Origin of the sequence: Allobosea sp. MMO-172 (assembly GCF_037147855.1) — a bacterium.
Taxonomy (GTDB): domain Bacteria; phylum Pseudomonadota; class Alphaproteobacteria; order Rhizobiales; family Beijerinckiaceae; genus Allobosea.
The window spans coordinates 613775-668258 of record NZ_JBBCUM010000001.1; the positions used below are offsets into that span (position 1 = coordinate 613775).

Sequence of the window (54484 nt, forward strand, 5' to 3'; positions counted from 1 at the left end):
ACGCTGGAGCGGCTGAAGCTGCTGCTGGTCCTCACCGTCGCCGACATCAAGGCGGTCGGCCCTGGCGTCTGGAACGGCTGGAAGGGGCAGTTGCTGCGCACGCTCTATTACGAGACCGAGATCGTGCTCACCGGCGGGCATTCGGCGATCGAGCGCAAGGCGCGCGTGGCAATGAAGCAGGACGAGTTGCGCCGGCGCCTGTCGGACTGGGAGGAGGCGGAGCGGGACGCCTATGTCGCGCGGCACTACCCGGCCTACTGGATCAAGGTCGATCCGGAGCAGCAGGAGAAGCATGCGCGCTTCCTGCGCGAGGCCGAACAGGCCGGGCGCACCACGGCGACGATCGTCGAGACCGACAAGTTCCGCGGCGTGACCGAGCTCACCGTGCTCGCGCCCGACCATCCCCGCCTGCTCGCCATCGTCACCGGCGCCTGCGCCGCCGCCGGCGGCAACATCGTCGATGCGCAGATCTTCACGACCAGCGACGGGCTGGTGCTCGACACGATCTCGGTCTCGCGCGCGTTCGACCGCGACGACGACGAGTTGCGCCGGGCCGAGCGGATCGCGGCAGCGATCGAGCGGGCCTTGAAGGGCGAGATCAAGATCGCCGACCTCGTCGCGCAGCGCCGCGCCCCGCCGCCGCGCGGCCAGACCTTCCAGGTCGAGCCCGAGGTCGTGATCGACAACGTGCTCTCGGCCCGCCACACGGTGCTGGAGGTCTCGGGCCTCGACCGGCCGGGCCTGCTCTACGATCTCACCACGGCGATCGGTAAGCTCAACCTCAACATCGCCTCGGCCCATATCGCGACCTTCGGCGAGAAGGCGGTCGACGTGTTCTACGTCACCGACCTGACCCATGCGAAGATCGTCACGACCGGCCGGCAACTGACGATCCGCAAGGCGCTGATCGACGTCTTCAAGTTCGAGGCCGAGAAGCCGGCGGCGGCCAAGGCGAAAGTGCCGGCCCGCGCTTGATTTAAACGACCATAAGGCCGATATCCGGCACGAACGCGGCTGTGATCCCGATCGGATCGGCCCAGGCCCCGCAAGGGGCGGCACAGCCAGCTCTTGAGTTGCCGCATTTTCTTCACGCGAACCGATATCCACTTCGCTCGAAAATGCTGAGAAAGGGACGTGACGATAAAATGACGCAGAATCCTGCGACGGAAGACCCCAACCTCGAAGCCGGCGCGGACGCGCCCGAGCAGGCGGCCACCGCCGAGGCAGGCCTCGCGGCGCAGTTCGCCAAGCTCCAGGCCGAACGCGACTACCTCAAGGACAAGCTGCTGCGCACCCTCGCCGAGATGGAGAACCTGCGCCGCCGCACCGAGCGCGAGATCGCCGATGCCAAGGCCTATGCCGTGACCAGCTTCGCGCGCGACATGCTCGGCTCCTCCGACAATCTGCGCCGGGCGCTGGAAAGCCTGCCGGCCGACGCGATGAAGGCGGCCGATGCCGCAGTGAAGGCGCTGCATGAAGGCGTCGAGCTGACCGAACGCGAACTGCTGAAGACGCTGGAGCGCCACGGCGTGCGCCGGATCGATCCGCAGGGCGAGAAATTCGACCCCAACCTGCACCAGGCGATGTTCGAGGCGCCCGACGCCACGATCGCCAAGGGGCTGGTCTCGAAGGTCGTTCAGATCGGCTACAAGATCGGCGAGCGCGTGCTGCGCCCGGCCCTGGTCGGCGTCTCCGCAGGCGCGCCGAAGGCGCCGGACGCGCCGGCCGGCGAACCGACCCAGCACTGACGCCGTGTTCGAGGCCGCCGGCGTCGCCATCTTCGCGCTGACCGGCGCCCTCGTCGCCGCCCGCAAGGGTATGGACCCGTTCGGCTTCATCCTGCTGGCGACCGTCACCGGCGTCGGCGGCGGCACCTTGCGCGACGTGCTGCTTGGGCGCGGCATCTTCTGGGTGCGCGACCCCAGCGACGTCATCGTCTGCACGACGGTCGCGCTCTGCGCCTGGGGGCTGGCCTATATCAGGCCCGGTGTCCTCGAAGGCTGGGCCGGGCGCAAGCTGCTGCTCTGGGCCGACGCCGCCGGCCTCTCGCTCTTCGCCGTAATCGGCACGCTCAAGGGCCTCGACGCCGCCGCGCCCGTGCTCTCGGCCGTCGCGCTCGGCGCGATGACCGCGACCTTCGGCGGCATCCTGCGCGACATCCTGGCCGGCGACCGGCCGATGGTGCTCTGGAGCCGCGATTTCTACGTCACCGCCGCAACCGCAGGCGCCGCGATGACGGCGCTGCTCACCGGGCTCGGCTTCTCCGGGCCAACCGTGATGCTCGGAGGCATCCTAGCCTGCTTCGGCCTGCGGGCCGGCTCGCTGCTGTTCGGCTGGTCCTTCCCGAACCTGCCCGGCAAAGCGCCGGACTAGGGCTTCGGCTTCGTCACCCGCCGCATCGTCAGATTGATCCGGCCGCCTTCCGGCAGCAGCGTCGACGAACCCGTCAGGATGCGGTCGATGCCGTGATAGGCCAGCCGCGCCTCACCGCCGAAGAGCAGCACGTCGCCCGAAGCCAGCTTGAGCGAGGTCGTCTTGCCGCCACGTGTCGTGCCGCCGATGCGGAAAAGCGCTGCGTCGCCGAGCGAGACCGACAGGACGGGCGCATCGAAATCCTGCTCGTCGCGATCCTGATGCAGGCCCATCTTGGCGCCGGCGGCATAGAAATTGACGAGGCAGGCCTCGGGCGGATGCGGATAGCCGGCCAATTCCTGCCAGAGATCGAGCAACGGCGCCGGCATGATCGGCCAGGGCTCGCCTGTCTCGGGATGTTCAGGCTGGTAGCGATATCCGTTGACATCGGACACCCAGCCGAGCGAGCCGCAATTGGTCATTCGGACCGAGAAGGGCGTGCCGCTCTTCGGCATGCGCGGCTGGAAGAATGGCGCCTTGCGCGCGACCGCCCTGAGTTCCGCCACGAGCGCGGCCTGCTCCTCCGGCGCCAGCTTGCCCGGCCAGTGGACGACGCCCGGCGCGACGACAACCCGGGTCATGGTCTAGGGTCTGCCTTCGCTATGGACATGGTTTTGACGCCGGCATTTTGATCGGCGGGCAGGAGCGTGGCCGCAGCAAACCGTCCGGTTTGCAAGGCTGCGCGACGCACCAGCCGATCAAAAGGCCCGCGCCCCGAAGGGGTCGGGCCAAAATACCCGACAACTGCGTCAGTCCCTTGCCCGATGCAGAGAGCATCGGGCGGCGGGCTCTTCCTTGTTCTCGGGTATTTTGGCCCGATCAAAACCGTGTCCATAGCGAAGGCAGACCCTAAAGCACATCGAGGCCGAGAACGTCGGCCATCGAGTAAAGGCGCGCTTCACGCCCCCTGCCCCAGAGCGCGGCCTTGACCGCGCCCTGCGCGAAGAGGCTGCGATCCTCGGCGACATGGGCCAGTTCGAGCCGCTCGCCGGCGCCTGCAAAGATCACCTTGTGATCGCCGACGACGGTGCCGCCCCGCAGCGCCGCGAAGCCGATCGTGCCGGGCTCGCGCGCGCCGGTGATGCCGTCGCGGCCGGCGACGCGCGCCTTCGCGAGATCGACGGCGCGGCCCTCGGCCGCCGCCTCGCCGAGCAGCACGGCGGTGCCGGAGGGCGCATCGACCTTCATGCGGTGATGCATCTCGACGATCTCGATATCCCAGTCGGTACCGAGCGTCGCGGCGACCTTGCGCACCAGCGCCGCCAGCAGGTTGACGCCGAGGCTCATGTTGCCGGAGCGGATGATTGGCGTGCGCTTCGCCGCCTCGGCCAGCTCGGCCAGATGCCTGGGCTCCAGCCCGGTCGTGCCGACAACATGCAGGATGCCGGCCTCGGCGGCGAGCTTGGCGAAGGCGACCGTCGCATCCGGTGCCGTGAAATCGAGAACGCCGTCGGCGGCAGCGAAGGCGGCAGCGGCATCGCTCGTCACCTTGACGCCCGACGCCGGCAGGCCGGCGAGAACCCCGGCGTCATCGCCGAGCGCGGCGGAGCCCGGCCGCTCGATCGCGGCAACGAGCGTGCAACCTTGAGCCTGATCGATGGCGCGGATCAGCATCCGGCCCATCCGCCCGGCGGCACCGACGACGACGAGACGCATATCACTCATGGAAGGCGGGCTCCGGGCTGGTTCTGCGGCGAAAGCAGATGCCTTCGCCAGTAGCGCAATAGGCCCCGCTCCGCCAGCCGCCCACCCGAAAGCCGCGCATAGCAAAACGGCCGGGTTGCCCCGGCCGTTTCTCATTCTCTCACGCTGTCGGCGGTCAGGCCGCCTGCTGGATGCCCGAGAGCTTCCAGGCGCCGCCACGCTCGCGCACGAAGGTCCAGTACTCGCTGACCTCCTGGGTCTGCGTGGCGCTGCCGTCAACGATCTTGCCGGTCTTGCGGTCATAGGCCGCGTTGATCAGGCTGAAGCGCATCGCGACGGTCGCGTAGTCGAGATTGCCCTCGTTCCAAGCCTGCGAGAGGTCGCCCTGCAGCAGCTTGACGTCGGAGACGCGGTCGGCGACGCCGCGGCGGGCGTTGTCGCTCAGGTCCTCGTCGAAATAGCCGAACATCTCGGTCGTCGTCCGCTGGCGCAGACCGGCCTCGTCCTCGTTCGAGTAGGCGGTGTTGATCTCGCCGAGCAGGCGCTCGAACGCGTTGAAGTCGTCGCCCGACAGCTCGATCGGCTGCGGCTGAACGGCGGCAGCAGCGGCGCCGCCACCGAAACCGCCCATGCGGGCAGCGGCCGGCTGCGGCTGCGGCGCATCATAGCCCTGGCGGGCATAGGGCGCGCCCGCGCCGGCGAGCTGCGGCTCGGAACGGCGGCGGAAGAAGCGGATGGCGAGCATGATGATGCCGGCGATCAGGCCGATCTGCAGCAGGAAGCCGAGCATGCCGGCGAGCGAAGCCAGCCCGCTGAAGAAGCCGGAGCCCGAGAGCAGGCCGAACAGGCCCGCGCCGAGCAGGCCGGCGCCGATGCCCATCATCATGTTGCGCGCGAAGGACGGACGCGCGGCCTGCGCCGCCGCACCGGCGGCCGCGGGGCCAGCCATTGAGGGCGAAGCCGGCGAGGCCGGAGCCGAGCGCTGGAAAGTCTGGGCGCCACCCGGCGTCGTATTGGTCGACGGCGGCGCGCTATTGGTGAACGATCCACGGCTGCCCGAGCTGCGGCCACCACCCGGACGGGCTTCGGCAACGAGCGGCACGAGCAACAGGGCCCCGGCGACCAGGGCGACGGCACGTCCACGACGGGCGAGCGAAATCAGAGACATTGTTCCTCCCGGAGCCCACAATGGGCCCACCGCCCGACAATATGGAGAGAGCCGACACCCCGCGCAAGGCCCCTCCCGGCTAACAGACTGAAAAGCCTTACTATTTCAAATCAGCACATAATTATTCGTTGCAATCGGACCGATATGCTAAGCTGGCGAGCCGCCTCGCCCTGCGAGGCGCGGGAGAGAGCCATGACCGAATCCGGACCGAGGCCTCACCGATACCGCATGCTGAGCTGGATGCTCGCGATCGCGGTCCTGTTCCTGCTGAGCGAAGCCGCGGCGGCCGGAGACGCTGCAATCGCGCTCGACAAGCCGCGCCTGGCCCAGGCGCCGGAGCCGCTCTGCTTCTGCTGGAACGACGGCCGCAAGATCGCGGAGGGTTCGATGTCCTGCATCAGGACCACGCAGGGGCGCAGGCTCGCGACCTGCGGCCGCGTCGTCAACATGATGTCCTGGGACGTCACGGAAACGGCCTGCCCCGAGAGCTGATCCGGCCCCCTCGACCTGCCAGCCCACATAAAAGCGCCGCCGGGATTTGTCCCGGCGGCGCTGTTTTTCATGGCTCTTGTGGTCCTAGCGACTTCGAGACTGACCCGTTGTCAGAACGCTCCCAGAACGATCGCCATCATGAAAACGAAAGCCGCACCCATGACCAATCGGTCGAGACGTAGCGTGACACTCATCACACCCTCCTGTGTCATTGACCTGTTGTGGAGGCTACCAGAACTGACGAAGGCCGCAAGGGGGCGGCATCGTGGCGGGGCCCGGGCGGAGGCTAGATCACCCTTAATCATCGGTTAAATCATTGAATAGATTTGGGGATATTTCTCGCTGCGCGATTTCGCCGCGAGCACTCTCCAGCGCGTCGCCACGGCTTCGCCATGGTTCGACCTGCGCGCCCGGCACGCTGATCTTGCCGACATCCAGAAGGCGGCCTCGCGACACGAAACGGGCACTGGTTAAGGCCGGAAAGGCGCCATTAAGGCCCGGTTCACCACGGCGCCAAAGTTAATCCGCCTGTGGCGGCCAGGGCGCAGTCGGTTGAGAAACCGTTCACCAAGCGCTTCGCATTTGAATGGTCATGCGACGCGCTCATCTCGCCCTCATCGCACTCGGCCTCGTCGGCGCAGCCGGCCTTGCGGGCTGCGGCAAGTTCCAGAAGCCGCAACGCGCCGCCTGGCGCGACCAGGCGGAAGCGGCCTGCATGGCCTCGCGCCAGGTGCAGATCTCGTCCTATGTCAGCCTGCGCGGCAAGCCGATCGACGGGCCCGGCACCTGCGGCATGCAGCAGCCGCTCAAAGTCTCGGCCTTCTCCAACGGCGGCATCGGGCTGACCAGTTCGGCCACCCTCTCCTGCCCGGTCGTCGCGACCACCGACAAATGGCTCGCCGAGGTGGTGCAGCCGGCGGCGATGAACGTGCTCGGCGCCCAGGTCATCGAGTTGCGGGCCGGCTCCTATTCCTGCCGCGCGATGAACAACGGCACGGGCACGTCCCGCACCTCGGAGCACGCCTTCGGCAATGCGGTCGACGTCTTTTCCTTCCGGCTCAACGACAACCGCGTGATCACGGTGAAGGACGGCTGGCGTGGTTCGCCCGAGGAGCAGAACTTCCTGCGCGAGGTCTTCGTCGGCGCCTGCGAGCATTTCTCGACGGTGCTCGGCCCCGGCGCCGACCCGATGCATTACGACCATTTCCACATCGACCTCGCTCGGCACTCGAAGGGCCGGCACATCTGCAAGCCGGTGATCAAGTACACGCCGAACTACAACCTGCAGCCGCCGGACCCGGCGCGGCCCTATGCCTCGTCGCAGACGCTGCCGCGCGGCGTGACGCCGGCCGGCACCATGGTCGCCGGCGGCGGGCTGATGCGGCAGCCTAGCGAGGGCCTGCGTCCGCCCGGCTCCGTGCAGGGCGGCTATCCGGTCGCAAGCTACGGCCGCGGCGGCCAGCCTCAGGGCCTCGATGCGCAGCAGCGCTTCCTCGAGCAATACGACGCGCGCCAGCCGCAAGGGCGCTACCAGCCGCAGCCCTTGCCGAGCGAGAGGCGCGGGCCGCTGGCCCTGCCCGGCGCCGTCGAGCCCTCCGAGGAAGAGGCCGCCTTCGGCGATGGCGGCGGCTCCGGCGTCATGGACCAGCAGGATTCCGAGGAGGCGTTGCCGATCAATCCCCGCAACGACCCCTTCGCCTACAGCTCCGGGCGCGTACCGCCGCGGCGCTGATCCGCGCGCTCAGCGCGAGACCAGCACCTGCCGGCATTCCGGCGGCAGGGCATCGAGCGACATCGGCGGCTTCGGCTTGGGCTTCGGGCCGGGCTTGGGCTTCGGCGGATTGAAGATGGCGTTGCGCTGGCGCTCGATCCAACCATTGAGCTCCTCGCCGCAGCCATCGCCGAAATTCGGCGGTTCCTGGCCCTGACAGCTCGCCATGCCGGCCGGGCAGGCCAGCCGGATGTGGAAATGATAGTTGTGGCCCCAGATCGGCCGCACCTTCTCCAGCCAGCTCTTGTCGGCGCCGGCCTCGCGGCAGAGCGCCACCTTGAGCGCCGGATTGACGAAGATGCGCTCGACCTTCGGCTCGGCCGCGACGGTGCGGATCAACCGGGTATGGGCGGGCGTCCAGTGGCGCGGATCGACGTCGCGCCAGTCGGAGCGGGCCATGTTGACCGCCGACATGTTCTCGCGCTGCTCGCGATCGAGCCGGCCGCGCGGCATCGGCGTCAGCCAGACATCGGCATCGAGCCCGATCTGGTGCGAGGCATGGCCGGTGAGCATCGGGCCGCCGCGCGGCTGCGACATGTCGCCGACGAGAAGCCCCGGCCAGCCGGTGATGCGCGGCACGTCGCGGGCGAGCTTCTCCAGATAGTCGATGAGGACCGGGTGGCCCCAGTTGCGGTTGCGGTTGAGCCGCATGACCTGCCAGCTCGGCCCGTCGACCGGCAGCGCCTCGGCACCGGCAAGGCAGCCGCGCGCATAGGAGCCGATGGCGCGGGCCTGCATGCTGGCCGGCTCGGTCTTCTGGCCGAAGAGCGAACGGGCGGCATCGGGCCAGGCCGCGATATTGGCGGCGCGGGTCTTCGCCTCCTGATCCGCGGTCGACTGGGCGTGGCCGATGGCCGGCAGGAGGGCGAACGGCACCAGAAGGGCCGCGATTCGGGAGATGCTGCGCATGGCCGGAGAATCGCCGCGCCCCTCCCCCGCGGTCAAGCGCGATGGCTGGACAAGCGGCGCGGCGAATTGCAGCTTTGAGCAAAGGCGACGCGAGACGCGCCATTCAGGGAGATATCGATGACGGCCATGATCGACCGCCGCAGTGTTCTTGCCGGCGCAGGCGCCCTTCTCGCAGCGCCGAGCACAGGGCTCGGTCAGCAATCCTGGCCGCAGGGCCGGCTGCTCAAGCTCGTGGTGCCGTTCCCGCCGGCCGGCGCGACCGACGTGCTGGCGCGGCTCGTCGCCGACAAGCTCGGCCAGACCTGGGGCACCAATATCGTGGTCGAGAACCGGCCGGGCGCCGGCGGCAATATCGGCACCGACGCGGTCGCCAAGGCCGAGCCGACCGGCGACACCTTCCTGATCGTCTCCGTGGGCATGGCGACCAACCAGTACCTCTACCAGAAGCTGACCTACGACCCCGCCAAGGACCTGGCGCCGATCACCATGGTCGCGATGGTCCCCAACCTGCTCGTCGCCAACAAGACCTTGCCGGTGAACAATGTCGCCGAGCTGATCGCCTATGCGAAGGCCAATCCCGGCAAGCTCACCTATGGCTCGTCCGGCGTCGGCACCTCCGTGCATCTCTGCGGCGAATTGTTCCAGAAATTGACCGGCACCAAGATGGTGCATGTGCCCTATCGCGGCACGGCCCAGGCGACGCAGGACCTGATCGGCGGGCGCATCGACCTGATCTTCGACAACATCCCGCAGGCGCTGCCGCATGTCCGCGCCGGCTCGATTCGCGGCTTCGGCATCACCACGGCGAAGCGCTCGCCGACGGCGCCGGACTTCGCGCCGATCGCCGATACCGTACCGGGTTTCGACGTTTCCTCATGGTTCGCGCTGTTCGCGCCGGCCAGGACGCCGCCCGCCGTCATCGCCAAGATCCAGGCCGACACCAAGGCGGGGATCGCCGACCCGGCCGTGCGCGCCAAGATGGATGCGCTGGCGGCGGAGCCCGTCGGCAACAGCCCCGAAGAGCTGGGCGCCTTCCTGCAGGCCGAAATGAAGCGCTGGGGCGACCTGATCAGGGAGGTCGGGCTCAAGGTGGAATAACCCGCGCTCACGCTGCGGAACCGAGGGTTCGCAGCCGGCGTTTCCCGTCAGACCGCGTCCGCAACGGGCGCCACGAAACGGGAGTTCGCCATGTCCACCGTCCTCATCATCGTGCTGCTCGTCCTGCTTCTGGGCGGCGGCGGCTATTACGGCCATCGCAGCTACGGATCGGCGGGGCTCGGCGGCGTGCTCGGCCTCGTGCTGACGATCGTGCTGATCCTGTGGCTGCTCGGCGCCATCGGCGGCGCGCGGATCGCCTGACGAGACGGCCGCAGCCGGTCAGGCCACGTCAGGCCGATCGGTTGCAGCCGGCTCGGCCGCGATCTTGGCGCAGATCGCCTTGAACAGCGCCGCCGACCGGCACTGGCTCTGGATCCACCACAGGTTAAGCGCGACCAGACAGGCCAGGGCGAGCGCGACGGCCGTGACGTCGCCGATCCAGGCGCCATAGGTGCCGAACAGCACGACCGGCGCGAGATAAGGCAGGGACGAGAGAAACGCCGGCAGGAAGCCCGCATCCGCCGCGGCCGCCTGAGCGACATAGCTGCGCTCTTCGTCCGTCAGATCGATCGCCACCGGCATCCCTCCCCGGACTGAAGCAGCATTCTGCTTAGGCTTAGGCGCGGCGCTCCCAGACGGCGACGGCGGCCGCCAAATCCTCGAGCGCGACGCCGACCGACTTGAACAGCGTGATGCCGCCGCCCTCGACCGGCCCGGCGATCCGGCCATGGCAGAGATCGGCCAGCGTGCCCGCGATCCTGTCGGCGCTGTAGCTGCCCTCGGCGATGGCGACAGCGACGTCGCCGCCTTCGTCGATCGCCTTGCTAGAATCGACGACGACCCGCGCACGATGCAGCGCATCGGCATCGGCCTCGCGCATCTGCATGGTGAAGCCGCCGATCAAATCCAGATGCGCCTCGCGCTTCAGCCAGTGGCCGTGGATCAACGGCTCGGTCGCGTTGGTGGCGCAGGAGATGATGTCGGCGGTGCGGGCCTCGCCTTCGAGGTCGGTCGTGGCGCGGGCCTCGATGCCGTCCTTGGCCAGCTCGGCGACGGTGGCCTCGGCGGCTTCGGGCCGCCGCGCCCAGACGGCGATCTCGGTCAGCGGACGGACGGAGCGGTGCGCCTTGATGATGAAGGGCGCGAGCGCGCCGGCCCCCACCATCAGCATGCGGCTGGATTCGGGGTTCGACATGTAGCGCGAGGCCAGCGCCGAGGCCGCGGCCGTGCGCCAGGTCGTCAAGCGGTTACCGTCCATCACCGCGAGCGGCTTGCCGGTCGCGCCGTCCATCAGCAGATAGGCGCCCATGACGCCCGGCAGGTTGCGCTTGCCGTTGCCGAAGAAGACCGAGACGATCTTGGTGCCGATATAGGGATTGGCGACGTCCGGCCCGCTCCAGGCCGGCATGGTCAGCAGGATGGCGTCGGTCTCGTCCGGGCGCTGGATCGCATACTGGCCGCGCTTGGGCGCGATGACCTCGCTGCGGAAGGCGTCGTCGAGGATGTCGATCAGGCCGGGATAGCTCAGGGCCGCGTCGATCTCGGCCACATCGAAAAGTCGCATCAATTCCGTCCGTTGGTCAGTGCCGGCAGCGCGGAGTCGGGCACGGCCGAACGCAGCGCCTGGGTTTCGGAGCGCAGCGCCTCCGCCTCGCGGCGGTTGCGGCGCGCCGCCTTGCGGTGCTTGCCCTGCGCGATCCAGGAGGCCAGGCCGCCGACGAGCACGCCGACGGCGATGGCAGCCAGCACCACCGCGAACAGCGGCAGCTCATAGGACAGCATGGGCAGGTCGCGGCTGAAGGGATCGAGCGAAACGCGTACCGCGCCGCGATTGGCGACCGAGAACAGCACGATCACCAGCGCGACGGGAACCAGCACCAGCGCCTTGAAAAAGGCCTTCATCGGGATCGTTCCCTTTGCATCTGCGAGCCCTCAGCCTGAGGAGCGAGCCGGTGGGGCTTGTGTCTCGATGGACACTCCAGATACCTCCGGAGCCTCCTGGATCATCCTTCGGGACGCCGTTCCGCGGCTCTTCGGGATGAAGGCTGGAACTGGGACCAGCCTTGAAAAGCGCCTGCGCTCAGTCCTTGCCGTTGAGGCGCAGCCGCAGCTCCTTGCCCGTCTTGAAGACGGGCACGAACTTCTCCTCGACCTCGACCGCATCGCCCGTGCGGGGATTGCGGCCGATGCGGGCCGAGCGGCCCTTGCGCGAAAAAGCGCCGAAGCCGCGCAGCTCCACCCGGTCGCCCCGCGCCAGCGCCTTCACGATCTCGTCCAGGATGGCTGAGACGATGTTCTCGATGTCGCGCTGGTAGAGGTGGGTGTTGCGGTCGGCGATCCGCTGAACGAGTTCGGATTTAATCATCGCTGGAGTATAACCATTTGTATCAACATCACTTTTCAGCGGCAGGCTGCCAGAGCGCCAAGGGCGCGTCAAGCCGCAAGCCGACCGGCTGATCCGCCGCGCGCGCGATCGTCGCCGCGAGCGCGTCGAGGCCGGCGCCCCGCGCCATCGCCTCGGCCAGGCTCCACAGGCCCAGCGACGAGGATTCGCTGCGGCGGCGCCAGTCGCGGACCTTCAGGTCCTTGGCGACGCTCTTCTCGCGCTCCATCCAGGCAATCGCCTCGGGCTCCCCGCCGATCTGGTCGACGAGCTTCAGATTCACGGCCTGCCGGCCGGAATGGACGCGCCCGTCGGAGACCGTGGCGACCTCGCCCTCGGCGAGATGGCGGCGATCGCGGACCATGTCCTTGAACCAGATGTAGTTGTCGTTGACGACGCGCTGCAGCGCCTCGCGCGCCTCGGGCGAGGTCGGCTCGAAGCCGCTCGGCGCCGCCTTAAGCGGGCTCGACTTGATCGACTCGACCTTGACGCCGACGGTGTCGAGCAGGTTCGAGACGTTCGGGAACTGGAAGAGCACGCCGATCGAGCCGACGAGCGAGGTCTGGCGGGCGACGATGCGGTCAGCGCCCATCGCAGCGATATAGCCGCCCGAGGCCGCAACGCCGTCGACGACCGCGACCATCGGCTTCTTGGCGGCGAGCTGGCGCAAAGCCGTGTGCAGCGCCTCGGAGCCGGAGGTCGTGCCACCGGGGCTGTCGATGCGGAGCACGACGGCGGAAACCGCCCTGCTGTCCTCGACCGACTTGATCAGGTCGAGCGTGCGGCGATCGCCGGAGATGAAGCCGGAAACGGTGATGCGGGCGATATGGGCGCTCGACAGGCTGCCCGAACTGTCGCCCTTCCAGGCGAGACCACCGATCACCGCCGCGACGATCACGCCGAGCACGGCGAGCACGCGCCAGAGCGTCAGCTTGCGGCGCAGGCTGCGGCGGTCTGCGAGCAGATCGGCATCGGATGACATCGGAAGGCTCCTGAGGCTGGGTCCGTGATGTAGACCTGCAAGCCCAGCCGGGCAAGGCAGCTGGGCCGCCTTCAGGCCGCGACCGAGGCGCGCGCCCGGTCGAGCGCGAGCAGCGCGAGGCCGCTGGCGACCGAACGGAAGGCATCGCCGATATGCACCTTGCCGGCGCCGAAGCGACGGTCGAACAGGCTGCGCACGGCCGGAACATAGGAGGTGCCGCCGGTCATGAAGACCGCCTCGATGCGATCGCCACCGAGGCCGGCCTCGGCCAGCGCGCGATCGAGCGCGCTTTCGATCGCGCCGACATCGTCGCCGATCCAGCGCTCGAAATCGGCACGGCGGATCGGCTTCTCGATGCTGACGCCCATCTGGCTGAAGCTCAGCGTCGTCTCCTCCTTGTCGGAGAGCGCGACCTTGGCGGCGGAAACGGCGCGATAGAGTTCGTAGCCGAGATCGTATTCGATCACCGTCAGCAGGTCCTCGAGCTTGCCGGGCTCGACGGCCTCGCGGATCAGGGCGTTGAGCTCGGCCATGGTCTCGCGGCTCTTCATCAACGAAAGCTTGTGCCATTGCGCGAAAGCGGCGTGGTAATGGGCCGGCACCGGCAAGAGCTTGCCGAAGGAGCGGTAATCCGTGCCCTTGCCGAGCGCCGGCGACACCGCATGCTCGATGATGCGGTAGTCGAAGGTGTCGCCCGCGACGCCGACACCGGCATGGGAGAGCGGGATCGCCTCCAGACCGCCATTGCGGCCGGGCTCGAAGCGCATCACCGAGAAGTCGCTGGTGCCGCCGCCGAAATCCGCGACCAGCATGGTCTGCGGCGTCCTCAGATCACGGGCATACCAATAGGCGGCGCCGAGCGGCTCATAGGCGAAATCGACCTGGCTCATGCCGGCCTTGCCGTAGGAACCCTTCAGGCGACCGACAGCCAGCTCCTCGTCAGGGCGCTCGCCGGCGAAGACAACCGGGCGGCCGGAAACCAAAGGCAGCGCGTCATGACCCGGCAGATCCGCCGTGAGGTCGGACAGGAAGACGCCGATCAGGTCCTCCAACTGGAAGAGCTTGCCGAAGAGCCGGGTCTCCTGGAAGGCGCGGCTGGAGAGATGGGTCTTGAGCGATTGCAGGAAGCGATGCTCGGTCGTCATCCCCAGGGCCATGTCGAGCGCATCGGGGCCGCTGACATGGGTGATGCGGGTCTCAGGGGGGCGGCCCTCGCGCCAGAACATCAGCGCCGAGCGGTAGGCATCGACCGCGCCCTGCCTGGTGGCGAAGGAGCGCGTCATGACCGATCCGTCCGGCCCCGCCAGCGCGACGACGCTGTTGGTGGTGCCGAAGTCGATGCCGATGGCGGCGGGGGTCATGGCGAGCTCCTTTTATGTGGTGAGTGCGTTGTCATTCCGGGGCTTCGCGTCAGCGAAGAACCCGGAACCCACGACTGGACGAGCGTTCCCCGCCGCGGTGGCCAGGGCTCGCCCAGTCGTGGGTTCCGGGTTCGGCCCTACGGGCCGCCCCGGAATGACAACGTGGTTTCGAAACAAAAGCCCGCGCGGATCGCTCCGCGCGGGCCGAATTCAAAGGCCGGCCGCTTTCGCGGCCGAAACCTCACTTCTTGTCGGTGGCCTTCTTGAGCGCAGCGCCCAGGATGTCGCCGAGCGAGGCACCGGAGTCGGCGGAGCCGTACTGGGCCATCGCCTCCTTCTCCTCAGCCATCTCCAGGGCCTTGATCGAGACCTGGATCTTGCGCGCCTTCTTGTCGAAGAGCACGACGCGGGCGTCGATGCGCTCGCCGGCCGCGAAGCGCTCAGGGCGCTGCTCGGAGCGATCGCGAGCCAGCTCGGCGCGCTTGATGAAGGTCATCATGTCGGTGTCGGCGATCTTCACGTCGAGACCCGACTCCTTCACCTCGACCACCTCACAGGTGACGATCTGGCCCTTCTTGAACTCGCCGGCATCCACGAAGGGATCGCCGCCGAGCTGCTTCAGGCCGAGCGAGATGCGCTCCTTCTCGACGTCCACGTCGAGAACGACGGCCTGCAGGACGTCGCCCTTCTTGTATTCCTCGATGACCTGCTCGCCCGGACGGTTCCAGTCGAGATCCGAGAGATGGATCATGCCGTCGATATCGCCTTCGAGACCCAGGAACAGGCCGAACTCGGTCTTGTTCTTGACCTCGCCCTCGACCGTCGAGCCCGACGGGTGCTGCTCCGCGAAGAGCTCCCACGGGTTGCGCAGGGTCTGCTTGAGGCCCAGCGAGATGCGGCGCTTGACCGGATCGACCTCGAGGATCGCGACGTCGACTTCCTGCGAGGTCGAGACGATCTTGCCGGGGTGGACGTTCTTCTTGGTCCAGGACATCTCGGAGACGTGGATCAGGCCTTCGATGCCCGGCTCCACTTCGACGAACGCGCCGTAGTCCGTGATGTTGGTCACGCGGCCCTTGAGGCGGGTGCCAACCGGGTAACGCTCGGCGATGCCATCCCACGGATCGGCCAGCAGCTGCTTGATGCCGAGCGAGATGCGGTGCGTGTCCTGGTTGATCTTGATGATCTTGACCTTGACCGTCTGGCCGATGGTCACGACCTCCGACGGGTGGTTCACGCGGCGCCACGCCATGTCGGTGACGTGCAGCAGGCCGTCGATGCCGCCGAGGTCAACGAACGCACCGTATTCGGTGATGTTCTTGACGACGCCGTCGATGACCTGGCCCTCTTCGAGCGAGGCGACGAGCTCGGAACGAGCCTCGGCGCGGGTCTCTTCGAGGACGGTGCGGCGCGACACGACGATGTTGCCGCGGCGGCGATCCATCTTGAGGATCTCGAAGGGCTGCGGCTGGCCCATCAGCGGGCCGACGTCGCGGATCGGACGGATATCGACCTGCGAGCGCGGCAGGAAGGCCACGGCGCCGTCGAGATCGACGGTGTAGCCGCCCTTGACGGTGTTGAAGATCATGCCGGTGACCTTCTCGCGGGCCTCGAAGGCCTTCTCGAGCTTGACCCAGCTCTCTTCGCGGCGAGCCTTGTCGCGCGAGATGACGGCTTCGCCGAGCGCGTTCTCGATCCGGTCCAGATAGACCTCGACCTCGTCGCCGACGTTCAGTTCCTGGTCACGGCCGGGGCCGGTGAATTCCTTGAGGGCGACACGGCCTTCGGTCTTCAGACCGACGTCGATGATCGCCATGTCCTTCTCGATCGCGACGACCTTGCCCTTGATGACGGAGCCTTCGAGGGCCTCGTTACGGGTGAAGGACTCTTCGAGCAGGGCGGCGAAATCCTCGCGACCCGCGCTGTAGCTTTCAACTGCTGACATGTAATCTCCTGGGAGCCGGCCGCGTATCCCGCGGATGTCCGGCCTGAGGCGCCGTGGTTGGTGCTGCGATCCGGATCGCGGCCGTCGGCACCTCCTCTCGGAGGTTTCCGCCTCCCCGTCAGACGGGGCCGGCGAAGGCGCCAGGACCAGCGGCTCGATCCGTATCCGGGCGGCCCAGCTCAAACACGAAACGGGAGCAGGTCCTGGAGACCGCCCCCGGCGCATGATCGATCACGGCCCTTCGGACAGGGGCGATGTAATGCAAGCGGACCCTCAGGGCAAGGCGAAACCCTGCCCCGAGGCCCGATTATGATCCGGGACGCAGCAGCTTGTAGCGCTTGTGCGTCAGGCAGCTATCGACCACCAGCGCGTAATCGGCCGAGGCCTTCTCCACCGCGGCCGCGCCGCTCTCCGCCGTCGCCCCGCCGACCGACTGCACCGCATTGGCGGCGCCCGCCAGCACCTGGGCCTGCCGGAAGCCCGGCACGGGGATATAGCTCGCCAGCGTGCCGGCCACCGCGATGGCCGTGCCGGTCTGCTGCTGCTGCGTCGCCCGCTTGATCGCCGCGAGCTGCGGCGAAGCCTGCTGCCGGCAGGCGGTGAGGTCACGCTGGTAGCGATCGGGATTGACGCGATGCATGTCGACGAGCGGCTCGTAGACGGAGGCGCCGGGGTCCTCCATCGGCACGGCCGCAGCCGTGGCGCTGGAAGCCAGACGAGGCCCCGCCCCTTGCGCCGGAGGCAAGGCCGGCGCCGGCGGCAAGGCCGGTGCCGCCGGCAAGGCCGCCGCGACGGGTTCAGGCCCCTCGGATTGCGCCGTCTGATTGCAAGCAGAAACGGTCAGCGCCAGCAGCGCCGCCGCAACAAACCTCATCGCCCCATCCCCTGCTCTTGCGGATACATTGATCCTTGACTGCCCGCGCGCCCCATCTCTCGCTACGGTAGTGGCAAAAACAGAGCATAACGCTACGTCATATTCAATATCCGCTGGAATCGCTTCCCCAGCACCGCCTGCCATGCCAGTCTGCACCGCAGGTTTCACGGCATTCGCGGGAGCATTTCATGGGCTGGGCCATTCTGGGGCTGATCGCCGTCCTCGTCGTCTACCTGATCATGACCTATAACGGGCTCGTCGCGATGCGGCAGCGCGTCAACCAGGCCTTCGCCGATATCGACGTGCAATTGAAGCAGCGCCACGACCTGATCCCGAACCTCGTCGAGACGGTGAAGGGCTATGCGACGCATGAGAAATCGACGCTCGACGCAGTGATCGCCGCGCGCAACGCGGCCCAGGGCGCGACCGGCGTGCACGACAAGGCCGCCGCCGAGCAGCAGCTTTCCGGCGCCGTCGGCCGGCTGCTCGCGCTGGGCGAGGCCTATCCCGACCTCAAAGCCAGCGCCAACTTCCAGCAGCTGCAGGTCGATCTCGGCAATGTCGAGGACAAGCTCGCGGCGGCGCGGCGCTTCTTCAACAATGCGGTCGGCGAGTTCAACGCCGCGATCCAGGCCTTCCCGGCCGTGCTGTTCGCACCGCAGATGGGCTTCGCCCAGCGCGAGTTCTTCGATGTCGGCGAGCAGACCCGCGCGCAGATCGAAGTCGCGCCCAGCGTGAAGTTCTAAGGAGCTGCTTGAAACTCTAGAGCCCTCATCGTTCGAGACGCCACTGCGCGGCTCCTCAGGATGAGGGCTTGAACTTGTTCGAACAGCCTGTGAGGGAGCGATGGCCGAGGCCTTCGGGCTCTACACCCACCAGCGCAACAACCGGATCAGGTCGAACCTCCTGATCGCCGGGCTCTTCCTGCTCGTCTATCTCACCGCCTGGGGCCTGCTGCTCGTCGCCTTCGGCTATGGCGGCGTGCCGCGCGGGCGCACCGCCTTCGGCGAGGCCGGCCGCGTCTTCCGCTCCTGGTTCCCCTTCATCACCGCGGGCGCGATGCTCTGGGTGTTCATCGGCTTCCGGATGAATGTCGCGATGATCAACGCGGTCACCGGCTCAAAGGGGCTCGCACGGGAGGACAATCCCAAGCTCTACCGGATGCTGGAGAATCTCTGCATCTCGCGCGGCCTGCCGATGCCGAAGCTCGCCATCATCGAGAGCGACGCGCTCAACGCCTTCGCCAGCGGCGTCAACGACAGCCAGTTCACCGTCAGCGTCACCACCGGATTGCTGGCCCAGCTCAACGACGCCGAGGTCGAGGCGGTGCTGGCGCATGAGCTCACCCATATCCGCAATGGCGACGTCCGGCTGATGGTGATCGCCGTGGTGATCGCGGGGGTGGTTTCCTTCGCCGGCGAGCTCGTCTTCCGTGGTTTCGGGCGCAGCCGCATCAGGATGTCCTCGGACGACGGCAAGAAGGGCAACGGCCTCGCGATCATCATCGGCATCGCGGTTATCGCGATCTCCTGGTTCCTGGCGATCCTGATCCGCCTGTCGCTCTCACGCTCGCGCGAGTATCTCGCCGATGCCGGCGCAGTCGAACTGACGAAGAATCCGGACGCGATGATCTCCGCGCTGCTGAAGATCTCCGGCCGGGCCGATATCGAGGGCGTTCCATCAGGCGTGATGGACATGTGCTTCGAGAACGACCCTGACGATTTCGCCGACCTGTTCTCGACCCATCCCTCCGTCACCAAACGCGTGCAGGCGCTGGTCGAGACCGCCGGTGGACGGATGCCGGCGATGCCGCCCCATCCGCCGAAGATCGGCGAACGGCAGGACCTGCCGACGATGGTCGAGGAAACCGCGGCGCGCGGCCCCTGGCAGAGGCCCCCAGCCGGGTAAGCCATCTGCATCGCGCGGATCGTGGACGATCGCCGCGACCTCAATCTATCTTACCCAAGGTCAAGATGGAGAACGGCGATGAAAGCGGCCCTCGCGATCACGTTCGGCCTTTACGCCCTGTTGGCGGGATATCAGACGGCCGGCGCGCAGGAAGCCTGTCAGGCGGCGCGAAGCTCGTGTTCGCAAATGAACGCCTCCTGCGAACAGAAATGCCAGGCGGGCAATAACCCCAGCGCCTGTGTGGCCCGGCTCTGCGCAGTCCCCTTCAGCGGATGCAAAGCCAACGGCATCTGGAAATCGGCTTCCAGCCCGACCTGCCTGAAGACAAACAACCGGAGCTGATCCCAGCAAGCGCCAGCGCTCAGGCGGCGAGCTTGCCCGCGTCGATCTCGAAGACCAGCGGATAGAAGGTATTCCAGCGGTTCCAGCGCTGCGTACCGGCTTCGCCGACGGCCCAGAGCTTGCCGTCACGCGCCAGCCCGAGATCCTCGATGCCGCCGGGAGCGGGATAGCGCGCGAGCGTGGCGCCGGTGGCGGGGTCCAGCTGCGTCAGGAAGGCCGGCCGGTTGCCGGAGCTCTGCGCGATCCAGACCTTCCCCGCCTTGTCGAAGGTCGCGCCTTGCGCGAAGAGCGGCAATGGCAGGATGGCCCGGCTATCCGCGAGCCCGATCGGCGCCTCGCTGCCGGCCAGGATGCGATCGACCGGGACGGCATGAAGATTCGGCGCGCCCTCGCGACGGTAAGGGCCGAACCAGAGCGCATCGCCCGAGGCCGTCAGGAAGGACGGCCCCATCGCCTTGTCGACGCGCACTTCCTTGAGCGGAGCGCACTCGCCGGTGCGGCAGGATTCCTTGAAGTCGAGCGCCAGCAGCCGGCCGGAATTGGCGACGAACAGCGTGCCGCGGAGATTGGCGAGGCCGCCGGGATGGCCATAGGTCGCCGGCAGCGCGAAGCTGCCGAGCAGGCGTCCGTCGCCGCGCGCGAGCCGGAATACCCGCGCCGGGCCGTTATCCTGCTCGCGATCGGTGCTGCGGTAGCAGGCGATCAGGATCTCGTCGCCGAAGACCGTGAGGCCCTGCGGCACATAGCCTTCGTTGAGGCCGGGTGACCAGTAGCGGCGGCCGATCGCCGCGGCGTTCGGCACCGCCGTCAATTCACGGGTGTCGTATGTCGGCGCCTCTCCGGGCAAGGCCTGACGCGCCCGCGCCGCCGGGGCCAGGCAGAGGCCGGCCGCTGCCAGCAGCATGCGGCGCCGGTCGAGGATCACCGCCCGTCCGTCGCCCATTCCAGCGCTTCCTCAAGGCGGTCGTCGCCCCAGAAGAGTTCGCCGTCGCCGGCCACGAAGAACGGCGCGCCGAAAATGCCGATCGACTTGGCATATTCGATCTCGGCCTTGAGACGGCCTTTGACCTCCTCGCTGCGCGAGAGCGGCAGCGCGACATTCGGATCGCTGCCGGCTTCCTTCAGCGCGGCGCTCAGCACCGCCTCCTCGGCGATGTTGCGGCCCTCGCAGAAATGCGCCCGGAACAGCGCCTTCGAGAAGGTCGGCGTCCAGCCGCCATCGCGGCCGGCCAGCGCCAGCCGTGCGGCCGTCAGCGAATTCTGGGGAAAATTCTCGGGCTTGACGATGGCGACACCCTGCCGCCGTCCGCGCCGCGCCGTATCGCGCCACATATAGCGGCCCTTGCTGGGATAGAGCGCGAAGGGAGAGGTGTTCCAGCCCTGCGCCGCGAAGATCGGCCCGAGCAGGAAGGGACGCCAGCGCAAGGTGACGCCGGCTTTATCGGCCAACTCTTCGATTCTGAGGGCACTCAGGCAGGAATAGGGCGACGCGAACTCATACCAGAAGTCCAGAACGGGACGATTCGGCATTCAGCCTCCGAACAGGTCGTCATGTCGTGTCGCGCCCGATCGAGCCTGCGCTCTTCGCAACGCGACCGCAAGCGCCGCGAATGGCGCCTGTGGAATGGAGGGACGACGCGCTCGCCCGCGCCCATCCATCACCGGACGACGCGGGATCGATCAGAAGGTTCCGATTGCTTCGCCCCGAACGCTGCGATAGTGCGCCATTGCGTCCGAAACGCGGCCCATGGGGGCTGCCAGAAGGAAAATGAACAGATGGCTGACAGCAGCGTGAAAAAGGTCGTCCTCGCCTATTCCGGCGGTCTCGACACCTCGATCATCCTCAAATGGCTGCAGACCACCTATCGATGCGAGGTCGTGACCTTCACCGCCGATCTCGGCCAGGGCGAGGAACTCGGACCGGCGCGCGACAAGGCGCTGCTGCTCGGCATCAAGCCGGAGAACATCTATATCGAGGACCTGCGCGAGGAGTTCGTGCGCGACTACGTCTTCCCGATGTTCCGCGCGAACGCCGCCTATGAGGGCGTCTATCTGCTGGGCACCTCGATCGCCCGCCCGCTGATCGCCAAGAAGCTGATCGAGATCGCCGAGAAGACCGGTGCCGACGCCGTCTCCCACGGCGCGACCGGCAAGGGCAACGACCAGGTCCGCTTCGAGCTGACCGCCTACGCGCTGAAGCCCGATGTCGTGGTGATCGCGCCCTGGCGCGAATGGGACCTGCGCTCGCGCGAGCAGCTGATCGCCTTCGCCGAGCAGCACCAGATCCCGATCGCCAAGAACAAGCGCGGCGAAGCGCCGTTCTCGGTCGACGCCAACCTGCTGCACGCCTCCTCGGAAGGCCGCGTGCTGGAGGATCCGGCAGTCGAGGTGCCCGACTACGTCTATTCGCGCACGATCTCGCCGGAAGACGCGCCGGACAAGCCGACGATCGTCACGGTTTCGTTCGAGAAGGGCGACGCGGTCGCGATCGACGGTGAGAAGCTCTCGCCCGCGACGCTGCTCGCCAAGCTCAACGATCTCGGCCGCGACAACGGCATCGGCCGTCTCGACCTCGTCGAGAACCGCTTCGTCGGCATGAAGTCGCGCGGCATGTACGAGACGCCCGGCGGCACGATCCTGCATGCGGCCCATCGCGCCATCGAGTCGATCACGCTCGACCGCGGCGCGGCGCATCTCAAGGACCAGATCATGCCGCAATATGCGGAGCTGATCTATAACGGCTTCTGGTTCTCGCCGGAGCGCGAGATGCTGCAGGCGCTGATCGACAAGAGCCAGGAATTCGTCACCGGCGACGTGCGCCTCAAGCTCTACAAGGGCGGCGTCCATGTCATCGGCCGGTCGAGCGACTACTCGCTCTACGACCAGGACCTCGTCACCTTCGAGGAAGGCGCGGTCGCCTACGACCACCGCGACGCGGCCGGCTTCATCAAGCTCAACGCGCTGCGCCTGCGCACGCTCGGCAAGCGCAAGAAGAAGCTGGGGCTCTGAGAGCCCGGTTTCGCGGCTGCTGAAGAGTGTCATCCCGTGCGCGCTGCGGCATACGAATGCCGCTGCGCAGACACGGGACCGCGTGACGAATAATGCTGAATTCACCCGGCGAGGTCAGACCACGCCGGGTTTTTCTTTTCGATCAGCGCGATCTTCCAGGCGCGGCGCCACTTCTTCAGAACCTTCTCGCGCTCGATCGCCTGGTTCGGCTCGTCGAAGGTCTCGACATAGACCAGCCGGTCGATGTTGTACTTCGCCGCGTGACCTTTGACCGCGTGGGCCTTGTGCTCCGCGATCCGGCGTTCGAGGTCGCTGGTGATGCCGATATAGAGCGGCCCGTCCTTGCGCGTGGCGAGGATGTAGACGGCATAGATGCGGGCGGTCATTCGGACCTCGCGGCAGAGCGAAACGGCCCCCTATCCTGCGTGCGGTCCCGTGTCTGCGCAGCGGCACTTCGCGCCGCAGCGCGCACGGAATGACACCCTTCAAAAGCGCCGCTTCGTGAACCGCCGGCGCGTTCGCGCGTTCAGCACTCACCGATCAACCTGAGTGCTCTCCGCATGCTTCGCTTCCTCGCCCCTGCCCTGATCTCCGCCGTCCTCTATGTCCCCGTCGCGGCGCTTGCCCAAGAAGTCCCACCGAAAAGCGAGAAGCCGGCGACGCCGGAGGTCGCGACCTGCAAGGCCGCCGCGCTGCAGGCGCTCCACGCCAAGGAGCCGGAGATCAAGGACATCTATATCGACGAGGATGGCGCCACGGTCGCGGTGTCGGAATCGAAGATCGAGGACATCGCGGTCACGCGCATCGTCATGGCCGAGGCCTATCTGCGGACCGATCGCTCGGACAAACCGCGCCGCTTCCTCTGCCTGCTCGGCGAGAAGAACAAGGTGCTGCTGACCTTCTTCACGGCGCGCTGACGCCCAAGAGCAAGCGAAAGGGCCGCATGGCGGCCCCATAGCCGATCATCGGGGCGAAAGCGCCTTCAGCTGCCGTCGACGACCCGGGTCGCAGGCCGGTCATGGCCATCCGCCAGCTCCTCGTGCCAGCGGCCGCTCTGGTCCTGATAGACGATGCCGTCGGTGCTGCCGGCCACGGTCTGGCGCGCGGCAGCGCGGGTCGCCGCCTTCAGCGCCGCGTCATGCGTCCGGAAGGTCTCGGACAGAGCCCCCTCGACCTTGTAGGCCCAGCCGCCGTCGTGCTCGACCACCTCGTATTTGACCATGACCATCGCGCACCCTCCTTTCGATCAAAGGAAACCGCGCCCCGGCCATGCGGTTCCGGCTAGTCGCCGTTGCCGCTGTCGGCCGCGCGCAGCGAATCCAGCGCCGGCATCGAGGTGATGTGATAGCCGGCATCGACATGATGGACGTCGCCGGTGACACCTCCGGAGAGATCCGAGAGGTAATAGAGCGCCGAGCCGCCGATCTCTTCAAGCGAAACCGACTTGCGCAGTGGCGAATTGGCGCGCTGCCAGGACAGCATGGCGCGGGCGTCGGAAATGCCGGCACCGGCCAGCGTCCGCACCGGCCCGGGCGAGAGCGCGTTCACGCGGATGCCGCGCGGGCCGTAATCGCCGGCGAGATAGCGCACGCTCGCCTCCAGGGCCGCCTTGGCGACGCCCATGACGTTGTAGTTCGGCATGATCCGGGTCGAACCGCCATAGGTCAGCGTGATCATGCTGCCGCCCTTGGGCATGCGCTCCGCCGCGCGCTTGGCGACCTCGGTGAACGAGAAGCAGGAGATCACCATCGTGCGCGAGAAATTCTCGCGGGTCGTGTCGGCATAGAGCCCCTTGAGCTCGTTCTTGTCGGAGAAGCCGATGGCATGGACGATGAAATCGAGCGTGTTGCGCTCGGGATCGCCGCCCCAGGCCTCGTCGAGCGTCGCGAAGGCGGCATCGACGGACGCGGTATCCTCGACATCGCAGGGCACGACCAGCTTCGAGCCGATGCTCTCCGCCAGCGGCCGGACGCGCTTGCCGAGCGCATCGCCCTGATAGGTGAAGGCGATCTCGGCGCCATGGGCGTGAAGGGTGCGGGCAATGCCCCAGGCGATGGAATTCTGATTGGCGACGCCCATGATGAGGCCGCGCTTGTTGTGCATCAGCGGGAGCATGGCAAACTCGGAAGGGACTTCGGGAACGGGTCCGAAGACGGGGGGAAACGAAGGAAAGTCGGCGGGTCGGTCTAACTCTGAACGGCGTATCAGCATTGCAGCACCGTTGCCGGCGCCGCCATCGGCAGCCCTTGGGCTAGTCGGTCTTGGTGATCGCGGCAGCGGCGGCCTTCGAAGTGGAGACCGGCACGATCTCGAAACGCACGAGGTCGTTCCATTGCAGGACCCATTCCTGCAGCAGGGCGATATCGTCGCATTCCATGATCTGGAAGCAGCGGCCGAGATCGGCCGAGACCCAGCTTTCGACATAGCGCACGCCGGCCGGCGCCATCCGCCCGCTATGCTGGAAGCGGGCGTAGACATCCTTCACGCGGGCCTGATCGAAATGCTCGATCACCATGAAGAGCATGGCGCTTCTCAGACCTCCAGGCGCTTCATCACGATGGTGGCGTTGGTGCCGCCGAAGCCGAACGAGTTCGAGAGCACGGTGCCGAGGCCCGCATTGTCGATGCGCTTGCGCACGATCGGCATGTCGGCGAAGGCCGGGTCGAGCTCGTCGATATGGGCGCTCTCGCAGATGAAATCGTTATTGAGCATCAGCAGCGAGTAGATCGCCTCCTGCACGCCGGTGGCGCCGAGCGAATGGCCGGTCAGCGACTTCGTCGCCGAGATCGGCGGCGCCTTGTCGCCGGCACCGAAGACCTCCCGGATCGCCTCGATCTCCTTGCCGTCGCCGACCGGGGTCGAGGTGCCGTGCGGGTTGATGTAGTCGACCTTGCTCTTCACGCCTTCGAGCGCCATGCGCATGCAGCGAACCGCGCCCTCGCCGGACGGAGCGACCATGTCGTAGCCGTCCGAGGTCGCGCCATAGCCGACGATCTCGCCATAGATCTTGGCGCCGCGGGCCTTGGCATGCTCCAGCTCTTCAAGGACGACGACACCGGCGCCGCCGGCGATGACGAAGCCGTCGCGGGCAACGTCATAGGCGCGCGAGGCGCGGGCCGGCGTGCCGTTGAAGTCGGAAGACATCGCACCCATGGCGTCGAAGAGGACGGAAAGCGTCCAGTCCAGCTCCTCGCAGCCGCCGGCGAAGATGACGTCCTGCTTGCCCCACTGGATCAGCTCGTAGGCATTGCCGATGCAGTGGTTCGAGGTCGCGCAAGCCGAGGAGATCGAATAATTGACGCCCTTGATCTTGAACCAGGTCGCCAGCGTCGCCGAAGCGGTCGAGGACATGCCCTTGGGCACGGCGAAGGGGCCGACCTTCTTCGAGGAGCCGCTCTCGCGCGCCTTGTCATAAGCGTCGATCAGGGCGCGGGTCGAGGGACCGCCCGAGCCCATGATGATGCCGGTGCGCTCGTTGCTGATCTCGGCGGGCTCCAGGCCCGCATCGACGATCGCCTGCTCCATCGCGACCTGATTCCAGGCCGAGCCGCCGCCATGGAAACGCATGGCGCGCCGGTCGAGCACCGTCGCGGGGTCAAGCGTCGGCACGCCCGCGACCTGGCTGCGGAAGCCGTGTTCGGCGAAATCCGGCACATAGGAGATGCCCGATTTGGCCGAATGCAGCGAGGCCAGGACCTCCTGCGTGTTGTTGCCGATGGACGAGACGATGCCCATCCCGGTGACGACGACGCGTCTCATGCTCGCTACTCCAGCTGTCAGCACGCGGCGGGACAGGCCCGGCCGCTTCTGGATTCATACCGCGCAAATGGACCGAGCGGCAGCTGCACGCAAGGTCGGCTTACGTTTTTCCTCAGGCCGCTTCCGGCTTGAACAGGCCGACGCGCATGTCGCTGACCGTGTAGATGCGCTTGCCGTCGGCCTCCAGCCAGCCATCGGCGATGCCGAGGACGAGCTTCGACTTGAAGACGCGCTTGAAGTCGACGCCGTAGACGACCTTCTTGACCGAGGGCAGGACCTGATCGGCGAACTTGACCTCGCCGACACCGAGCGCGCGGCCGCGGCCCGGCAGGCCGAGCCAGCCGAGGAAGAAGCCGGTGAGCTGCCAGAGCGCATCGAGGCCGAGGCAGCCCGGCATCACCGGATCGCCCTTGAAGTGGCAATCGAAGAACCAGAGATCGGGCTTGATGTCGAATTCGGCGCGGACGAGGCCCTTGCCGTGCTCGCCACCCTCTTCGGCGATCTCGACGATCCGGTCGAACATCAGCATCGGCGGCAGCGGGAGCTGCGCATTGCCCGGCCCGAACAGTTCCCCACGACCGCAGGCGAGGATCTCCTCGTAGCTGAAAGACGACTGACGCTGCATTCCCGTACCGCTCCCTGGCACCGGCCGGATTCGGCCGGTGTCTCGTTTGCCGTGCCTAACACGGCGGGAGCGGGAAACGAAAGGGCAGCACGTCCCAAGACGCGCGTCGCAGCGTCAAAAACCACAGCGAGACTGCGCCAGATCAATGCAGGAGCGGTCCTCCAGAGCCTATAGACCGGTTCAACGCTTGCGACGGGGACTCCGACGCCTTACATTTCGGATTGGAATTCTTTCAACAAACGGAGCCTTCAGGACATCCGTTGCGCATGAAGGCACGCGAACAGGGCATGAGCGACCTGACCTCCCAGGACCAGGGTTACGGAACGCCGGTGCGGCAGGGCTGCCCCTTCAACGACATTCGCCAGAAGCTCCGGCGCGTCGGTCTGCGGCCGACCCGCCAGCGCGTCTCGCTCGGCTGGGTGCTCTTCGCCAAGGGCCAGCGCCATGTCAGCGCCGAGATGCTGTTCGAAGAGGCGATGAAGGAGCGCATCCCGGTCTCGCTCGCGACGATCTACAACACGCTGCGCCAGTTCACCGAGGCAGGCCTCCTGCGCGAACTCACGCTCGACGGTGCCAAGGCCTATTTCGACACCGCCGACCATGATCACCACCATTTCGTCGTCGACGGCGAGAACCGGGTGATCGACATCCCCGCCGACGAGATCGACGTCGCGAGCCTCCCGGTCCCGCCCGCAGGTTACGAAATCGCGCGAGTCGACGTCGTGGTGCGGCTGCGCAAGATCGACAGCTGAAATAAGCTCCGTCCGCTCCGGAGACCACGAACATGGCTTTCACCGATTCGCCGATCTCGCGCCGCGCGCTGGCAGGGCTTCTGCTGGCGGCCGCCCTCCCCGCCACGCCCGCGCTGGCGGCGCCGCGCAGCTTGCGCGGCACGGTCTCCTTTCGCGAGCGCATGGCCCTGCCGCCCGGCGCCATCGTCGAGGTGAAGCTGCTCGACGTCTCGCTGGCCGACGCGCCGGCGCGCACCATCGCCGAGACGCGCGTTTCCGGCCGCCGCATCCCGGCGCCGTGGACCCTGCGCTTCGATAGCAGGCGGATCGATCCCCGTCATAGCTACGCACTGCAGGCGCGCATCACGCATCGCGGGCAGCTGCTCTTCATCACGACGGAGCGGCACAGCGTCTTCACGGGCGGCCCGGACAATACCGATATCTGGGTCCAGCGCGTGGCCGGGCAGGAACAACCGCCCGCGCCTGCCGCCTCGCCGGTCGGCAACTGGCGCCTCGCCCGCCTCGGCGGCGCCGAGACCCCGGCCTCGATCGCGACCACGCTCACCATCGCAGCGGACGGCAAGGTGTCGGGCCGCGGCGGCTGCAACGGCTTCGGCGGCACTGCGACCATTCAGGGCCGGGTGATCCGGTTCTCGCGCATGGTCTCGACGATGATGGCCTGCGAGCCCGACAAGATGGCGCAGGAGCAGCGCTTCCTCAAAGCGCTGGAGCGCGTGCATCGCTGGAGCTTCGAGCGCCAGACGGGCCGGCTCGTCCTGCTCGATCGCGGCGGCCGGCCGCTGATGGCGCTTGCGGCGCAGTAGCGCCGGGGACGCCCCTCAGTCGACCTTCTCGTTGGGATAGACGCCCCAGAGGCGCTCCTGCCGGATGAAGCCGTTGATGGTGCCGACGCTGACGCGGCACCAGGTGTTGGCGCAGGAGGCGACGCTGGCGACAACGCCGGGCTGCAGCCGGGCGACGACGGCGGCGTCCTCGTTCGCGGCGCTGCGCATCGGGAAATTCTCGTCCTTCTTCTTCGACCAGGGAGCGACGAGCGCCGTCCGGCGGCCGGAAAGCAGGCTGTGCAGCACCCAGCCCTCGGTGCCATCGGCATCGCGGACGCGGCGCCAGGTCTCGAATTCGGCAGTGACCTCCACCGGCAGGCCGGCGCGCTGATAGACCCAGCGCGTGCGGTGCTCCTTCGAGGGGCCTTCGCGCAGGTTCACGCGGTCCGTCTTCAGGCTGACATAGCGCGGCACGGGCAAGCCGGTGACCGATCCCGCCTGCATGTCCTGCGCGGACGCGATCGCGGGCAGGCCGATGAGGGCCAGCGCCGCCAGGGCCAGGCAGCGCATCGACGAGACCTTCATGCCGCCACTCTCCTTCGCATCCGCTTACCCCCGGCGAAGGGGCAAGTTGTCATCCGCTGCGCTGCCGCCTAGACACAGTCATGCTGCCGCGCAGCAACTCCCATTCCTGGGCCACCAGGGTTAATGACGGGTTGAGGATATCAGGCCGATACGGCCGATGACGGAGGGGTGCCGCCATGACGAAGAAGAAGCCGGTGGTGGTGGTGACGCGCAAGCTGCCCGCCGTGGTGGAAACCCGCATGCGCGAACTGTTCGACGCGCAGCTCAATATCGACGACAAGCCGATGTCGCAGGCCGCGCTGGTCGAGGCGGTGAAGACCGCCGACGTGCTCGTGCCCACCGTCACCGACAAGATCGACGCCGCCGTCATCGCGCAGGCCGGCGACCAGCTGCGCCTGATCGCCAATTTCGGCAACGGCGTCGACAATATCGATGTCGCCAGCGCCGTGCAGCGCGGCATCACCGTCACCAACACGCCGGGCGTGCTGACCGACGACACCGCCGACATGACGATCGCGCTGATCCTCGCCGTCGCACGCCGGATCGCCGAGGGCGCCCGCGTCATTCCCGATGACGACTGGGCCGGCTGGTCGCCGACCTGGATGCTCGGCCGCCGCATCACCGGCAAGCGCCTCGGCATCGTCGGCATGGGCCGCATCGGCCAGGCGCTGGCGAAGCGGGCCGCCGCCTTCGGCTTGTCGATCCACTACCATAACCGCCGCCGCGTCGATCCGCGCATCGAGGAGCAGCTCGACGCGACCTATTGGGATTCGCTCGACCAGATGCTGGCGCGGATGGACATCGTCTCGGTCAACTGCCCGCATACGCCGGCGACCTATCACCTGCTCTCGGCGCGCCGCCTCAAGCTGATGAAGCCGGACGCCATCCTGGTGAACACGGCGCGCGGCGAGGTCGTCGACGAGACCGCGCTCGCCCGCATGCTGGAAGCCGGCGAGCTCGCCGGTGCCGGCCTCGACGTGTTCGAGAGCGAGCCGGCGGTCAATCCGCGCCTGCTCAAGCTCGCCCGCCAGCACAAGGTCGTGGTGCTCCCGCATATGGGCTCGGCCACGCATGAAGGGCGCGCCGACATGGGCGAGAAGGTCATCGTCAACATCAAGACCTTCATGGACGGCCACAAGCCGCCGGATCGCGTGCTGCCCAGCATGCTCTGAAGGGCCAAGTCTTTCAGCCTGTTGTCATTCCGGGGCGCGCCGCAGGCGCGAACCCGGAACCCACGACCGGGTGAGACAGTCCATGCCGCGGAACTTAAGACTCACCCAGTCGTGGGTTCCGGGCTCTTCGCTGCGCGAAGCCCCGGAATGACAAGGGTGGTTTAGATCAGGGGCGTCGCGTAGGTCCGCAGCTCAAGCCGCGCACAATCCCGCGAGGCGCGCCGCTTCCGCCGGCCATTCCCTGTAGTCGTCGATGACGCCAGCGGCGCCGGCCGCCAGCAGGCGCTCGCGCATGCGCGCCTTATCATGGGCGACGCCGGTGAAGCCGGCGACCTGCATGCCGGCCGCCTTCGCCGCCAGCACGCCCGGCACCGAATCCTCCAGAACGAGGCAGCGCCCGGCCTCAGCCCCCATCTGCGACGCCGCGAACAGGAAGACATCCGGCGACGGCTTGCCGCGCGCGACCTGCGAGGCCGAGAAGACATGGGGATCGAACAGGTCGATCAGGCCCGCCAGCGCGAGGTTGCGCCTGAGCGGCTCCAGAACCGTCGAGGAGGCGACGCAGCGGCGCCCCGCCATCACGGTCAGCGCCTCGCGCACGCCGGGAAGCGCGCGCAGCTCTGCTTCCAGCCGCAGGGCGACCGCATCCTCGATACGCGTCTCGAAATCGGCCGGCAGAGGCTTACCCAGCGCAGCCTCGATAATCCTCATGCCGTCGGCCCAGGGGATTCCGACGAGCTGATCGACGTAATGGTCGAGCGTCCAGTGGCTGAGGCCGGCCTCATGGCACATGGCGAGGCTGACCTCGCCATAGAGCGTCTCGGTGTCGATCAGCGTGCCATCGCAATCGTAGATGACGAGGTCGAACGACACAGGCCTGCTCCGCCGGCCGCTCAGCGGGCCTGAAGCGTGTCGAACTGGCCGGTCTTGCGGAAGCGCCAGAGATAGGACGAGATCACCGCCTCGGACGAGGTCGGGGCCAACCCGAGCCCGGCGAAGTCGCGACCCTCGGCCTTGGCTTCCGCAGAGACGACATTGTCGCTCTCGAGCAGCGTGACCTGATCGCGCGTCATGACGAGCTCGTCCGGGATCAGGCCAAGCGTCAGGGAATCGACGACCTGCAGGACGCTGCCCATGATCCGCGCCAGCGGGAACGGCAGCGGCGCGAGCAGGCGCTTGCGGCCGGTCACCTTGCAGACCTCCTCGACGATCTCGCGCAGGCTCTGCACCTCCGGCCCACCGAGTTCGTAGACGCGGCCGGTCTGGACGGTGCCATCGACGGCGCGGGCGACGATCTCGGCGACATCGCCGACGAAGGCCGGCTGAAACTTCGTCGCGCCGTCACCGACCAGCGGCACCACCGGCAGCATGCGGACGAGAGAGGCGAACCGGTTGAAGAACGTATCCTCGGGACCGAACATCACCGACGGACGCAGCACGACCGCGCCGGAAACGGCGGCGAACATCGCCGCCTCGCCCTCGGCCTTGGTGCGGGCATAGGTCGAAGCCGATTCGGCGGAGGCGCCGAGGGCCGAGACATGAACCAGCCGCGCGATGCCGGCAGCGGCGCAGGCCTGGGCGATGGCGCGCGCGCCGTTCGCCTGCACGGCCGCGAAGCTCTGGCGCCCCTGCTCCTGCATGATGCCGACGAGATTGACGACGGCGTCAGCACCCTTCACCGCGGCCGCGACCGAGGCGGGATAGCGCAGATTGGCCTGAACCGCGTGGATCTGGCCGACGATGCCGATCGGCTGGAGGAAATTGGCGAGATCCGGCCGACGCACGGCGACACGCACCCGGTAGCCGCGCTTGACGAGCGCACGCACGACATGGCGGCCGACGAAACCGGAGCCGCCGAAGACCGTGACGAGTTGCTGGGCCGGGGCCTGGGAAGCCATCGCGAAAGCTCCGTTTAGAATGCTTCTGCCCTCCTAGATCATGTTCCGCCAAAGTGGAAATGCCTTTTGCGGCCGGGGCGCTCTATATCCCGCCCCCTGCGGCGTTCCGCCCTATCCACGACGTCGCTCCGCCCCCCTTTTGACGCCGGCTCACCGGTTCCGGGCCAAAACAGCCCGCAATCCGCCCGGTCCGCAAAGGCGCTTTCCACAGGGCTGCGAAAACAAATTCATTTCGCCGCGACAGGGCCGTTGACAGGACGACTCGGCCCCCGTAAACGAACCGCCGTTGCCCAGGTGGCGGAATTGGTAGACGCACCAGCTTCAGGTGCTGGCGCCTGCAAGGGCGTGGAGGTTCGAGTCCTCTCCTGGGCACCATTTTCTTGAGGACTACCAACCTCAAGAACTCAAGGCTCCTCCGAGCGTTGTGATGCGCGGCCGTTCAAAAAACGGCGCGCAGCAATGCTTCGAGAGTTCTTTGAAGCGCGAAGCGCCGCGCTCCTTTCTCTTCCAATCGAGCGGCGCCCGTCTTCTCCCGCCATGGCGAATACAACGCGGTGCACGGCCGATAAGGCCGGCAGCCAGCGGGCAGCGGGCAGCGGATCAACGCCACCTCCTCCAGGATATGGATAGACTGATCCCGCCTGTGGGCCGTTGGTGGTTGAGGCGCGGCGGTCCCGGAGCCATATGATGCGGGTTCGAGCCTTCTCGAAAATGCTCTGAAACAATTCCGCTATTCTCCGAAACGCGGAATTGTTTCAGGCCTTTGTTATAACGCATTTTCTTCACGCGAACCGGTGTCCACTTCGCTCGAAAATGCTCTAGATCAGCTTGCCGTCACTCGCATCGCTTGAGCCCTGCCGTCATGACCAGCCTGAAATTCGGAACTTCCGGCCTGCGTGGCCTCGTCACGGAGCTCGTCGGCCTGCCGACCTACGCCCATGTCCGTGCCTTCTGCGCCGTGCTGCAGGAGGACAAGGCGGCTGGGCCCCAAGGCGAAGTGCTGATCGGCCGGGACCTGCGCTCGTCGAGCCCGCTCATCGCCGCACAATGCGCCCAAGCCGTGGCCGATGCCGGGCTCAAGCCGGTGGATTGCGGCGCCGTGCCGACACCTGCGCTGGCACAGGCTGCCATGGCCGCCGGCAGCCCGGCCATCATGGTCACGGGCAGCCATATCCCGGACGACCGGAACGGGTTGAAATTCTACCGTGCGCAGGGCGAGATCGACAAAACCGACGAGGCCCGCATCCTCGCGCAGCATCAGGCGCTTGCCCTGACGACCGCTCCCGAGGTCTCGATCGCGCCGCCTGCGCGCGACGTGCTGGCCAGCTACCGCGCCCGCTATGCCGGCTTCTTCGGCCGCGCGCTGGAAGGGCTCACGGTCGGCGTCTACCAGCATTCCTCGGTCGGGCGCGACGTCATCTGCGACGTACTGGCGGCTCTCGGAGCAACGCCGGTCGCGCTCGGGCGGAGCGACGTCTTCATCCCCGTCGACACGGAGGCGCTGCGCCCAGAGGACGAGGAGCTGGCGCGGCGCTGGGCCGGGGAGCGCAAGCTCGACGCCATCGTCTCGACCGATGGGGATGCGGATCGGCCGCTCGTCGCCGACGAGACCGGCCGCTTCCTGCGTGGAGACCTGGTCGGCGCGCTGACCGCGCAGTTCCTCGGGGCCGATGCGATCGTCACGCCGGTGACGTCCAATTCCGCGCTCGACCGCCCCGGCCTGTTCGAGACGGTGGTCCGCACCCGCGTCGGCTCGCCCTATGTCATTGCCGGCATGGCCGAGGCCAAGGCCGGGGGCGCCGAGACCATCATCGGCTTCGAGGCCAATGGCGGCGTGCTGCTGGGCTCGGACGTCACGCGCGACGGGCGCAAGCTCGCCGCCCTGCCGACGCGCGACGCCCTCCTGCCGATCCTGGCGACGTTGGCGCTGGCCCGCGGCGCCGGCAGGCCATTGAGCGCGATCGCGGCGGAGGCCCGCTTTGCGATTGCCCTGTCCAACCGCCTGCAGGAGGTGCCGCAGGACAGAACCGCGACCCTGATCGCCAAGCTCGACGGCGAGGATTCCGGTTTCCGCGACGCGGCCTTCGCCGCCCATGGCGGCGTGGCATCGCGCGACCGCCGGGACGGATTGCGCCTGACGCTCGGCATCGGCGCGACGGTGCATTTCCGTGCCTCCGGCAACGCCCCGGAGCTGCGCGTCTATGTCGAAGCGCCGACGCCGCAAGCCGCGGAGGCGCTGCTTGCGGAGAATCTCGCCTTCGCAGCGGCTCAGACACGCTGAGCCGCGGCCGAATCCGGCTTGCCAAACCGGCAAGCCGGCGCGATGTCGGAGCGGCGCGGTGGATTCGCGGCCGACCTTCAGTAAGGAACCCAGGTGGATCGAGCTACGTCCTTCGACCGTGTACTCCTGACCGGCGCGGCCGGCTTCGTCGGCTTCCATGTGACGCAGGCGCTGCTCGACAGGGGCGTGGAAGTCCTCGGCATCGACAACCTGACCCCCTATTACGATCCCGCCCTGAAGCAGGCGCGTCTCGACCATCTCACCGCCCGCAACGGCTTCTCCTTCGAACCGCTCGACATCGCCGATTACGATGCGGTGCAGGCTGCCTTCGCTGCCTTCCGCCCGCAAGTGGCGATCCATCTCGCGGCCCAGGCCGGGGTGCGCTACTCGCTGGAGAACCCGCGCGCCTACGCCTCGTCGAATCTGGACGGCTTCCTGTCGATCCTCGAGGCCTGCCGGCACAATCCGGTCGACCATCTCGTCTACGCCTCGTCGAGCTCGGTCTATGGCGCCAATGCCAAGGTGCCGTTCAGCGAGCATGACGGGGCCGACCATCCGGTCTCGCTCTATGCCGCGACCAAGCGCGCCAACGAGCTGATGGCGCATTCCTATGCCCATCTCTACGGCATTCCGACGACGGGCCTGCGCTTCTTCACGGTCTACGGCCCGTGGGGCCGGCCGGACATGGCCTATTTCAAGTTCACCAAGGCGATCCTCGAAGGCCGGCCGATCGACGTCTATGACGAGGCCGCGATGAGTCGCGACTTCACCTATGTCGACGATATCCGCGAGGCGATCGTGCGGCTGGCCGGCCAGCCTCCGCAGGCTGCCCCGGAAGCCCGCCTGGCGGCGGATCCCGCGACGTCCACCGCGCCCTGGCGCCTCTACAATATCGGCAATCACACGCCGGTCCGGCTCGACCGTTTCATCGCCGCGATCGAGGAAGCCTGCGGCCGCAAGGCGATCAAGCGCCACCTGCCCGCCCAGCCCGGGGATGTGCCGGCAACCTATGCCGACGTGTCGGACCTGGCGGCCAGCGTCGATTTTCGGCCGGATACGCCGATCGAGACAGGAATCGCTCGCTTCGTCGCCTGGTATCGGGAATTCTACCGCATCTGAAACGATCCGCACCGCCTTCGAGACAGCAGGACCCGTGACATGACCGAAGCCTTCATCTGCGCCTATGTCCGTACGCCCATCGGCCGCTTCGGCGGCTCGCTCTCCTCCGTCCGGGCGGACGATCTCGGCGCCGTGCCGCTGAAGGCGCTGGTCGAGCGCAATCCGGGCGTGGATTTCGGCGCTGTCGACGACGTGATCTTCGGCTGCGCCAACCAGGCGGGCGAGGACAACCGCAATGTGGCGCGCATGTCGCTCCTGCTCGCCGGCCTGCCCAAGGAGGTGCCGGGGACGACGATCAACCGGCTCTGCGGCTCGGGCATGGATGCGGTCATCGCCGCCGCCCGCGCGATCAAGGCCGGCGAGGCCGAACTGATGATCGCCGGCGGCGTCGAGAGCATGTCGCGCGCGCCCTTCGTGCTGCCCAAGGCCGACAGCGCTTTCTCCCGCCATGCCGAGATCCACGACACCACGATCGGGTGGCGTTTCGTCAATCCGCTGATGAAGGCGCAATACGGCATCGATTCCATGCCGGAGACCGGCGAGAACGTCGCCGCCGACTGCCATATCGGCCGCGCCGACCAGGACGCCTTCGCCTTGCGCTCGCAGCTCAAGGCCGTCGCCGCCCAGCAGAACGGCCGTTTGGCCAAGGAGATCGTCCCGGTGCTGATCCCGCAGCGCAAGGGCGATCCGATCCGTGTCGAGATCGACGAACATCCGCGCGGGGACACCACGCTGGAGAAGCTCGCCAAGCTCGGCACGCCGTTCCGCAAGGAAGGCGGCACGGTCACCGCCGGCAACGCATCCGGCGTCAATGATGGCGCCGCGGCGCTGATCATCGCCTCGGAGAAGGCGGCTGCGAAATACGGGCTGACGCCGATCGCGCGCATCCTGGGCGGCGCGACCGGCGGCATCGCGCCACGCGTCATGGGCCTCGGGCCGATCCCGGCGACGCGCAAGCTCTGCAAACGGCTCGGCCTCAAGCCCACCGATTTCGACGTCGTCGAGCTGAACGAGGCCTTCGCCTCGCAGGGCATCGCCGTCCTGCGCGAACTCGGCATCGCCGAGGACGGCGCGCATGTGAACCCGAATGGCGGCGCGATCGCGCTCGGCCATCCGCTCGGCATGTCCGGCGCCCGCATCAGCGGCACCGCTGCGCTGGAACTGTCGCTCACCGGCAAGAAGCGCGCGCTCGCCACCATGTGCATCGGCGTCGGCCAGGGCATCGCGGTCGCGCTCGAACGCGCGTGAACCCTGCCACGATGGCGTCTCCCGAACCGCAGAACCAGGCTCCGGAATGAGAGAGCCTTGGTTTCGCCGCGGTTCGGGTGTCCCGCTGTCGCACGAAAGCGCTTCGTGATACCTGCGGTGCGGTGAAGAGGGACGTGCATTGAGGCTGACGGTCAGGATCGGCATCCAGGGCATGCGCGCCTCATCCGCTCCATCCCTCCATCTTCGCGGCCGCTGCCGCCAGGACTGCACCTCATGCCCCTGAAGTTTCTCGTCACCGGCGGCGCCGGCTTCATCGGCTCGGCGGTGGTGCGCAAGCTGATCGGCGAGACCGAGCACGAGGTCTGCGTCGTCGACAAGCTGACCTATGCCGGCAATCTCGCCTCGCTGGCTCCGGTCTCCGGCAGCAACCGCTACCGGTTCGAGCAGGCCGATATCGGCGATGCCCCGCGCATGAAGGCGCTCTTCGCCGATTTCCAGCCCGACATCGTGATGCATCTCGCCGCCGAGAGCCATGTCGACCGCTCGATCGACGGGCCGGCCGCCTTCATCGAGACCAATATCGTCGGCTCGTTCGCGCTGCTGCAGGAGGCGCTGCGCCATTTCCGGGCGCTGCCGGAGGAGCGCAAGGCGCGCTTCCGCTTCCACCATATCTCGACCGACGAGGTCTTCGGCTCGCTCGGCACCGAGGGCTTCTTCCGCGAGGACACGGCCTATCAGCCGAACTCGCCCTACTCCGCCTCCAAGGCCGCGTCGGACCATCTCGTCCGCGCCTGGCACCACACCTACGGCCTGCCGGTGGTGATGACCAATTGCTCGAACAATTACGGGCCCTATCACTTCCCGGAAAAGCTGATCCCGCTGATGATCATCAATGCGCTGGAGGGCAAGCCGCTACCGGTCTACGGCAACGGGCTCAATGTGCGCGACTGGCTCTATGTCGACGATCATGCCGACGCATTGCTCACCGTCGCGACCGCCGGAAAGACCGGGGAGAGCTACAATATCGGCGGCCATAACGAGAAGACCAATGTCGAGGTGGTGAAGGCCATCTGCGCCATTCTCGACGAGCTCCGGCCCGATCCCAAAGGTGCGCGCGAGCGCCTGATCACCTATGTCACCGATCGGCCGGGCCATGACGCGCGTTATGCGATCGATGCCGGCAAGATCGGCCGCGAGCTCGGCTGGGCGCCGAAGGAGACTTTCGAAACCGGGCTTCGCCGCACCGTCGAATGGTATCTCGCCAATCCCGGCTGGTGGGGCGATATCCGGTCCGGCGTCTATCGCGGCGAGCGCCTCGGCGCGGCCTGAGCGGGGAACGAGATGCTGAACGTCGAGGAAACGGCGATCCCGGCCGTCAAGATCGTCACGCCGAAGAAGTTCGGCGACCATCGCGGCTTCTTCTCCGAGACCTGGAGCCGCAAGGGCTTTGCTGAGGCCGGGCTCGATCTGGATTTCGTGCAGGACAACCAGTCGCTCTCCGGCCCGGTCGGGACATTGCGCGGCCTGCATTTTCAGTCGCCGCCCTTCGCACAGGACAAGCTGGTGCGGGTCACGCGTGGCCGCATCCTCGACGTCACCGTCGATATCCGGACCTCCTCACCCACTTTCGGCAAGCATGTCGCGGTCGAGCTTTCCGCCGAGAACTGGAAGCAGCTGCTGGTTCCGGTCGGGTTCGCCCATGGTTTCGTCACGCTGGAGCCGGATACCGAGGTGCTCTACAAGGTCACCGCTCCATATGCGCCTGAGAACGACTACGGCCTTGCCTTCGACGACCCGGCGCTCGGCATCGACTGGCGCCTGCCGCTCTCCGGCCTCACCCTCTCTGACAAGGACCGCAAGCATCCGCGCCTCGCCGAGATGCTGCGTTATTTCGACTGATGACACTTCGTATCGCCGTCACCGGTTGGACCGGCCAAGTCGTCTGCGCCATGCTGGAGCGCGTGCCCGTCGGCGTCGAGGTCATCGCGCTGCGCCGCCCGGACCTTGATCTCGCGGTGCCGAAGACGGTCGCGCCCGCCCTGCGTTCGGCCCGGCCCGATGTGATCGTCAACACGGCCGCCTATACGGCCGTGGACCAGGCCGAGAGCGAGCCGGAGCTCGCCATGCGCGTCAATGGCGAGGCCGCCGGCGAGGCAGCGCGCGCCGCCGCGGCGCTCGGCATTCCCGTGATCCAGCTCTCGACCGACTATGTTTTCGACGGCGCACTCGCCCGGCCCTATCGCGAGGATGACCTGACCGGCCCGATCTCGGCCTATGGCGCGAGCAAGCTCGCCGGCGAGCAGGCGGTCGCCGCGGCGACCGAAAACCATGCCATCCTGCGCACGGCCTGGATCTACAGCCCCTTCGGCAAGAATTTCGTCAAGACGATGCTGCAGCTCGCCGAGACGCGCGACGAGATCGGCGTCGTCTCCGACCAGGCGGGATGCCCGACCAGCGCGCTCGACATCGCCGACGCCATCTTCACGGTCGCGCGCAACCTGACCAGCCGGAAGGACGAGGCTCGCCTGCGCGGCGTGTTCCATATGAGCGCGACGGGCGAGGCCGTCTGGGCCGATGTCGCCGAAGCGATCTTCGCCGAGCGGGAACGGCAGGGCGGCAAGCCGGTGCGGGTCAAGCGCATCGCCACAGACGATTATCCGACGCCGGCCCGCCGACCGGCGAATTCCCGGCTCGATTGCGCCAAGCTCGCGCTTGCCCATGAGGTGCGCCTGCCGGAGTGGCAAAGCTCGCTCCGGCCATGCGTCGCGCGGCTGCTCAAGGATCAGGGCAAGGACCAGCAACGATGAAGGGCATCATCCTCGCCGGCGGCTCCGGCACGCGGCTGCATCCGATGACGCTAGCGACGTCGAAGCAGCTCCTGCCCGTCTATGACAAGCCGATGATCTATTATCCGCTCTCGACGCTGATGCTCGCCGGCATCCGCGAGGTGCTGATCATCTCGACGCCGCACGACCTGCCGAACTTCAGGCGCCTGCTCGGCGACGGTTCGGACTGGGGTATGAGCCTGACCTATGCCGAGCAGCCGCATCCCGGGGGGCTGGCGCAGGCCTATCTGATCGGCGCCGATTTCGTTGCCGGCGAACCGTCGGCCCTGATCCTCGGCGACAACCTCTATTACGGCCACAGCCTGCCGGAAATGATGGCGCGCGCGACCGCCCGCAGCAGCGGCGCGACCGTCTTCGCCTATCATGTCCGCGACCCCGAGCGTTACGGCGTGGTCCAGTTCGACAAGGCCGGCAAAGCGGTCTCGATCGAGGAGAAGCCGAAGGCGCCGAAATCGAGCTGGGCCGTGACGGGCCTCTATTTCTACGATGCCGAGGTGGTCGAGATCGCCCGAAGCCTCAGGCCGTCACCACGCGGCGAGCTGGAGATCACCGACGTCAACCGAACCTATCTGGAGCGCGGCATGCTCTCGGTCGAATCGATGGGCCGCGGCTTCGCCTGGCTCGATACCGGTACGCCCGACAGCCTGCTGGAGGCCGGCGAGTTCGTCCGCACGCTGGAAAGCCGGCAGGGCCTGCGCATCGCCTGCCCGGAGGAGATCGCCGCGCGGCAAGGCTGGATCCCCGCCGCGCAATTGACGCTGCTCGGCGAGAGACTCGCGAAGAGCGATTACGGCCAGTATCTCCTGCGCATCGCAGGCGATCTCGACCGGTAACGCCTCTCGCCGCTGGTTACACGCGCTTGTAGACGTCCTCGATGCGCACGATGTCGTCCTCCTCGAGATAGGAGCCGACCTGCACCTCGATGATCTCGAGGGGTATCTTGCCGGGGTTGGCCATGCGGTGGATGCAGCCGATCGGCAGGTAGATCGACTCGGTCTCGTGGACGATGATCGTCTCGTCGTTGCGCGTGACTTCGGCCGTACCGCGCACCACGACCCAATGCTCGGCGCGGTGATGATGCTTCTGCAGGGACAGGATGCCGCCCGGTTTCACCGTGATGCGCTTGACCTGATGGCGTCCGCCCACATCGACGGAGAGATACTTGCCCCAGGGCCGGTGAATCTCGCGGTGTGCATTCGCCTCCGGCTCGCCATTGGCCGCGACGAGCGCCACCAGCTCCTTGACCTTGTCGGCCTTGGCCTTCGGGGCGACCAGCACGGCGTCGCGCGTCGCGATCACCGCGACATCGTCGAGGCCGATCACCGCGACCAGCCCCTCGTCGGCGCGCACGAGGTTGTTCGAGCCTTCGAGGACATAGCCCCGGCCCTCGACGACATTGCCGCTCGCATCCTTGTCCGAGAGGTCCCAGACCGCCGACCAGCCGCCGACATCCGACCAGCCGAAATGCCCGGCAATGACGGCCGCCTTCCGCGTGCGCTCCATCACGGCATAGTCGATCGAAGTCTTCTTGGCCGCTCCGAAGCTCGTGGGCTCGAGAAGCTGGAAATCGAGATCCGGCTTCGTCCCGGCGACCGCCTCGACGACCGGCGCCAGCACCTCCGGCTCGAAGGCCTCGATCTCGGCGCGCATCGTCGCGGCATCGAAGATGAAGTTGCCGGAATTCCAGAAATAACCGTCGAGCAGATACTGCGCCGCCCGCTGCGCATCCGGCTTCTCGACGAAGGCCGCGACGGCGCGCGCCTCCTCGCCGAGAGCCTCGCCCGGCTGGATATAGCCGTAGCCGGTCGCGGGATGGGTGGGCGGGATGCCGATGGTCACGATGCGGCCCTGTGCGGCGATCTCGCCGGCTTTCCGGCAGGTCTCGACGAAAAGCCCGGCATCGCGAATGACATGGTCGGCCGCAAAGACGCCGACGATCGCCTGGCTGTCGCGCTTGAGGGCGATCTCGGTCGCGACGGCGACGGCGGCGGCCGAATCGCGCCGCATCGGCTCCAGCACGATCTCCGCCGAAAGACCCAGCGCCTGAAGCTGCTCAAGCACCGTGAAACGGTAATCGACATTGGTGATGACGATCGGCTCGGCGAAAACCGAGTGGTCGGAGAGCAGCCTCATCACCCGCTGAAAGGTCGAATCCCGCCCCAGCAGCGGGATGAACTGCTTCGGCATCGTATCCCGCGACACCGGCCACAACCGCGTCCCGGCGCCGCCGCACATCACGACAGGTATGATCTTCGGCGCCATCTCAAAGCCACTCCGCCTTGCGCAACGCCTTCATTCGAACAGCGCGCATGTCCAGTATCGCAACGTAACGGCACCGCTTTACGGGAAGGTGTATGCGGCGCCCGATCGACGGGTTTGGTAGCGAAGTCCTTAAGGAGACGGGCAGGCCCGCGCTGCCGCCTCGGCCGCTACGACGATCGATCGTCCGGGGCATCGGTTCAGGCCGCGGTCTCGGCGTGCCTGCCCTCCGGGGCGTCGATGCCACGGCCGACATCGGCATAGGTGAAGCCCTTGGCGCGGACCTGCTCGGCTCGATAGACATTGCGCAGGTCGACGAGGACGGGCGCCGCCATCGCCGCCTTGACGCGGTCGAGATCGAGCGCGCGGAAGATGTTCCACTCGGTCACGATCACCGCCGCATCCGCGCCGGCCACGCATTCATAGGCGTCGCGGCAATAGGTCACGCCGGCCGGCAGCACCGCCTTGGCCTGCTCCATCCCCTCCGGATCATAGGCTCTGATCGTGGCGCCGCCATCCTGCAGGGTCGTGATCACAGCGATCGAGGGTGCGTCGCGCATGTCGTCGGTGTTCGGCTTGAAGGTCAGGCCCAGCACCGCGATCGTCTTGCCCCGCACCGAGCCGCCGCAGGCCGCCACCACCTTGCGGCCCATCGCCCGCTTGCGCTGGTCGTTCACCGCCGCGACGGTCTCGACGATGCGCGACGGCGTGCCGTAATCCTGCGCCGTCTTGATCAGGGCGAGCGTGTCCTTCGGGAAGCAGGAGCCGCCATAGCCCGGGCCGGCATGCAGGAACTTCGAACCGATGCGGTTGTCGAGGCCCATGCCACGCGCCACGTCCTGGACATTGGCGCCGACCTGCTCGCAGAGATCGGCGATCTCGTTGATGAAGGTGATCTTCGTCGCCAGGAAGGCGTTGGCGGCATATTTCGTCAGCTCCGCCGTGCGGCGGCCGGTGTTCAGGATCGGCGCGTTGTTGAGATAGAGCGGCCGGTAGATATCGGCCATCGCGGCCCGCGCCCGCTCGTCATCGGTGCCGACGACGATGCGGTCCGGCCGCTTGAAATCCTCGATCGCGGCGCCCTCGCGCAGGAATTCCGGATTGGAGACCACGGCGAAATCGGCATCGGGCCGGAGCTCCCGGATGATGCGCTCGACCTCGTCGCCGGTGCCGACCGGAACCGTCGACTTGGTCACGATCACGGTGTAGCCGCGCAGCGCCTGCGCGATCTCGCGGGTGGCGGCATAGACATAGGACAGATCGGCGAAGCCGTCGCCGCGGCGCGAGGGCGTGCCGACGGCGATGAAGACCGCATCCGCCTCGGCCACCGGCCCGGCGAGATCGGTGGTGAAGGACAAGCGCCCCGCCGCCGCGTTGCTGCGCACGAGCTCGGACAGGCCTGGCTCGAAGATCGGGATTTCGCCGCGCTTCAACGCCGCGACCTTGCTCTCGACCTTGTCGACGCACACGACGTCATGTCCGAAATCCGCAAAGCAGGCCCCGGAGACCAGGCCTACATAGCCCGAGCCAACCATCACGATCTTCATCGGTTTCTCCCTGGGGCTGACCCATCATGGCAAGCCGAGGATTGCTGTTCGCAGCTGCGGCATAGCGCAATCACCGGAAAATCGGAATTGGCTTCTTCTCGACGGGCCTGCCCTGGCCCCGCCCCCGGCTGCGATATCGCGGCCGTTATCGCTTGACAGCAGGGCCCACCGCTCGTCATCTGCATCCGTTCCCAGGGGGGCCTCGCTAGGAGGCTGAGATTCCGCCGGCCGGGCTTTCGAGCCTCAAGCAACGCGGTGACCCTCCGAACCTGATCCGGATCATACCGGCGTAGGGATGCGGGACATGCGGCCACCCAAGGCCCTGATTCCAGCTTGCGCCGATGATCCTGTTGCGATCGACGCTTCCGGCTTGTCCGTCGGCGCCGGAACGGAGTGGGCTTTCAAGTGACGCAAGCCGAGATCATCGCGGCGCTATTGGCGTTCATCGCGCTTCCCGATGCATCGGAAGCCGAATTCGAGACGATGGCGCTGAAGGTCTTCGCCTATCAGTTCCGCAACAACGAGCCCTATAAGCGTTTCTGCCTGCAGCGCGGCCGCACGCCGCTCTCGGTGAAGCGCTGGCGCGACATCCCGGCCGTGCCGATCACCGCCTTCAAGGACCTGACGCTGAGCTGCAGCCCGCCTGAAGCCGCCAGCCACGTCTTCATGACCAGCGGCACGACACAAGGCATCCGCGGCCGCAGCTATCACCCGACGCTCGACGTCTGGAGGCGCTCGATGCTGGTGAATTTCCGGGCGCGCTTCATGCGTGGCCGCGAACGCATCCGCATGGGCATCCTCTTCCCCGACGAGGCGGAGCTGCCGAACTCTTCGCTCGCCACCTATCTCTCGCTCGCCAAGCGCGAATGCGGCACGCCGGCTTCCAAAACCTTCATCGATGCTGCCGGTCTCGACCTCGACGGCCTTCTGTCGGCGCTCGCCGAAGCCGAAGCGAGCGGCGAACCCTACGCCCTGCTCGGCGCGAGCTACTCCTTCGTTCCCGTGCTGGATGCGCTCACGGCAAGCGGCCGGCGCTTCGCCCTGCCGGAAGGCAGCCGCATCCTCGATACCGGCGGCTTCAAGGGCCAGTCGCGCGAACTGGGGCCCGACGAATTCTATGACGGGCTCAGCGCCGCCTTCGGCGTGCCGCGCTCCACTTGCATCAACATGTACGGGATGACCGAGCTGAGCTCGCAGCTCTATGACGACGGCAACGCCACCTGCCCGTCGGTGAAATCCGGGCCGCACTGGATTCGCAGCCGCGTCGTCGATCCGCTGACCGGCGCCGACCTGCCCGAAGGCGAGCGCGGTGTGATCGTCCATCACGACCTCGCCCATTTCAACTGCCTCGCGGCGATCCTGACCGAGGATGCCGGCGAGATCGTGCCGGGCGGCTTCAAGCTGCTCGGCCGCGTCGATGGCGAGGCCTCGAAGGGCTGCTCGGTCGCGATCGCCGAATTCCTCGCAGCGGCACGAGGCTGAAGCCGGTGATCGAGCATGCGGGCCATCTGCCGGGCCTGAACGCCAGGACTTTGCGCTGGCGCGAGGTCCGTCACAGCGCCTGGGGCGAGAGCGCCACCATCGCGCTGCCGGAGCTGGACGAGGCGCAGGCGGCGGCGCTCTGCACGCATGTGCGCGACAACGCCCGCGCCCGGCTGAAACGGATGGAGACCGCCCGCATCGTCGCGGCGATCGACGGCGCCGTCGCGCGGCTGCTCGACCGTGAACACCCATTGCGGCGCAAGGCCGAACATTTCCTGCCCATCGTCACGGGCTATGACCGCGAGACCGTCAGGCTCGGCCTGACCGGCTATCTCAAGACCTTCCGCAAGCCGCAATTGCTGCGCTTCCTCGCCGAGGATTTCGCCAATCCCGGCGTGCTCGACGGCTTCCAGCCGACACCGAAGAGCGGCTATCTGCGCGCCCATGGTCCGGAGCTGCTGCTGCATGTCTGGGCGGGTAATGTCCCGGCGCTCTCGCTCTGGAGCCTGATCTGCGGATTGCTGGTCAAGGCCGGCAGCATCGGCAAGCTCGCCTCGGCCGAGCCGCTGACGGCGGGCTGGTTCGCGAGCCTGCTTGCCGAGATCGATCCCGAGATCGGCGAATGCCTCGCCATCACCTGGTGGAAGGGCGGCGAGGCGGCAGCCGAACCGATCTTCCTGCGCGAGGCCGACACCGTCATGGCCTATGGCGGCAACGAGACACTGACGGCGCTGCGCGCGAAGCTACCGATCACCACCCGCTTCCTGCCGCATGGCCACAAGATCGGCTTCGGCGCGATCGCCCGTGAAGCTCTCGACAGCCGCAAGGCGCCTGCGCTGGCCCGGCTCGCGGCTCACGACGTCATCCGCTACGAGCAGCAGGGTTGCTATTCGCCGCAGATGCTCTTCGTCGAGCGTGGCGGAAAAGTGAGCCCTGCGGAGTTCGCCCGCTATGTTGCGCAGGAGCTCGGCGCCCTCGCCTCGCGCCATCCGCGCCGGGCTCTCTCGCAAGGCGAAGCGGCCTCGATCGCCGCATGGCGTGGCACTCAGGAAACCCGCGCGATGGACGGCACCGCGGAGCTTCTCGGCGAGCCATCCGATCCCTGGAGCGTCGCCCATGTCGAGACAGCGGAAGCCCTGAGCCCGACTGGGCTGAACCGCACGCTCAAGCTCGTCGCGGTCGAGAGCCTGGACGCGGTCCCGGCTCTCGTCGCGCCCTATCGCAGTTTCCTGCAGACGGCCGGCCTAGCCGCCTCCCCCGAACGGCTGTTCCGGCTGGCCGAGCGGCTCGCCGAGGTCGGCGTCAGCCGCATCGCTCCGCTCGGCCGGATGACCGCGCCGGAAGCCGGCTGGCATCATGACGGGCGCTTCAGCCTGCTCGACCTCGTCACCTTCAGCGAGATCGAGCAATCGGCCGAGGCCGCGGCAGAGGGGTTCGCGCCCTATGTCGACTGATCCCGCCAAGCCCGGTTTCGTCACGATCGAGCGGGCCAGCTATCGCTATGATGCGGCAGGCCCGGCCGTGGTCGATGCCATCGACTGGACGATCCCGCGCGGCGAGATCCACTGCCTGCTCGGCCGCAGCGGCTGCGGCAAGACCACCTTGCTCAAGCTCGCAGCCGGCCTGCTGATGCCGAGCGAAGGCACGATCCGCATCGGTGGCGAGGCGCTCATCGGCCCGAGCCCGCGCGCCGGCTTCGTCTTCCAGGCACCGACCCTGCTCGACTGGCTGAGCGCGCTCGACAATGTCCTGCTGCCGATCTCGCTGAAGCGACGCCCGACCGTCGCGGACAAGGATGCCGCGTTCGACCTGCTGGAGCGTGTCGGCCTCGCGGATTTCACCATGCGTCGCCCGGCCGAACTTTCCGGCGGCCAGCAGAGCCGTGTCGCCGTCGCCCGCGCATTGATCGGCAATCCCGACCTGTTGCTGCTCGACGAGCCTTTTGCGGCGCTCGATGCCCTCACACGCGAGGAATTGCAGGACGATCTGCTGCGGCTTTGCGCGCTCAACGGCACGACCGCGCTCTTCGTCACCCATGATATCGGCGAGGCCGTTTATCTCGCCGATACGGTGGCGGTGATGGCGGCCGGCCGGGTTACGCATGTGCGCCGGATCGAGCTGGCCCGCCCGCGCCATCGCGACATGCGCTATGCGCCCGGCTTCATCGCCGCCTGCCGCGAGTTGCGCGACGCCATGGATGGAGCAGCCGCTGTCAATCGGAGGCCGGCGGCATGATGGCCCGCCTGCCCTCGCTCCTGCTGCTCCTCGCCCTGCTCGCCGGCTGGGAAGCCTGGTGCCGGCTCGGCGGCCTGTCACCTCTCGTCCTGCCGCCACCTTCTGCCGTGCTCGCGACGCTGTGGAGCGAGATCGCGACCGGCAGGCTCTGGCCGCATCTGGCGACGACTGCCGCCGAGATGGCGCTGGGCCTCGGCATCGGCGCCATCGTCGGGCTCGGCACCGGCATCCTGCTCGCGGAGTTCCCGGCGCTCAGCCGGCTGCTGCGGCCCTATGTGCTGGCAAGCCAGCTCGTGCCGAAGCTCGCGCTCGGGCCGCTGTTCATCATCTGGTTCGGCTTCGGCATGACGCCGACCGTCGTCATCACCGCGCTGATCTGCTTCTTCCCGCTGATGGAGAACACACTGACGGGGATCGGCGAGGTCGATGCTTCCAGGCGCGAGCTCTTCCGCATGCTCGGCGCCGGCCGCCTCCAGACCCTGCTCCGGCTCAAGCTGCCGGCGGCGCTACCGGTCATCATGGCGGGCCTGCGCGTTGCGGTCGTGCTCGCATTGGTCGGCGCCGTCGTTGGCGAGTTCATCGGCGGGCGCATCGGGCTCGGCGCCTCGATCATCGCCGCGCAGAGCGTGATGGATTCGAGCCTGATCTTCGCGCTCTTCATCGTCCTCACCGCCCTTGGAATGCTGCTCTACGAGGCCGTGCGCCTGATCGAGCGCCGCGTCCTGCATCGCTTCTCGAAAGGCTAGATTCCCATGTCCGTCTTCTTCACGCTCGCTCGCCTTTTGAGAACAGGGCTCGTCATCCCGGCCGCAGCGAAGCGGAGCGCCGGGATCCATCATCGGGCTCCGCGCTCTACGATGGATCCCGGATCGGCGCTGCTTCGCAGCTTGTCCGGGATGACGGCGAGCGTGGCGGTCACCGCGGCGCTCTTGCTGTCCGCCTTCGCATCGGCTCAGGCCCAACCGCTCGACAAGGTCACCGTCGCCGGCTGGAGCCAGCCGATCAGCGAGATCACCAATCTGCTGGCGGAGCCGGACAAGGGCTTCTTCAAGGCGAAAGGCATCGCGCTCGACTATGTGCCCGGCAATGGCGGCGGCGCCGCCTTGCAGAACATGCTCGCGGGGCAGGCCGATATCGCCTTCACCGATCCGGCCGCGCTCTATCTCGCGCTCGACAAGGGCGAGAAGCTCGTCGCGATCTACAACATCTACCCGCAGAACGTCTTCAACGTGGTCGCGCTGAAGAGCAGCGGTATCCGCACGGCGGCCGACCTCAAGGGCAAGCGCATCGGCGTCTACAGCCTCGCCAGCGGCACCTACCAGAACCTGCTCGTGCTGCTGCATCAGGTGGGCCTGGGCGAGAAGGACGTCACCATCCAGCCGGCGGGCCTGCTCAACTTCGCGCCGCTGATGCAGGGCCAGGTCGACGCCACCGCCGCGACCGATACCGGCCTGCTCGTCGCCCGCGCCAAGGGGCTAGGCGAGGCCAACGTCATCGAGGTCCGCGACCAGCTCAATCTGCCGAGCGACATCTTCGTCGTGAAGGAAGCCTATTACGAGCAGAACAAGCCGCTGCTGAAGCGCTTCCTCGCCGCCTATCGCGATTCCGCCGCCTGGATGATCGCCAAACCTGAAGAAGCCGCGCGCATTGCCGTCACCCGCGCGATCAACGGCCGCGACGAGGCCGTCAATCTCGAGATCATCAAGCTGCGCAATGCCTCGAGCATCTCGCCGACGACGGAGCGCGAGGGTCTCGGCCGCTTCGATCTCGACGCCCTGCAGAAAGGCGCCGACACGTTCCGCAGCCTCGGCCTGATCGCCCGCCAGATCGATATGGGTTCCGTCGTGAAGAGCGACCTGATCCCGGCGAAGGATGGCGCGCCGTGAGCTTCCGCGACCGGGCCATCCTCGTCACGGGCGCGAGCCGCGGCATCGGGGCAGCGATCGCGAAAGCCTTCGCGGCCGAGGGTGGGATCGTCATCGTCAACTACCGGACGAACGAAGCGGAGGCCGAGGCTGTGGCTTCGGAATGCCGCGCGCTCGGCGGCGAGGCGCTGGCCGTCGCGGCCGACGTCACGTCCCCGGACGCTGTCGCAGCCATGGCGACGCGCATCGCGGAGGAGGTCGGCCGGCTCGATGTCGTCGTCAACAACGCCTTCGCGCCCTATCGCTTCGACCCGGATAACCGCGCCCGCTTCTGGGAAACACCCTGGGAGTCTTACGAGCAGCAGTTCGAAGGCGCGGTGAAGGCGGCCTACACGGTCAGCCGCGCGATGCTGCCGCTGCTCCAGCGCCGCGGTGGCTCTGCCATCATCAACCTCGCCAGCGATCTGGTGACGCGGCCGAGCATTCCCTATCACGACTACACGACGGCCAAGGCGGCGCTCGTCGGCTTCAGCCGCAATCTCGCGGCCGAGCTCGGCCCGCTCGGCATCCGCGTCAACTGCGTCGCGCCGGGGCTGGTCTACCCGACGCAGGCGAGCGCGACGACGCCCGAGGAGGTCCGCGAGATGCTGATCGTGCAGACGCCCTTGCGCCGCATCGCGACGCCCGAGGATGTCGCCGGCCCGGTGCTCTTCCTTGCCAGCGACTGGAGCCGCTTCGTCACGGGCCAAGTGCTCCACGTCGATGGCGGGCTGGTGATGGTCTGAACGGCCGTTCCGAACTTCGGAGTACTTGCCTGCCACGCCAAAGTGCGGGTCATCCCGGGCGACCGCAGGGAGACCCGGGATCCATTCCGGAGCGCCCCCGAAGAAGGTTCAGGCATGGATCCCGGATCGGCGCGACTTCGTCGCTTGTCCGGGATGACCGCGTATTTGGGTCCAGGTTCCACCCTTGAAGCACAGACATCTTTTGCGGCCAGTCCCTCAGGACGAGGACATCAATCGTCAAACGCCTCCTGAGCAACCGCCGCTACGGCGCTTTCTTACCGGCAGCGTCGAACTGCTTGAGATAGGCCAAGAGGTCGGCGATGCGCTTCTCGTCCTTGAGGCCGGCATAGATCATCTTGGTGCCGGCCACCTTGGCGCGCGGGTTCTGGATGTATTCGGCGAAGGTCGCTTCGTTCCAGATGAGGCCGGAATCCTTCATCGCCGCGCTGTAGCTGTAGCCGTCGCGCGTGCCGGCCTTCTGGCCGACGACGCCGTTGAGGATCGGGCCGACTAGGTTCTTGGCGGTCTCGCCGACCTGATGGCAGGCGCGGCACTGGGCATAGACCTTCTCGCCGGCAGCAGCGTCCTGGGCACGGGCGGGCTGGATGGCGGCCGCGAGCAGCGCGGCGCCGGCGAAAACTGCGAATTTCATCTCGGGAAATCCTATTGCTTGGGAGCGAAGGGGCTGACCCAGCCGCCGCTTTTCGCCGGCGCCTTCGGCGGGAAGGCCTGCGCGAGATAGTCGAGCAGGGTCTTGCGCATGTCGGGATCAGGCTCCGGCATGCTGTGCTTCTCGGTCATCCAGTTGAGGGTCTCGTCCCAGCGGGCGCGATCCATGCCCTGCCGGCCGACGACCTTCATCGAATGGCAGGCGATGCAGTAGCCGAACGTCTCTTCGCGGCCGGGGAACTCCGGCAGCGTCTCGGCGGTCTCCTCCTGCGCGAAACCGGCGGAAGGGGCGAGGAGGATGGCCGCGAGAGCGGCCATCCGAAGCGATTGCACGAACACCATCGTCAGCCCACCATGATGGCGATGCGATGGAGCGGGTTGGAGCCGTAGCCCTGCGGATTCCAGTTCGTCGCGACATGCGGCTGGGCGACGCCGCGAGAATCGGTCGCGCGGGCCCAGAGCTCGAAATAGCCCTCGCTCGGCAGCTTGACCTTGCCCGTCCAGCGCACCCAGTCGTAACGGTTCTTCGGCTTGGCGAGCGTCATGGCGTGCCAGCGCTGGCCGGCATCGAAGGAGACCTCGACCTTCGCGACATTATGGTCGCCGGCCCAGGCCGCGCCGCGCAGCGTGACCTCGCGCGTCGCCGCCGGCAGGCGCGTGCCGTTGGCGGGCGCGCTGATGATCGAGCGGACCGGCATCGAGGTCAGGTCGGCGAAATTGGTCTTGCCGTCGGCATTCGAGCCGGGAACGAGCGGGATGGTGGGCACGCGATAGGAGGTGCCGCCCATGCCCTGCCCGTCATGCGGCGTCGCACGGACGAGGATGCGGTTCAGCCATTTCGACGAGAGCGAAGCCGGCCAGCCCGGCACGATGAGGCGCAGCGGGCCGCCATGGATATGCGGCAGCGGCTCGCCATTCATCGCCCAGACGATCAGGCAATGCGGCTCCAGCGCCTTCTCGATCGGCATGCCGCGCGAGATCGCATCCTTGGTGGTGTCGCCGGAGAGATGCGGGTCGGCGCCGAAATGGCCGGTGAACTTGGCGGAGGCCTTGAGGCCCGCGGCCTTCAGCACATCGGCGAGGCGCACGCCGGTCCATTCGGCGCAGCCGGCGCCGCCATTGGTCCATTGGTTGCCGCGCGCGGCCGGCTGATAGAACGAGCGGCCGTTGCCGCCGCATTCCAGCACCATGCGGAAGGTCTGCGGCTTGAAGCGGGATTTCAGCTCCTTGACCGTGAGGGTGAGAGGCTTCTCGACCTCGCCCTCGATCTTGAGCTGCCAGCCATCGACATCCTTGATCGGCTCCGGCACCTGGCCGTTATTGCGGATGAAGAACTTGGAGATCGGCGTGGTGTCGTCGTCGAGCAGGCTCTCGGGCGTCTCGGCGACGAGCGGACGGTCGCCGAGCAGGGTCAGGCCCTTGTCCTTGCCGGGATAGTCGAAAGGCTGCGGCCCCTTGGCCGGCGCAGCGGCCGGAGCGCCTTGCGCGACGGCAGAAGACGGGCGGGCGAGACTGCCGGCAGCAAGGCTCAGAGCGGCGAGGCTGCCGCCGAGAATGAGACGTCGCGATGTACGGGGGGTATCGGTGGCGCCGGCAGCAGGCACGGCATCGGTATCGGCTGCGCCCTCGCGCAGGTCTGCTTCGTTGAGCATGGCGTTTCTCCCGAGGACATATTCCTCACTGGAGACGACGCTTCAGGACTTCGATTTATTCCAAGCCGAGAGAAAAAATTTTCTTAGCCGAGGCAGGCGGGGCCGACGCTGCGCGCCTCGGCCAGCGCCGCCACCTGCTCGCGCGGGATGCCGGGCTCGTCACGCGTGATCCGGGCGACGAGCGCGGCGATGCCGTCGAGGCGGGCCGGATCGATGCCACGCCCGAGCAGGGCATAGCTCGCCCGCTCGCCACGCCAGGCACGGACCAACAGACCGTCGCGGTCCTGAACCGCCGGCTGCAGCGGCAGCGCTGCCTCGACCGGGGCGATCCAGAGGCCGACACGGCAGCCGTTCGGGCCGACATAGCCCGCGAGCATGCCACCGCCGCGACGCCCCGCCGGATCGAGCGAGAGATGGACAAGGCGCAGCGCGGCGAGCGTGAGATCCGGCAAGGCCCCGGCATCCGCGCCGGCCAACTCGACGCCAAGACGGGGCGCCTCGCCGGGCGAGGCCTGCGCGAGCCAGAGCTGATGCGCGGCGACGGCGGCGGAAAGCGACGAGCCCGGGGTCTGGCGGTCACCGAGACCGAGCGAGGCAGCGCCGGCAAGCAGAGCGAGGCAGGCTGCGACGGCCCAGGGCAGCCAGCGCGCAACGCGCGAGCGGGCTTGCGGCAATACGAAAGGCGGCGCAACCGGCACGGGCGCCGCGGCTTTGACCGTGGCGCGCAGCTTCGTCAGCGTCGCGACCTGCGCCGCGGCCTCGCGATCATGAGCGAGCGCCGCCGCGACCTTGGCGGCTTGATCGGGCTCCAGCTCGCCATCGACATAGGCGTTGAGCGTGGTCCAGGAGAGGATGTCGCGGTCGGTCACTTAATCGCTGGCTCGTTTGCGCTGCCGCGTGGCGAAGGGGCGAACCGTGCCGCCCTCGATCGCATTCAGAAGCAAAAGCCGCGCCCGACTGAGGCGGCTCATCACGGTTCCCACGGGCACGGCCAGGATATCCGCCGCCTCGCCATAGCGGAAGCCGGCGAGATCGACCAGTTCGATGACCTCGCGATAAGGCTGCTCGAGACGCTCCAGCGCCTGCCGGACGGTGATGACCGCGATCATCCGGTCGTCATGGCGCCATTGCTCGTCTTCGAGCGCCTCTTCGGCAGCCAGCGCGCCGGTCTCGCCGCGGCGATGCTCGTCGATCCAGATATTGCGCAGGATCGCGAAGAGCCAGGCCCGGACGCGCTCCCCCTCCTCGGGCGGCGCGGCGGCGAGCGCCTTGGTCGCGCAGGATTGCAGGAGATCGGCCGCGCCGTCGCGGCTTCCGCTCAGGCGCAGCGCATAGGAGAACAGGCGCTCCCAGTTCTGGCGCAGCGCGCGCTCGACGATGATACGCAAGGACAAAGCCCTCCGCAGCGGATGCGCCCTGTCTAGCGCAGCCTTCAGGAGGCTCCAAGCCTCGCCGAACACAGCGCTCCAACGAAAAGCCCCGCCGGCTGAACCGGCGGGGCCTGTGGTCGGTAGCTATGGTGAAATGCCGGTCAGGCCGCGTCGGCGCGGTCGGCGTTCATCACCTTGGCCCAGGCCGCGACGAAATCGTCGACGAACTTCCGGGCATTGTCGTCCTGGGCATAGACCTCGGCATAGGCGCGCAGCACCGAGTTCGAACCGAAGACGAGGTCGACGCGGGTCGCGGTCCACTTCACCGCACCGGTCTTGCGGTCGCGGATCTCGTAGAGGCCGTTGGCCGTCGGCACCCAGCTGTAACGCATGTCGGTGAGGTTGGCGAAGAAGTCGCTGGTCAACGCACCGACACGGTCGGTGAACACGCCATGCTTCGTCCCGCCATGATTGGTGCCGAGCACGCGCATGCCGCCGAGCAGCACCGTCATCTCCGCCGCGGTCAGGCCGAGCAGCTGGGCCCGGTCGAGCAGCATCTCCTCACCGGTGACGACATAGGCTTCCTTCTGCCAGTTGCGGAAACCGTCGGCGAGCGGCTCCAGCGGGGCGAAAGAATCCGCATCGGTCTGCGCGGCGGAGGCATCGCCACGGCCGGGCACGAAGGGCACGGTCACGTCGAAGCCGGCAGCCTTGGCCGCCTGCTCGACGCCGACATTGCCGGCAAGCACGATGACGTCGGCGACGCTCGCGCCGGTCGCCGCTGCGATCGGCTCCAGGACAGCGAGAACCTTCGCCAGGCGCGCCGGCTCGTTGCCGGCCCAGTCCTTCTGGGGAGCGAGGCGGATGCGGGCGCCGTTGCTGCCGCCGCGCTTGTCGGAGCCGCGGAAGGTGCGGGCGCTGTCCCAGGCGGTCGAGACCAGATCGGCGGCCGAGAGACCGCTGGCGGCGATCTTCGCCTTGACGGCGCCGACATCGTAGCCGACGCGGCCGGCCGGGACCGGGTCCTGCCAGATCAGCTCCTCGGACGGGACATCCGGGCCGAAATAGCGCGACTTCGGGCCGAGGTCGCGATGGGTCAGCTTGAACCAGGCGCGGGCGAAGGCATCCGAGAACGCATCGAAATCGTTGAGGAAACGCTCCGAGATCGCGCGGTAGGCCGGATCGACCTTCAGGGCCATGTCGGCATCGGTCATCATCGGGTTGTGGCGGATCGCGGCGTCCTCCACATCGACGGGCTTGTCCGCATCGGCGATCGAGACCGGCTCGTACTGCCAGGCGCCGGCCGGCGATT

59 protein-coding genes, 1 tRNA gene and 1 riboswitch (2 of these 61 cut by a window edge) are annotated in these 54484 nt (G+C 67.5%); of the genes, 29 read left to right on the plus strand and 31 right to left on the minus strand.

Annotated elements, in window-relative coordinates; all coding sequences use genetic code 11:
- The 3 genes from WFK61_RS02890 to WFK61_RS02900 form a co-directional block, all read left to right on the plus strand.
- On the plus strand, positions 1-975 hold the 3' portion of the coding sequence (locus WFK61_RS02890; RefSeq protein ID WP_336810102.1) for a [protein-PII] uridylyltransferase. Its footprint begins 1794 nt before the window's first position; 975 of the gene's 2769 nt are visible here — the last part of the coding sequence; its start codon lies off the left edge, out of view; its stop codon occupies positions 973-975.
- A gap of 170 nt (positions 976-1145) precedes the next feature.
- Positions 1146-1748 (plus strand): nucleotide exchange factor GrpE, encoded by a 603-nt coding sequence (gene grpE, locus WFK61_RS02895; protein ID WP_336810018.1) that lies wholly within the window; start codon positions 1146-1148, stop codon positions 1746-1748.
- Between the two features lie 4 nt (positions 1749-1752).
- Positions 1753-2373 (plus strand): trimeric intracellular cation channel family protein, encoded by a 621-nt coding sequence (locus WFK61_RS02900; RefSeq protein WP_336810019.1) that lies wholly within the window; start codon positions 1753-1755, stop codon positions 2371-2373.
- On the opposite strand, the gene WFK61_RS02905 is transcribed toward WFK61_RS02900, so the two are convergent.
- From WFK61_RS02905 to WFK61_RS02915, 3 genes are all read right to left on the minus strand, one after another.
- Positions 2370-2993 (minus strand): alpha-ketoglutarate-dependent dioxygenase AlkB, encoded by a 624-nt coding sequence (locus tag WFK61_RS02905; RefSeq protein ID WP_336810020.1) that lies wholly within the window; start codon positions 2991-2993, stop codon positions 2370-2372. The two genes, WFK61_RS02900 and WFK61_RS02905, sit on opposite strands and share 4 nt — an antisense overlap.
- Before the next feature lie 268 nt (positions 2994-3261).
- Complete coding sequence (dapB, locus tag WFK61_RS02910; protein ID WP_336810103.1) at positions 3262-4068, minus strand: 4-hydroxy-tetrahydrodipicolinate reductase; 807 nt, start codon at positions 4066-4068, stop codon at positions 3262-3264.
- A 163-nt stretch (positions 4069-4231) separates the two neighbouring features.
- Positions 4232-5224, minus strand: coding sequence for a Tim44 domain-containing protein (locus WFK61_RS02915; RefSeq protein WP_336810021.1), 993 nt, complete (start codon positions 5222-5224; stop codon positions 4232-4234).
- A 192-nt stretch (positions 5225-5416) separates the two neighbouring features.
- Here WFK61_RS02915 and WFK61_RS02920 point away from each other — a divergent pair, with 192 nt between their 5' ends.
- Together WFK61_RS02920 and WFK61_RS02925 are read left to right on the plus strand one after the other, a co-directional pair.
- Positions 5417-5716 carry a hypothetical protein gene (locus tag WFK61_RS02920; protein ID WP_336810022.1) on the plus strand — a complete coding sequence of 100 codons (300 nt, stop codon included), beginning with the start codon at positions 5417-5419 and terminating at the stop codon, positions 5714-5716.
- Positions 5717-6308: 592 nt separating this feature from the next.
- Positions 6309-7448: an extensin-like domain-containing protein gene (locus WFK61_RS02925; RefSeq protein ID WP_336810023.1), complete on the plus strand. Its 1140-nt coding sequence runs from the start codon at positions 6309-6311 to the stop codon at positions 7446-7448.
- Between the two features lie 9 nt (positions 7449-7457).
- Here WFK61_RS02925 and mepA read toward each other — a convergent pair whose 3' ends face one another.
- On the minus strand, positions 7458-8396 hold the full coding sequence (gene mepA, locus WFK61_RS02930; RefSeq protein WP_336810024.1) for a penicillin-insensitive murein endopeptidase: 939 nt from the start codon (positions 8394-8396) through the stop codon (positions 7458-7460).
- A gap of 117 nt (positions 8397-8513) precedes the next feature.
- On the opposite strand from mepA, the gene WFK61_RS02935 reads away from it, so the two are divergent.
- Positions 8514-9494 carry a tripartite tricarboxylate transporter substrate binding protein gene (locus WFK61_RS02935; protein WP_336810025.1) on the plus strand — a complete coding sequence of 327 codons (981 nt, stop codon included), beginning with the start codon at positions 8514-8516 and terminating at the stop codon, positions 9492-9494.
- A gap of 90 nt (positions 9495-9584) precedes the next feature.
- The gene (locus WFK61_RS02940) at positions 9585-9755 is read left to right on the plus strand and encodes a DUF3309 family protein (protein ID WP_336810026.1); all 171 of its coding nucleotides are present in this window, start codon (positions 9585-9587) and stop codon (positions 9753-9755) included.
- 18 nt (positions 9756-9773) lie between these two features.
- Here WFK61_RS02940 and WFK61_RS02945 read toward each other — a convergent pair whose 3' ends face one another.
- From WFK61_RS02945 to WFK61_RS02980, 8 genes are all read right to left on the minus strand, one after another.
- Complete coding sequence (locus tag WFK61_RS02945) at positions 9774-10070, minus strand: hypothetical protein (protein ID WP_336810027.1); 297 nt, start codon at positions 10068-10070, stop codon at positions 9774-9776.
- A gap of 40 nt (positions 10071-10110) precedes the next feature.
- Positions 10111-11058, minus strand: coding sequence for a bifunctional Delta(1)-pyrroline-2-carboxylate/Delta(1)-piperideine-2-carboxylate reductase (lhpI, locus tag WFK61_RS02950; protein WP_336810028.1), 948 nt, complete (start codon positions 11056-11058; stop codon positions 10111-10113).
- Entirely contained in the window at positions 11058-11396 is a 339-nt protein-coding gene (locus tag WFK61_RS02955; RefSeq protein WP_336810029.1) for a LapA family protein, read from the minus strand. The genes lhpI and WFK61_RS02955 overlap by 1 nt, the downstream gene beginning before the upstream one ends.
- A gap of 178 nt (positions 11397-11574) precedes the next feature.
- Positions 11575-11859, minus strand: a complete 285-nt coding sequence (gene ihfB, locus WFK61_RS02960; protein ID WP_199085290.1) for an integration host factor subunit beta — start codon at positions 11857-11859, stop codon at positions 11575-11577.
- Between the two features lie 28 nt (positions 11860-11887).
- Positions 11888-12859: a signal peptide peptidase SppA gene (sppA, locus tag WFK61_RS02965; RefSeq protein ID WP_336810030.1), complete on the minus strand. Its 972-nt coding sequence runs from the start codon at positions 12857-12859 to the stop codon at positions 11888-11890.
- A 71-nt stretch (positions 12860-12930) separates the two neighbouring features.
- Positions 12931-14220, minus strand: coding sequence for an Hsp70 family protein (locus WFK61_RS02970; protein WP_336810031.1), 1290 nt, complete (start codon positions 14218-14220; stop codon positions 12931-12933).
- A gap of 241 nt (positions 14221-14461) precedes the next feature.
- Positions 14462-16165, minus strand: a complete 1704-nt coding sequence (rpsA, locus tag WFK61_RS02975) for a 30S ribosomal protein S1 (protein ID WP_047579771.1) — start codon at positions 16163-16165, stop codon at positions 14462-14464.
- A gap of 307 nt (positions 16166-16472) precedes the next feature.
- Positions 16473-17039 (minus strand): hypothetical protein, encoded by a 567-nt coding sequence (locus tag WFK61_RS02980; protein WP_336810032.1) that lies wholly within the window; start codon positions 17037-17039, stop codon positions 16473-16475.
- Positions 17040-17227: 188 nt separating this feature from the next.
- Between WFK61_RS02980 and WFK61_RS02985 the strand changes: the two genes are divergently transcribed.
- The 3 genes from WFK61_RS02985 (at position 17228) to WFK61_RS02995 (ending at position 19289) form a co-directional block, all read left to right on the plus strand.
- On the plus strand, positions 17228-17785 hold the full coding sequence (locus WFK61_RS02985) for a LemA family protein (RefSeq protein ID WP_336810033.1): 558 nt from the start codon (positions 17228-17230) through the stop codon (positions 17783-17785).
- A gap of 100 nt (positions 17786-17885) precedes the next feature.
- The gene (locus WFK61_RS02990) at positions 17886-18947 is read left to right on the plus strand and encodes a M48 family metallopeptidase (protein ID WP_336810034.1); all 1062 of its coding nucleotides are present in this window, start codon (positions 17886-17888) and stop codon (positions 18945-18947) included.
- Positions 18948-19025: 78 nt separating this feature from the next.
- The gene (locus tag WFK61_RS02995) at positions 19026-19289 is read left to right on the plus strand and encodes a hypothetical protein (RefSeq protein WP_336810035.1); all 264 of its coding nucleotides are present in this window, start codon (positions 19026-19028) and stop codon (positions 19287-19289) included.
- A 19-nt stretch (positions 19290-19308) separates the two neighbouring features.
- On the opposite strand, the gene WFK61_RS03000 is transcribed toward WFK61_RS02995, so the two are convergent.
- Positions 19309-20232, minus strand: coding sequence for an NHL repeat-containing protein (locus WFK61_RS03000; RefSeq protein WP_336810036.1), 924 nt, complete (start codon positions 20230-20232; stop codon positions 19309-19311).
- Positions 20211-20819 (minus strand): 2-hydroxychromene-2-carboxylate isomerase, encoded by a 609-nt coding sequence (locus WFK61_RS03005; RefSeq protein WP_336810037.1) that lies wholly within the window; start codon positions 20817-20819, stop codon positions 20211-20213. The genes WFK61_RS03000 and WFK61_RS03005 overlap by 22 nt, the downstream gene beginning before the upstream one ends.
- A 246-nt stretch (positions 20820-21065) precedes the next feature.
- Between WFK61_RS03005 and WFK61_RS03010 the strand changes: the two genes are divergently transcribed.
- Positions 21066-22298, plus strand: coding sequence for an argininosuccinate synthase (locus WFK61_RS03010; protein ID WP_336810038.1), 1233 nt, complete (start codon positions 21066-21068; stop codon positions 22296-22298).
- Positions 22299-22399: 101 nt separating this feature from the next.
- On the opposite strand, the gene WFK61_RS03015 is transcribed toward WFK61_RS03010, so the two are convergent.
- Positions 22400-22684, minus strand: coding sequence for a GIY-YIG nuclease family protein (locus tag WFK61_RS03015; RefSeq protein WP_336810039.1), 285 nt, complete (start codon positions 22682-22684; stop codon positions 22400-22402).
- Positions 22685-22858: 174 nt separating this feature from the next.
- Here WFK61_RS03015 and WFK61_RS03020 point away from each other — a divergent pair, with 174 nt between their 5' ends.
- Positions 22859-23215, plus strand: a complete 357-nt coding sequence (locus tag WFK61_RS03020) for a hypothetical protein (RefSeq protein WP_336810040.1) — start codon at positions 22859-22861, stop codon at positions 23213-23215.
- Positions 23216-23280: 65 nt separating this feature from the next.
- On the opposite strand, the gene WFK61_RS03025 is transcribed toward WFK61_RS03020, so the two are convergent.
- From WFK61_RS03025 to fabA, 5 genes are all read right to left on the minus strand, one after another.
- On the minus strand, positions 23281-23526 hold the full coding sequence (locus WFK61_RS03025; protein WP_336810041.1) for a DUF2188 domain-containing protein: 246 nt from the start codon (positions 23524-23526) through the stop codon (positions 23281-23283).
- Between the two features lie 53 nt (positions 23527-23579).
- A complete protein-coding gene (gene fabI, locus WFK61_RS03030; RefSeq protein WP_336810042.1) occupies positions 23580-24413 on the minus strand; it encodes an enoyl-ACP reductase FabI in 834 nt (277 codons plus the stop codon).
- Positions 24414-24549: 136 nt separating this feature from the next.
- Positions 24550-24822 (minus strand): DUF3303 domain-containing protein, encoded by a 273-nt coding sequence (locus WFK61_RS03035; protein WP_257735364.1) that lies wholly within the window; start codon positions 24820-24822, stop codon positions 24550-24552.
- An 8-nt stretch (positions 24823-24830) separates the two neighbouring features.
- Positions 24831-26057 carry a beta-ketoacyl-ACP synthase I gene (gene fabB / locus WFK61_RS03040; protein WP_336810043.1) on the minus strand — a complete coding sequence of 409 codons (1227 nt, stop codon included), beginning with the start codon at positions 26055-26057 and terminating at the stop codon, positions 24831-24833.
- A gap of 112 nt (positions 26058-26169) precedes the next feature.
- The gene (fabA, locus tag WFK61_RS03045) at positions 26170-26682 is read right to left on the minus strand and encodes a 3-hydroxyacyl-[acyl-carrier-protein] dehydratase FabA (protein ID WP_047578039.1); all 513 of its coding nucleotides are present in this window, start codon (positions 26680-26682) and stop codon (positions 26170-26172) included.
- Positions 26683-26969: 287 nt separating this feature from the next.
- Between fabA and irrA the strand changes: the two genes are divergently transcribed.
- Together irrA and WFK61_RS03055 are read left to right on the plus strand one after the other, a co-directional pair.
- Positions 26970-27434 (plus strand): iron response transcriptional regulator IrrA, encoded by a 465-nt coding sequence (gene irrA, locus WFK61_RS03050; RefSeq protein WP_306226588.1) that lies wholly within the window; start codon positions 26970-26972, stop codon positions 27432-27434.
- A gap of 32 nt (positions 27435-27466) precedes the next feature.
- Positions 27467-28237, plus strand: coding sequence for a YbaY family lipoprotein (locus WFK61_RS03055; RefSeq protein WP_336810044.1), 771 nt, complete (start codon positions 27467-27469; stop codon positions 28235-28237).
- 15 nt (positions 28238-28252) lie between these two features.
- Here the strand turns inward: WFK61_RS03055 and WFK61_RS03060 are convergent, their stop codons facing one another.
- On the minus strand, positions 28253-28783 hold the full coding sequence (locus tag WFK61_RS03060) for an SH3 domain-containing protein (protein ID WP_336810045.1): 531 nt from the start codon (positions 28781-28783) through the stop codon (positions 28253-28255).
- 176 nt (positions 28784-28959) lie between these two features.
- Between WFK61_RS03060 and WFK61_RS03065 the strand changes: the two genes are divergently transcribed.
- Entirely contained in the window at positions 28960-29955 is a 996-nt protein-coding gene (locus WFK61_RS03065; protein WP_336810046.1) for a 2-hydroxyacid dehydrogenase, read from the plus strand.
- A gap of 192 nt (positions 29956-30147) precedes the next feature.
- Here the strand turns inward: WFK61_RS03065 and WFK61_RS03070 are convergent, their stop codons facing one another.
- Positions 30148-30828, minus strand: a complete 681-nt coding sequence (locus WFK61_RS03070; RefSeq protein ID WP_336810047.1) for an HAD family hydrolase — start codon at positions 30826-30828, stop codon at positions 30148-30150.
- Between the two features lie 20 nt (positions 30829-30848).
- Positions 30849-31853: a complex I NDUFA9 subunit family protein gene (locus WFK61_RS03075; RefSeq protein WP_336810048.1), complete on the minus strand. Its 1005-nt coding sequence runs from the start codon at positions 31851-31853 to the stop codon at positions 30849-30851.
- Positions 31854-32141: 288 nt separating this feature from the next.
- On the opposite strand from WFK61_RS03075, the gene WFK61_RS03080 reads away from it, so the two are divergent.
- The 8 genes from WFK61_RS03080 to rfbA all read left to right on the plus strand — a co-directional run bounded on the left by WFK61_RS03080 (position 32142) and on the right by rfbA (position 40141).
- Positions 32142-32228 (plus strand) — tRNA-Leu (locus tag WFK61_RS03080).
- Positions 32229-32715: 487 nt separating this feature from the next.
- Positions 32716-34134, plus strand: coding sequence for a phosphomannomutase (locus tag WFK61_RS03085; RefSeq protein WP_336810049.1), 1419 nt, complete (start codon positions 32716-32718; stop codon positions 34132-34134).
- 93 nt (positions 34135-34227) lie between these two features.
- On the plus strand, positions 34228-35253 hold the full coding sequence (locus WFK61_RS03090; protein WP_336810050.1) for an NAD-dependent epimerase: 1026 nt from the start codon (positions 34228-34230) through the stop codon (positions 35251-35253).
- Positions 35254-35292: 39 nt separating this feature from the next.
- Positions 35293-36501: a 3-oxoadipyl-CoA thiolase gene (pcaF, locus tag WFK61_RS03095; protein WP_336810051.1), complete on the plus strand. Its 1209-nt coding sequence runs from the start codon at positions 35293-35295 to the stop codon at positions 36499-36501.
- A gap of 234 nt (positions 36502-36735) precedes the next feature.
- Positions 36736-37791 carry a dTDP-glucose 4,6-dehydratase gene (gene rfbB / locus WFK61_RS03100; RefSeq protein ID WP_336810052.1) on the plus strand — a complete coding sequence of 352 codons (1056 nt, stop codon included), beginning with the start codon at positions 36736-36738 and terminating at the stop codon, positions 37789-37791.
- A 12-nt stretch (positions 37792-37803) separates the two neighbouring features.
- Positions 37804-38361 carry a dTDP-4-dehydrorhamnose 3,5-epimerase gene (gene rfbC / locus WFK61_RS03105; protein WP_336810053.1) on the plus strand — a complete coding sequence of 186 codons (558 nt, stop codon included), beginning with the start codon at positions 37804-37806 and terminating at the stop codon, positions 38359-38361.
- Positions 38361-39269: a dTDP-4-dehydrorhamnose reductase gene (gene rfbD, locus WFK61_RS03110; RefSeq protein WP_336810054.1), complete on the plus strand. Its 909-nt coding sequence runs from the start codon at positions 38361-38363 to the stop codon at positions 39267-39269. Before rfbC ends, rfbD begins: the two co-directional genes overlap by 1 nt.
- Entirely contained in the window at positions 39266-40141 is an 876-nt protein-coding gene (gene rfbA / locus WFK61_RS03115; RefSeq protein ID WP_336810055.1) for a glucose-1-phosphate thymidylyltransferase RfbA, read from the plus strand. The genes rfbD and rfbA overlap by 4 nt, the downstream gene beginning before the upstream one ends.
- Positions 40142-40157: 16 nt before the next feature.
- Here the strand turns inward: rfbA and WFK61_RS03120 are convergent, their stop codons facing one another.
- Together WFK61_RS03120 and WFK61_RS03125 are read right to left on the minus strand one after the other, a co-directional pair.
- Positions 40158-41570, minus strand: coding sequence for a mannose-1-phosphate guanylyltransferase/mannose-6-phosphate isomerase (locus WFK61_RS03120; protein ID WP_336810056.1), 1413 nt, complete (start codon positions 41568-41570; stop codon positions 40158-40160).
- 197 nt (positions 41571-41767) lie between these two features.
- Complete coding sequence (locus tag WFK61_RS03125) at positions 41768-43114, minus strand: UDP-glucose dehydrogenase family protein (protein ID WP_336810057.1); 1347 nt, start codon at positions 43112-43114, stop codon at positions 41768-41770.
- Between the two features lie 183 nt (positions 43115-43297).
- A riboswitch (TPP riboswitch) is annotated at positions 43298-43427 on the plus strand.
- 92 nt (positions 43428-43519) lie between these two features.
- Between WFK61_RS03125 and WFK61_RS03130 the strand changes: the two genes are divergently transcribed.
- The 6 genes from WFK61_RS03130 (at position 43520) to WFK61_RS03155 (ending at position 49481) form a co-directional block, all read left to right on the plus strand.
- Positions 43520-44596 carry a LuxE/PaaK family acyltransferase gene (locus tag WFK61_RS03130; protein WP_336810058.1) on the plus strand — a complete coding sequence of 359 codons (1077 nt, stop codon included), beginning with the start codon at positions 43520-43522 and terminating at the stop codon, positions 44594-44596.
- A 5-nt stretch (positions 44597-44601) separates the two neighbouring features.
- Complete coding sequence (locus WFK61_RS03135; protein ID WP_336810059.1) at positions 44602-46050, plus strand: acyl-CoA reductase; 1449 nt, start codon at positions 44602-44604, stop codon at positions 46048-46050.
- The gene (locus WFK61_RS03140; protein WP_336810060.1) at positions 46040-46831 is read left to right on the plus strand and encodes an ABC transporter ATP-binding protein; all 792 of its coding nucleotides are present in this window, start codon (positions 46040-46042) and stop codon (positions 46829-46831) included. The genes WFK61_RS03135 and WFK61_RS03140 overlap by 11 nt, the downstream gene beginning before the upstream one ends.
- Positions 46828-47577, plus strand: coding sequence for an ABC transporter permease (locus WFK61_RS03145; protein ID WP_336810061.1), 750 nt, complete (start codon positions 46828-46830; stop codon positions 47575-47577). The genes WFK61_RS03140 and WFK61_RS03145 overlap by 4 nt, the downstream gene beginning before the upstream one ends.
- A gap of 162 nt (positions 47578-47739) precedes the next feature.
- The gene (locus tag WFK61_RS03150; RefSeq protein ID WP_336810062.1) at positions 47740-48717 is read left to right on the plus strand and encodes an ABC transporter substrate-binding protein; all 978 of its coding nucleotides are present in this window, start codon (positions 47740-47742) and stop codon (positions 48715-48717) included.
- Positions 48714-49481, plus strand: a complete 768-nt coding sequence (locus WFK61_RS03155; protein WP_336810063.1) for an SDR family oxidoreductase — start codon at positions 48714-48716, stop codon at positions 49479-49481. The genes WFK61_RS03150 and WFK61_RS03155 overlap by 4 nt, the downstream gene beginning before the upstream one ends.
- A 262-nt stretch (positions 49482-49743) precedes the next feature.
- Here WFK61_RS03155 and WFK61_RS03160 read toward each other — a convergent pair whose 3' ends face one another.
- The 6 genes from WFK61_RS03160 to katG all read right to left on the minus strand — a co-directional run.
- The gene (locus WFK61_RS03160) at positions 49744-50133 is read right to left on the minus strand and encodes a c-type cytochrome (RefSeq protein WP_336810064.1); all 390 of its coding nucleotides are present in this window, start codon (positions 50131-50133) and stop codon (positions 49744-49746) included.
- An 11-nt stretch (positions 50134-50144) separates the two neighbouring features.
- Positions 50145-50468: a hypothetical protein gene (locus WFK61_RS03165; RefSeq protein WP_336810065.1), complete on the minus strand. Its 324-nt coding sequence runs from the start codon at positions 50466-50468 to the stop codon at positions 50145-50147.
- Between the two features lie 26 nt (positions 50469-50494).
- Positions 50495-51802, minus strand: coding sequence for a sulfite oxidase (locus tag WFK61_RS03170; RefSeq protein ID WP_336810066.1), 1308 nt, complete (start codon positions 51800-51802; stop codon positions 50495-50497).
- A gap of 83 nt (positions 51803-51885) precedes the next feature.
- Positions 51886-52671, minus strand: coding sequence for an anti-sigma factor (locus WFK61_RS03175; protein WP_336810067.1), 786 nt, complete (start codon positions 52669-52671; stop codon positions 51886-51888).
- Positions 52672-53190: a sigma-70 family RNA polymerase sigma factor gene (locus tag WFK61_RS03180; protein WP_336810068.1), complete on the minus strand. Its 519-nt coding sequence runs from the start codon at positions 53188-53190 to the stop codon at positions 52672-52674.
- A 143-nt stretch (positions 53191-53333) separates the two neighbouring features.
- Positions 53334-54484 carry the 3' portion of a catalase/peroxidase HPI gene (katG, locus tag WFK61_RS03185; RefSeq protein ID WP_336810069.1) on the minus strand. Its footprint extends 1024 nt past the window's final position, so the window shows 1151 of its 2175 coding nt (coding positions 1025-2175); its start codon lies beyond the right edge, outside the window; it ends in the stop codon at positions 53334-53336.

Excerpts from the sequence above, each read along its gene's own strand:
- grpE (WP_336810018.1), top strand. The coding sequence starts at position 1,146 with ATGACGCAGAATCCTGCGACGGAAGACCCCAACCTCGAAGCCGGCGCG.
- WFK61_RS02905 (WP_336810020.1), bottom strand. The coding sequence starts at position 2,993 with ATGACCCGGGTTGTCGTCGCGCCGGGCGTCGTCCACTGGCCGGGCAAG.
- dapB (WP_336810103.1), bottom strand. The coding sequence starts at position 4,068 with ATGCGTCTCGTCGTCGTCGGTGCCGCCGGGCGGATGGGCCGGATGCTG.
- WFK61_RS02915 (WP_336810021.1), bottom strand. The coding sequence starts at position 5,224 with ATGTCTCTGATTTCGCTCGCCCGTCGTGGACGTGCCGTCGCCCTGGTC.
- WFK61_RS02920 (WP_336810022.1), top strand. The coding sequence starts at position 5,417 with ATGACCGAATCCGGACCGAGGCCTCACCGATACCGCATGCTGAGCTGG.
- WFK61_RS02925 (WP_336810023.1), top strand. The coding sequence starts at position 6,309 with ATGCGACGCGCTCATCTCGCCCTCATCGCACTCGGCCTCGTCGGCGCA.
- mepA (WP_336810024.1), bottom strand. The coding sequence starts at position 8,396 with ATGCGCAGCATCTCCCGAATCGCGGCCCTTCTGGTGCCGTTCGCCCTC.
- WFK61_RS02935 (WP_336810025.1), top strand. The coding sequence starts at position 8,514 with ATGACGGCCATGATCGACCGCCGCAGTGTTCTTGCCGGCGCAGGCGCC.
- WFK61_RS02940 (WP_336810026.1), top strand. The coding sequence starts at position 9,585 with ATGTCCACCGTCCTCATCATCGTGCTGCTCGTCCTGCTTCTGGGCGGC.
- lhpI (WP_336810028.1), bottom strand. The coding sequence starts at position 11,058 with ATGCGACTTTTCGATGTGGCCGAGATCGACGCGGCCCTGAGCTATCCC.
- WFK61_RS02955 (WP_336810029.1), bottom strand. The coding sequence starts at position 11,396 with ATGAAGGCCTTTTTCAAGGCGCTGGTGCTGGTTCCCGTCGCGCTGGTG.
- ihfB (WP_199085290.1), bottom strand. The coding sequence starts at position 11,859 with ATGATTAAATCCGAACTCGTTCAGCGGATCGCCGACCGCAACACCCAC.
- sppA (WP_336810030.1), bottom strand. The coding sequence starts at position 12,859 with ATGTCATCCGATGCCGATCTGCTCGCAGACCGCCGCAGCCTGCGCCGC.
- WFK61_RS02970 (WP_336810031.1), bottom strand. The coding sequence starts at position 14,220 with ATGACCCCCGCCGCCATCGGCATCGACTTCGGCACCACCAACAGCGTC.
- rpsA (WP_047579771.1), bottom strand. The coding sequence starts at position 16,165 with ATGTCAGCAGTTGAAAGCTACAGCGCGGGTCGCGAGGATTTCGCCGCC.
- WFK61_RS02980 (WP_336810032.1), bottom strand. The coding sequence starts at position 17,039 with ATGAGGTTTGTTGCGGCGGCGCTGCTGGCGCTGACCGTTTCTGCTTGC.
- WFK61_RS02985 (WP_336810033.1), top strand. The coding sequence starts at position 17,228 with ATGGGCTGGGCCATTCTGGGGCTGATCGCCGTCCTCGTCGTCTACCTG.
- WFK61_RS02990 (WP_336810034.1), top strand. The coding sequence starts at position 17,886 with ATGGCCGAGGCCTTCGGGCTCTACACCCACCAGCGCAACAACCGGATC.
- WFK61_RS02995 (WP_336810035.1), top strand. The coding sequence starts at position 19,026 with ATGAAAGCGGCCCTCGCGATCACGTTCGGCCTTTACGCCCTGTTGGCG.
- WFK61_RS03000 (WP_336810036.1), bottom strand. The coding sequence starts at position 20,232 with ATGGGCGACGGACGGGCGGTGATCCTCGACCGGCGCCGCATGCTGCTG.
- WFK61_RS03005 (WP_336810037.1), bottom strand. The coding sequence starts at position 20,819 with ATGCCGAATCGTCCCGTTCTGGACTTCTGGTATGAGTTCGCGTCGCCC.
- WFK61_RS03010 (WP_336810038.1), top strand. The coding sequence starts at position 21,066 with ATGGCTGACAGCAGCGTGAAAAAGGTCGTCCTCGCCTATTCCGGCGGT.
- WFK61_RS03015 (WP_336810039.1), bottom strand. The coding sequence starts at position 22,684 with ATGACCGCCCGCATCTATGCCGTCTACATCCTCGCCACGCGCAAGGAC.
- WFK61_RS03020 (WP_336810040.1), top strand. The coding sequence starts at position 22,859 with ATGCTTCGCTTCCTCGCCCCTGCCCTGATCTCCGCCGTCCTCTATGTC.
- WFK61_RS03025 (WP_336810041.1), bottom strand. The coding sequence starts at position 23,526 with ATGGTCATGGTCAAATACGAGGTGGTCGAGCACGACGGCGGCTGGGCC.
- fabI (WP_336810042.1), bottom strand. The coding sequence starts at position 24,413 with ATGCTCCCGCTGATGCACAACAAGCGCGGCCTCATCATGGGCGTCGCC.
- WFK61_RS03035 (WP_257735364.1), bottom strand. The coding sequence starts at position 24,822 with ATGCTCTTCATGGTGATCGAGCATTTCGATCAGGCCCGCGTGAAGGAT.
- fabB (WP_336810043.1), bottom strand. The coding sequence starts at position 26,057 with ATGAGACGCGTCGTCGTCACCGGGATGGGCATCGTCTCGTCCATCGGC.
- fabA (WP_047578039.1), bottom strand. The coding sequence starts at position 26,682 with ATGCAGCGTCAGTCGTCTTTCAGCTACGAGGAGATCCTCGCCTGCGGT.
- irrA (WP_306226588.1), top strand. The coding sequence starts at position 26,970 with ATGAGCGACCTGACCTCCCAGGACCAGGGTTACGGAACGCCGGTGCGG.
- WFK61_RS03055 (WP_336810044.1), top strand. The coding sequence starts at position 27,467 with ATGGCTTTCACCGATTCGCCGATCTCGCGCCGCGCGCTGGCAGGGCTT.
- WFK61_RS03060 (WP_336810045.1), bottom strand. The coding sequence starts at position 28,783 with ATGAAGGTCTCGTCGATGCGCTGCCTGGCCCTGGCGGCGCTGGCCCTC.
- WFK61_RS03065 (WP_336810046.1), top strand. The coding sequence starts at position 28,960 with ATGACGAAGAAGAAGCCGGTGGTGGTGGTGACGCGCAAGCTGCCCGCC.
- WFK61_RS03075 (WP_336810048.1), bottom strand. The coding sequence starts at position 31,853 with ATGGCTTCCCAGGCCCCGGCCCAGCAACTCGTCACGGTCTTCGGCGGC.
- WFK61_RS03085 (WP_336810049.1), top strand. The coding sequence starts at position 32,716 with ATGACCAGCCTGAAATTCGGAACTTCCGGCCTGCGTGGCCTCGTCACG.
- pcaF (WP_336810051.1), top strand. The coding sequence starts at position 35,293 with ATGACCGAAGCCTTCATCTGCGCCTATGTCCGTACGCCCATCGGCCGC.
- rfbB (WP_336810052.1), top strand. The coding sequence starts at position 36,736 with ATGCCCCTGAAGTTTCTCGTCACCGGCGGCGCCGGCTTCATCGGCTCG.
- rfbC (WP_336810053.1), top strand. The coding sequence starts at position 37,804 with ATGCTGAACGTCGAGGAAACGGCGATCCCGGCCGTCAAGATCGTCACG.
- rfbD (WP_336810054.1), top strand. The coding sequence starts at position 38,361 with ATGACACTTCGTATCGCCGTCACCGGTTGGACCGGCCAAGTCGTCTGC.
- rfbA (WP_336810055.1), top strand. The coding sequence starts at position 39,266 with ATGAAGGGCATCATCCTCGCCGGCGGCTCCGGCACGCGGCTGCATCCG.
- WFK61_RS03120 (WP_336810056.1), bottom strand. The coding sequence starts at position 41,570 with ATGGCGCCGAAGATCATACCTGTCGTGATGTGCGGCGGCGCCGGGACG.
- WFK61_RS03125 (WP_336810057.1), bottom strand. The coding sequence starts at position 43,114 with ATGAAGATCGTGATGGTTGGCTCGGGCTATGTAGGCCTGGTCTCCGGG.
- WFK61_RS03140 (WP_336810060.1), top strand. The coding sequence starts at position 46,040 with ATGTCGACTGATCCCGCCAAGCCCGGTTTCGTCACGATCGAGCGGGCC.
- WFK61_RS03145 (WP_336810061.1), top strand. The coding sequence starts at position 46,828 with ATGATGGCCCGCCTGCCCTCGCTCCTGCTGCTCCTCGCCCTGCTCGCC.
- WFK61_RS03160 (WP_336810064.1), bottom strand. The coding sequence starts at position 50,133 with ATGAAATTCGCAGTTTTCGCCGGCGCCGCGCTGCTCGCGGCCGCCATC.
- WFK61_RS03165 (WP_336810065.1), bottom strand. The coding sequence starts at position 50,468 with ATGGCCGCTCTCGCGGCCATCCTCCTCGCCCCTTCCGCCGGTTTCGCG.
- WFK61_RS03170 (WP_336810066.1), bottom strand. The coding sequence starts at position 51,802 with ATGCTCAACGAAGCAGACCTGCGCGAGGGCGCAGCCGATACCGATGCC.